General features: G+C 65.4%; 56 protein-coding genes and 1 tRNA gene (2 of these 57 running past the window's edge). 21 read left to right on the top strand and 36 right to left on the bottom strand.

Annotation, left to right across the window (positions count from 1 at the left end; genetic code table 11):
• Both BHK69_RS20000 and BHK69_RS19995 read right to left on the bottom strand, forming a co-directional pair.
• Window positions 1-1004, bottom strand: the 5' portion of a protein-coding gene (locus tag BHK69_RS20000) for a UbiH/UbiF family hydroxylase (protein WP_069691627.1). It extends 172 nt beyond the left edge of the window; 1004 of the gene's 1176 nt are visible here — the first part of the coding sequence; its start codon is at window positions 1002-1004; its stop codon lies off the left edge, out of view.
• A gap of 54 nt (window positions 1005-1058) precedes the next feature.
• Window positions 1059-2705 (bottom strand): SulP family inorganic anion transporter, encoded by a 1647-nt coding sequence (locus BHK69_RS19995; RefSeq protein WP_069691626.1) that lies wholly within the window; start codon window positions 2703-2705, stop codon window positions 1059-1061.
• Window positions 2706-2842: 137 nt separating this feature from the next.
• On the opposite strand from BHK69_RS19995, the gene BHK69_RS19990 reads away from it, so the two are divergent.
• Together BHK69_RS19990 and BHK69_RS19985 are read left to right on the top strand one after the other, a co-directional pair.
• A complete protein-coding gene (locus BHK69_RS19990) occupies window positions 2843-3817 on the top strand; it encodes a quinone oxidoreductase family protein (RefSeq protein ID WP_069691625.1) in 975 nt (324 codons plus the stop codon).
• A gap of 236 nt (window positions 3818-4053) precedes the next feature.
• Entirely contained in the window at window positions 4054-4428 is a 375-nt protein-coding gene (locus BHK69_RS19985) for a hypothetical protein (protein ID WP_148663513.1), read from the top strand.
• A gap of 5 nt (window positions 4429-4433) precedes the next feature.
• On the opposite strand, the gene rimO is transcribed toward BHK69_RS19985, so the two are convergent.
• The 18 genes from rimO to kdpA all read right to left on the bottom strand — a co-directional run bounded on the left by rimO (window position 4434) and on the right by kdpA (window position 23985).
• Complete coding sequence (rimO, locus tag BHK69_RS19980) at window positions 4434-5753, bottom strand: 30S ribosomal protein S12 methylthiotransferase RimO (protein ID WP_069693822.1); 1320 nt, start codon at window positions 5751-5753, stop codon at window positions 4434-4436.
• Between the two features lie 99 nt (window positions 5754-5852).
• A complete protein-coding gene (locus BHK69_RS19975) occupies window positions 5853-6722 on the bottom strand; it encodes a sulfurtransferase (protein WP_069691623.1) in 870 nt (289 codons plus the stop codon).
• A complete protein-coding gene (locus BHK69_RS19970; protein WP_069691622.1) occupies window positions 6719-7156 on the bottom strand; it encodes an OsmC family protein in 438 nt (145 codons plus the stop codon). Before BHK69_RS19970 ends, BHK69_RS19975 begins: the two co-directional genes overlap by 4 nt.
• Window positions 7157-7346: 190 nt before the next feature.
• Entirely contained in the window at window positions 7347-8393 is a 1047-nt protein-coding gene (locus BHK69_RS19965; RefSeq protein ID WP_069693821.1) for a sulfate/molybdate ABC transporter ATP-binding protein, read from the bottom strand.
• 14 nt (window positions 8394-8407) lie between these two features.
• Window positions 8408-9247 (bottom strand): sulfate ABC transporter permease subunit CysW, encoded by an 840-nt coding sequence (cysW, locus tag BHK69_RS19960; RefSeq protein WP_244548257.1) that lies wholly within the window; start codon window positions 9245-9247, stop codon window positions 8408-8410.
• Between the two features lie 46 nt (window positions 9248-9293).
• On the bottom strand, window positions 9294-10139 hold the full coding sequence (gene cysT, locus BHK69_RS19955; protein ID WP_069691620.1) for a sulfate ABC transporter permease subunit CysT: 846 nt from the start codon (window positions 10137-10139) through the stop codon (window positions 9294-9296).
• Window positions 10140-10142: 3 nt separating this feature from the next.
• Window positions 10143-11180 (bottom strand): sulfate ABC transporter substrate-binding protein, encoded by a 1038-nt coding sequence (locus BHK69_RS19950; protein WP_069691619.1) that lies wholly within the window; start codon window positions 11178-11180, stop codon window positions 10143-10145.
• Window positions 11181-11443: 263 nt separating this feature from the next.
• Window positions 11444-12901: a siroheme synthase CysG gene (gene cysG / locus BHK69_RS19945; protein ID WP_069691618.1), complete on the bottom strand. Its 1458-nt coding sequence runs from the start codon at window positions 12899-12901 to the stop codon at window positions 11444-11446.
• Window positions 12898-13065: a hypothetical protein gene (locus tag BHK69_RS32700; protein ID WP_158516247.1), complete on the bottom strand. Its 168-nt coding sequence runs from the start codon at window positions 13063-13065 to the stop codon at window positions 12898-12900. Before BHK69_RS32700 ends, cysG begins: the two co-directional genes overlap by 4 nt.
• 76 nt (window positions 13066-13141) lie before the next feature.
• The gene (locus BHK69_RS19940) at window positions 13142-13663 is read right to left on the bottom strand and encodes a DUF934 domain-containing protein (protein WP_069691617.1); all 522 of its coding nucleotides are present in this window, start codon (window positions 13661-13663) and stop codon (window positions 13142-13144) included.
• Window positions 13650-15320, bottom strand: a complete 1671-nt coding sequence (locus BHK69_RS19935; RefSeq protein ID WP_069691616.1) for a nitrite/sulfite reductase — start codon at window positions 15318-15320, stop codon at window positions 13650-13652. The genes BHK69_RS19940 and BHK69_RS19935 overlap by 14 nt, the downstream gene beginning before the upstream one ends.
• Before the next feature lie 3 nt (window positions 15321-15323).
• Window positions 15324-15680, bottom strand: coding sequence for a DUF2849 domain-containing protein (locus tag BHK69_RS19930; protein WP_069691615.1), 357 nt, complete (start codon window positions 15678-15680; stop codon window positions 15324-15326).
• On the bottom strand, window positions 15680-15994 hold the full coding sequence (locus BHK69_RS19925) for a 2Fe-2S iron-sulfur cluster-binding protein (protein WP_069691614.1): 315 nt from the start codon (window positions 15992-15994) through the stop codon (window positions 15680-15682). Before BHK69_RS19925 ends, BHK69_RS19930 begins: the two co-directional genes overlap by 1 nt.
• A 191-nt stretch (window positions 15995-16185) precedes the next feature.
• Window positions 16186-16881, bottom strand: a complete 696-nt coding sequence (locus BHK69_RS19920; RefSeq protein WP_069691613.1) for a response regulator — start codon at window positions 16879-16881, stop codon at window positions 16186-16188.
• Window positions 16878-19490: a DUF4118 domain-containing protein gene (locus tag BHK69_RS19915; protein ID WP_244548256.1), complete on the bottom strand. Its 2613-nt coding sequence runs from the start codon at window positions 19488-19490 to the stop codon at window positions 16878-16880. The genes BHK69_RS19920 and BHK69_RS19915 overlap by 4 nt, the downstream gene beginning before the upstream one ends.
• 107 nt (window positions 19491-19597) lie before the next feature.
• Window positions 19598-20188: a potassium-transporting ATPase subunit KdpC gene (kdpC, locus tag BHK69_RS19910; RefSeq protein ID WP_069691611.1), complete on the bottom strand. Its 591-nt coding sequence runs from the start codon at window positions 20186-20188 to the stop codon at window positions 19598-19600.
• 23 nt (window positions 20189-20211) lie between these two features.
• Window positions 20212-22248 carry a potassium-transporting ATPase subunit KdpB gene (gene kdpB / locus BHK69_RS19905; protein ID WP_069691610.1) on the bottom strand — a complete coding sequence of 679 codons (2037 nt, stop codon included), beginning with the start codon at window positions 22246-22248 and terminating at the stop codon, window positions 20212-20214.
• A 21-nt stretch (window positions 22249-22269) separates the two neighbouring features.
• Window positions 22270-23985, bottom strand: coding sequence for a potassium-transporting ATPase subunit KdpA (gene kdpA, locus BHK69_RS19900; protein ID WP_069691609.1), 1716 nt, complete (start codon window positions 23983-23985; stop codon window positions 22270-22272).
• Window positions 23986-24568: 583 nt separating this feature from the next.
• Here kdpA and BHK69_RS19890 point away from each other — a divergent pair.
• Window positions 24569-24952: a c-type cytochrome gene (locus BHK69_RS19890; RefSeq protein ID WP_069693820.1), complete on the top strand. Its 384-nt coding sequence runs from the start codon at window positions 24569-24571 to the stop codon at window positions 24950-24952.
• Window positions 24953-24965: 13 nt separating this feature from the next.
• Here the strand turns inward: BHK69_RS19890 and BHK69_RS32695 are convergent, their stop codons facing one another.
• Together BHK69_RS32695 and BHK69_RS19885 are read right to left on the bottom strand one after the other, a co-directional pair.
• A complete protein-coding gene (locus tag BHK69_RS32695; protein ID WP_158516246.1) occupies window positions 24966-25217 on the bottom strand; it encodes a hypothetical protein in 252 nt (83 codons plus the stop codon).
• Window positions 25202-25702: a TspO/MBR family protein gene (locus tag BHK69_RS19885; protein ID WP_069691607.1), complete on the bottom strand. Its 501-nt coding sequence runs from the start codon at window positions 25700-25702 to the stop codon at window positions 25202-25204. The genes BHK69_RS32695 and BHK69_RS19885 overlap by 16 nt, the downstream gene beginning before the upstream one ends.
• A 221-nt stretch (window positions 25703-25923) precedes the next feature.
• On the opposite strand from BHK69_RS19885, the gene BHK69_RS19880 reads away from it, so the two are divergent.
• On the top strand, window positions 25924-26466 hold the full coding sequence (locus tag BHK69_RS19880) for a DUF3060 domain-containing protein (RefSeq protein ID WP_083269571.1): 543 nt from the start codon (window positions 25924-25926) through the stop codon (window positions 26464-26466).
• A gap of 61 nt (window positions 26467-26527) precedes the next feature.
• On the opposite strand, the gene BHK69_RS19875 is transcribed toward BHK69_RS19880, so the two are convergent.
• Window positions 26528-27844 carry an MFS transporter gene (locus BHK69_RS19875; protein ID WP_083269570.1) on the bottom strand — a complete coding sequence of 439 codons (1317 nt, stop codon included), beginning with the start codon at window positions 27842-27844 and terminating at the stop codon, window positions 26528-26530.
• A gap of 114 nt (window positions 27845-27958) precedes the next feature.
• On the opposite strand from BHK69_RS19875, the gene BHK69_RS19870 reads away from it, so the two are divergent.
• Complete coding sequence (locus BHK69_RS19870; protein ID WP_069691606.1) at window positions 27959-28411, top strand: winged helix-turn-helix transcriptional regulator; 453 nt, start codon at window positions 27959-27961, stop codon at window positions 28409-28411.
• Between the two features lie 32 nt (window positions 28412-28443).
• On the top strand, window positions 28444-28650 hold the full coding sequence (locus BHK69_RS19865) for a hypothetical protein (protein WP_148663512.1): 207 nt from the start codon (window positions 28444-28446) through the stop codon (window positions 28648-28650).
• Window positions 28651-28740: 90 nt separating this feature from the next.
• Here BHK69_RS19865 and BHK69_RS31595 read toward each other — a convergent pair whose 3' ends face one another.
• The 6 genes from BHK69_RS31595 to BHK69_RS19840 all read right to left on the bottom strand — a co-directional run bounded on the left by BHK69_RS31595 (window position 28741) and on the right by BHK69_RS19840 (window position 32767).
• Entirely contained in the window at window positions 28741-29640 is a 900-nt protein-coding gene (locus tag BHK69_RS31595; protein WP_083269878.1) for a 3'-5' exonuclease, read from the bottom strand.
• 105 nt (window positions 29641-29745) lie between these two features.
• Complete coding sequence (locus BHK69_RS19860) at window positions 29746-31038, bottom strand: AlbA family DNA-binding domain-containing protein (RefSeq protein WP_069691604.1); 1293 nt, start codon at window positions 31036-31038, stop codon at window positions 29746-29748.
• A 127-nt stretch (window positions 31039-31165) separates the two neighbouring features.
• Complete coding sequence (locus BHK69_RS19855) at window positions 31166-31945, bottom strand: hypothetical protein (RefSeq protein ID WP_069691603.1); 780 nt, start codon at window positions 31943-31945, stop codon at window positions 31166-31168.
• Window positions 31942-32193 carry a hypothetical protein gene (locus BHK69_RS19850; RefSeq protein ID WP_069691602.1) on the bottom strand — a complete coding sequence of 84 codons (252 nt, stop codon included), beginning with the start codon at window positions 32191-32193 and terminating at the stop codon, window positions 31942-31944. The genes BHK69_RS19855 and BHK69_RS19850 overlap by 4 nt, the downstream gene beginning before the upstream one ends.
• A 148-nt stretch (window positions 32194-32341) precedes the next feature.
• On the bottom strand, window positions 32342-32584 hold the full coding sequence (locus tag BHK69_RS32690) for a GIY-YIG nuclease family protein (protein WP_069691601.1): 243 nt from the start codon (window positions 32582-32584) through the stop codon (window positions 32342-32344).
• 93 nt (window positions 32585-32677) lie between these two features.
• Window positions 32678-32767, bottom strand: a tRNA-Ser gene (locus tag BHK69_RS19840).
• Between the two features lie 547 nt (window positions 32768-33314).
• On the opposite strand from BHK69_RS19840, the gene BHK69_RS31590 reads away from it, so the two are divergent.
• The 3 genes from BHK69_RS31590 (at window position 33315) to tmk (ending at window position 36480) form a co-directional block, all read left to right on the top strand.
• Complete coding sequence (locus BHK69_RS31590; protein WP_083269567.1) at window positions 33315-34406, top strand: septal ring lytic transglycosylase RlpA family protein; 1092 nt, start codon at window positions 33315-33317, stop codon at window positions 34404-34406.
• Between the two features lie 49 nt (window positions 34407-34455).
• Window positions 34456-35676: a D-alanyl-D-alanine carboxypeptidase family protein gene (locus BHK69_RS19830; RefSeq protein ID WP_069691600.1), complete on the top strand. Its 1221-nt coding sequence runs from the start codon at window positions 34456-34458 to the stop codon at window positions 35674-35676.
• 168 nt (window positions 35677-35844) lie between these two features.
• Window positions 35845-36480, top strand: coding sequence for a dTMP kinase (gene tmk / locus BHK69_RS19825; protein ID WP_199578958.1), 636 nt, complete (start codon window positions 35845-35847; stop codon window positions 36478-36480).
• 38 nt (window positions 36481-36518) lie between these two features.
• Here tmk and BHK69_RS19820 read toward each other — a convergent pair whose 3' ends face one another.
• The 6 genes from BHK69_RS19820 to BHK69_RS19795 form a co-directional block, all read right to left on the bottom strand.
• On the bottom strand, window positions 36519-37799 hold the full coding sequence (locus BHK69_RS19820) for an MGH1-like glycoside hydrolase domain-containing protein (RefSeq protein ID WP_069691598.1): 1281 nt from the start codon (window positions 37797-37799) through the stop codon (window positions 36519-36521).
• A gap of 22 nt (window positions 37800-37821) precedes the next feature.
• On the bottom strand, window positions 37822-38868 hold the full coding sequence (locus BHK69_RS19815) for an ABC transporter ATP-binding protein (RefSeq protein WP_069691597.1): 1047 nt from the start codon (window positions 38866-38868) through the stop codon (window positions 37822-37824).
• 9 nt (window positions 38869-38877) lie between these two features.
• The gene (locus tag BHK69_RS19810; RefSeq protein WP_069691596.1) at window positions 38878-39684 is read right to left on the bottom strand and encodes a carbohydrate ABC transporter permease; all 807 of its coding nucleotides are present in this window, start codon (window positions 39682-39684) and stop codon (window positions 38878-38880) included.
• Entirely contained in the window at window positions 39681-40529 is an 849-nt protein-coding gene (locus tag BHK69_RS19805; protein ID WP_069691595.1) for a carbohydrate ABC transporter permease, read from the bottom strand. The genes BHK69_RS19810 and BHK69_RS19805 overlap by 4 nt, the downstream gene beginning before the upstream one ends.
• Before the next feature lie 88 nt (window positions 40530-40617).
• Complete coding sequence (locus tag BHK69_RS19800; protein ID WP_069691594.1) at window positions 40618-41901, bottom strand: ABC transporter substrate-binding protein; 1284 nt, start codon at window positions 41899-41901, stop codon at window positions 40618-40620.
• A 77-nt stretch (window positions 41902-41978) separates the two neighbouring features.
• A complete protein-coding gene (locus BHK69_RS19795) occupies window positions 41979-42959 on the bottom strand; it encodes a LacI family DNA-binding transcriptional regulator (RefSeq protein ID WP_244548539.1) in 981 nt (326 codons plus the stop codon).
• Here BHK69_RS19795 and BHK69_RS32945 point away from each other — a divergent pair.
• Window positions 42940-43218, top strand: coding sequence for a hypothetical protein (locus BHK69_RS32945; RefSeq protein WP_199579322.1), 279 nt, complete (start codon window positions 42940-42942; stop codon window positions 43216-43218). The two genes, BHK69_RS19795 and BHK69_RS32945, sit on opposite strands and share 20 nt — an antisense overlap.
• Window positions 43219-43238: 20 nt before the next feature.
• Here BHK69_RS32945 and BHK69_RS19790 read toward each other — a convergent pair whose 3' ends face one another.
• Entirely contained in the window at window positions 43239-44057 is an 819-nt protein-coding gene (locus BHK69_RS19790) for a MurR/RpiR family transcriptional regulator (protein ID WP_158516245.1), read from the bottom strand.
• A gap of 203 nt (window positions 44058-44260) precedes the next feature.
• Here BHK69_RS19790 and BHK69_RS19785 point away from each other — a divergent pair, with 203 nt between their 5' ends.
• From BHK69_RS19785 to BHK69_RS19735, 11 genes are all read left to right on the top strand, one after another.
• On the top strand, window positions 44261-45550 hold the full coding sequence (locus BHK69_RS19785; RefSeq protein WP_083269566.1) for an ABC transporter substrate-binding protein: 1290 nt from the start codon (window positions 44261-44263) through the stop codon (window positions 45548-45550).
• Window positions 45551-45616: 66 nt separating this feature from the next.
• A complete protein-coding gene (locus BHK69_RS19780; protein ID WP_069691591.1) occupies window positions 45617-46537 on the top strand; it encodes a branched-chain amino acid ABC transporter permease in 921 nt (306 codons plus the stop codon).
• 4 nt (window positions 46538-46541) lie between these two features.
• Complete coding sequence (locus BHK69_RS19775) at window positions 46542-47570, top strand: branched-chain amino acid ABC transporter permease (protein ID WP_069691590.1); 1029 nt, start codon at window positions 46542-46544, stop codon at window positions 47568-47570.
• A complete protein-coding gene (locus tag BHK69_RS19770) occupies window positions 47570-48319 on the top strand; it encodes an ABC transporter ATP-binding protein (protein ID WP_069691589.1) in 750 nt (249 codons plus the stop codon). The genes BHK69_RS19775 and BHK69_RS19770 overlap by 1 nt, the downstream gene beginning before the upstream one ends.
• Window positions 48312-49007, top strand: a complete 696-nt coding sequence (locus BHK69_RS19765; protein WP_069691588.1) for an ABC transporter ATP-binding protein — start codon at window positions 48312-48314, stop codon at window positions 49005-49007. Before BHK69_RS19770 ends, BHK69_RS19765 begins: the two co-directional genes overlap by 8 nt.
• Window position 49008: 1 nt before the next feature.
• Window positions 49009-49647, top strand: a complete 639-nt coding sequence (locus BHK69_RS19760; protein WP_069691587.1) for an ATP-binding cassette domain-containing protein — start codon at window positions 49009-49011, stop codon at window positions 49645-49647.
• Window positions 49644-50465 carry an SDR family NAD(P)-dependent oxidoreductase gene (locus tag BHK69_RS19755; RefSeq protein WP_199578956.1) on the top strand — a complete coding sequence of 274 codons (822 nt, stop codon included), beginning with the start codon at window positions 49644-49646 and terminating at the stop codon, window positions 50463-50465. Before BHK69_RS19760 ends, BHK69_RS19755 begins: the two co-directional genes overlap by 4 nt.
• A 69-nt stretch (window positions 50466-50534) precedes the next feature.
• Window positions 50535-51974 carry an NAD-dependent succinate-semialdehyde dehydrogenase gene (locus BHK69_RS19750; RefSeq protein WP_069691586.1) on the top strand — a complete coding sequence of 480 codons (1440 nt, stop codon included), beginning with the start codon at window positions 50535-50537 and terminating at the stop codon, window positions 51972-51974.
• A gap of 112 nt (window positions 51975-52086) precedes the next feature.
• Window positions 52087-53157 (top strand): DNA polymerase III subunit delta', encoded by a 1071-nt coding sequence (locus tag BHK69_RS19745; protein WP_069691585.1) that lies wholly within the window; start codon window positions 52087-52089, stop codon window positions 53155-53157.
• A gap of 22 nt (window positions 53158-53179) precedes the next feature.
• Window positions 53180-54739, top strand: coding sequence for a methionine--tRNA ligase (metG, locus tag BHK69_RS19740; RefSeq protein WP_069691584.1), 1560 nt, complete (start codon window positions 53180-53182; stop codon window positions 54737-54739).
• Window positions 54739-54935: the beginning of a TatD family hydrolase gene (locus tag BHK69_RS19735; protein ID WP_069691583.1), read on the top strand. Its footprint extends 604 nt past the window's final position; the window shows 197 of its 801 coding nt (coding positions 1-197); the start codon lies at window positions 54739-54741; its stop codon lies off the right edge, out of view. Before metG ends, BHK69_RS19735 begins: the two co-directional genes overlap by 1 nt.

Below are 54935 nucleotides of genomic sequence, written 5' to 3'. Positions count from 1 at the left end.
TGGCGCGCCCGGTCATAGGCCGCCATCACGACATCCTCGCCTGGATCATCCGAGCCGAGCAACGCCTCGCGCAAGGCCATCACATCGCGCAGGCCGAGATTGAGACCCTGCGCGCCGATCGGCGGAAACACATGCGCGGCCTCGCCGATCAGCGCCATGCGGTTGGTTGCGAACCGTGCGACCGACAACCCTCCCATCGGAACGCGCCCGCGCGGGCCGGCAAGGCTCATCGCGCCAAGCAGCGAATGCGTCTGCGTCTCGACCCGGCGGGCGAAGCCGGCATCGTCCAGCGCGGAGACCGCCTCGGCCTCCGCGGGATCCAGCATCCAGACCAGCGATGAGCGTCGGCCGGGCAATGGCACCAGCGTGCAGGGGCCCTTGCGGGTGTGGAACTCGGTCGAGGTCTCGTTATGGTCGCGGCGATGATCGAGGATCGCGGTCAGCGCGACCTGCGGATAGCGCCAGTCGCGCGCGGCAATGCCGGCGGCGCCGCGCACTCGGGACTGGCGACCATCGGCCCCGACGACGAGGCGGGCGCGCAAGGGCGAAAAGCCCTCGCCGGTGAGCGTCACGCCATCCTGATCGGGTACGATCGCCGAGACCAGGCTTTCGACCAGCCGGATGCCGTTATGCTGGCGCGCCGCGCTCACTAACGCCGCCACAAGCTCGGCGTTCTCGACATTCCAGCCGAAAGCCTCGAGCCCGGCCTCCGAGGCCCTGAATTCGACCGGCGGCTGGCGGAACAGGCTGCCGGTGTCGTCGACAAGCCGCATCACTTCGAGCGGAGCGGCCTTGCCGATGAGCGCATCGGTCAGCCCGAGCTCGGCCAGGAGCCGCCAGGAGCCGTCGAGCAAGGCCACGGTCCGCCCGTCATGTGGTGCGGTGAGGGGGCCGAGCACGGCGACGCGCCGCCCGTCCTTGGCCAGCGCAAGCGCCGCAGTGAGGCCGACGGCCCCGGCGCCTACTATCGCGATATCGACCAAATTGTCCTGCGAAGAGCTCATGCTCTGTCGCTAGCCGAAGCGGGCGGGCTTGGCCACCGGCCGCTGCGTCGCAGCTCAGGCATTGCGGAAGGCGACGAGCGGCTCGCGGATGCCCTCATGCAGCAATACGCGCCGCACGGCCAGGGTCGCGCCGCTGATCTCGACGATCGCGCCATGATGCTTCGCCTTGTCGATCACCGCCTTCAAGGCCACCGCCGCGCTCGAATCGGCGAAAGGTACGCCCGAGAGATCGAGCACGATCCGCTCCGGATAGCTCCCGATCCGGTCGAGCACGGTGATGACCTGCGTGCTCGCGCCGAAGAACAATGGCCCGCTGATCTTGTAGTGGAAGACGTCGCCATTGTGCTGGCCCGCGACACCCGTATCGGCCTCATCCTCCTCGGAGGCGGCCTCCATGCCGGCCTCGACCGTCACGACCTGCGCCATGCGGTGCATGAAGATCAATGAGCCGAGCACGACGCCGACGCCGATACCCACCATCAGATCCTCGAACATCACCAGCAGGAAGGTCGCGAGCAGAACGACGGCGTCGGCGCGCGAATGCTTCAGGATCGCGGCGAAGGCCGCCTTCTCCGCCATGTTCCAGGAGACGACGGCAAGCACGCCCGCCAGCGCAGCGAGCGGGATATAGGTCGCCAATGGCGCGGCGATCAGCATGAACAGCAGTATGAACAGCGCGTGTAGCATGCCGGCGACCGGCGTGACGCCGCCGGCCCGCACATTGGTCGCCGTGCGCGCGATGGTGCCGGTGACGCAGATGCCGCCAAACAGCGAGGACGCCATGTTGGCGACCCCTTGAGCGACCAATTCCATGTTCGAGCGATGCCGGCGCCCGGTCATCCCGTCCGCGACCACGGCCGAGAGCAGCGATTCGATGCCTCCCAGCGCCGCGATCGAGAGCGCGGCGGGCAGAATTGCGATCAGCTTGTCGCGGGTAAAGCCAGGCCAGTGCGGGGCGGGCAGGGCGCTCGGGATGCCGCCGAAGCGCGTGCCGATCGTCTCAACCGACAGCTTCAGCAGGAAGACCAGCGCAGCTGTCGCTGCGACTGCGATCAAGAGCCCGGGCCATCTCGGCCGAATGCGCTTGAGACCCAGGATGATGCCGATGGTGAGCAGCGAGAGCGCCAGGGCCGCGGGATTGAGCGTGCCGAGCGCGCCGATGAGCGCCTCCAGCTTGGGCAGCAGCGCCGCCGGCTCCTTGCCCGGCAGCGTCAGCCCGAGCAGGTCGCGGATCTGGCTGGCGAAGATGATGATGGCGATCCCGGTGGTGAAGCCCACCAGCACCGGATGCGGGATGTAGCGGATATAGGTGCCGAGCCTCAGCAACCCGATGGCGATCAGGAGCGCGCCCGCGATCAGCGTCGCCAGTAGCAGCCCATCGAAGCCATGCTGATCGATCGTCGCCGCGATCAGGACGATGAAGGCTCCCGCCGGCCCGCCAATCTGATAACGGCTGCCACCCAGCGCCGAAACGAAGAAGCCGCCGACGATGGCCGTGAACAGGCCCGCCGCCGGTGTTGCTCCGCTGGCGATGGCGATCGCCATGGAAAGCGGCAGAGCAACGATCGCGACAGTGAGCCCGGCCAGCGCATCGGCCTTCAACCGGTCGAAGCCGTAGCCTTCATGCAGCGCCGAAACGAGCTTGGGGGTGAATTGCGTGAGAATATCGGCGTTGCCGCCACGGGCCGTTTGCTCGGTCATGTCACGCGCCCGCCCCGCATGCGCAAGTTTCGCGAGTCCGACTCGGCGCTGCACGCCGGTCCCCCGCGCAGTCCAGCCGTTGCACGGTACGGATGCAAGTCCCTATGGTCCCGTCTTCAAATCAGGGAGTTGGATTCATGGTCAAGGCCATCCGCGTTCACAAGGTCGGCGGCCCCGAAGTGCTGCAATGGGAAGATATCACGCTGCCCCAGCCGGGGCCGGGCGAGGTGTTGGTCACGAACCGGGCCATCGGCCTGAACTTCATCGACACCTATTTCCGCACCGGCCTCTACGCCGTCCCGCAACTGCCCTTCGTACCCGGCAATGAAGGCGCGGGCGAGGTTCTGGCGGTCGGCCCCAATGTCACCGAGTTCAAGGTCGGCGACCGCGTCGCCTATGTCGCGACGCTCGGTTCCTATGCCGAGGAGCGCATCGTCGCGGTCAATTCCGTCGTGGCGCTGCCGGATGCGGTCACCTATGAGGCCGCCGCCAGCATGATGCTGAAGGGCATGACCGCGGAATACCTGCTCCACCGCACCTATAAGGTGAAGCCGGGCGACATCATCCTCGTCCATGCTGCGGCCGGCGGCACCGGGCTGATCCTGTGTCAATGGGGCAAGGCGCTGGGCGCGACCGTGATCGGCACCGTCGGCTCCAAGGAAAAGGCCACGCTCGCCAAGGCGCATGGCGCCGACCACACCATCCTTTATCGCGAGGAGAACTTCCCGGCCCGCGTCAAGGAGATCACCGGCGGCAAGCTCTGCGCGGTGGTCTATGACGGCGTCGGCAAGGACACCTTCCTGCCCTCGCTCGATTGCCTGAGCCCCTTCGGCGTGCTGGCGAGCTTCGGCAATGCGTCGGGCGCCGTCGAGCCCTTCAATCTCGGCCTGCTCGGGCCGAAGGGCTCGCTCTACGTGACCCGGCCGACGCTCTTCACCCATATCGCCAAGCGCGAGACCATGATCGAGATGGCGGCCAATCTGTTCGGCGCGGTCGCGTCGGGCGCCGTCACCGTGCCGGTCAACGCGACTTTCGCGTTGCAGGACGCAGCCAATGCGCATCGCGCGCTTGAAAGCCGCGGCACCACCGGCTCGACCGTCCTGATCCCCTAGATCCGGATGATTTCAGCTGGGATCACAAAGTGATCCCAGCTGAAATCTGAATCCGTCTCTCATCTAAGAATGAGAGCAGGATCAATGCGAAAAACCGGTTCCCACTTTTTCGCATCCTGCTCTTAGGCGAGTCTCAAAGCCGGTGTGAGAAAAATCGAACCGGCTTTGAACCTGTTCGGCCCGGCCTGCGACCAATGAGGGTCAGCACATGCTGATCCTCATTCGGGAGACAGGTCATGAACCGGACCATTCGTTTCGCGGGGCTCGTCTTAGCTTCGCTCACCATTTCGACAGTTGCCATGGCCCAGCAGGGTGGCGGCGGAGGCCGTGGCGGTGACGGCGGCAATGGCGGCAACGGAGGAGGGGGTGGCGATCCCTCTATCCTGCAGGTGCTGCGCGAGGATCACGCCAGGGCCCGCCTGACCCGTGCGGTCGAGATGCGTCGCGCCGGTACGGGCTGCCTCACCCATGTCTGCAACGAACCGCCGCCGCAGCGTCAGCGGCCCGTGCGCCAGGTCGCGGACACCGGCAATGCCTGCGCCGGTGGTGAGGTCTTCGCGGTGCGCGGCCGGGGCGGCCAGATCATCCGCTATTTCTGCGAATATCCGTGAAGGTCCTAAACCGCGACGCCGTGCAGGTCATAAGCGTCGGCCCGCTCGATCTTCACCGTGACGATGTCGCCGGCCCTAAGCGGCCGGCGGCTCGCGACATAGACATTGCCGTCGATCTCGGGCGCGTCCCATTTCGAGCGGCCCTTGGCGACGGTCGGGCCGGCCTCGTCGATGATGACGGAAATGCGCTTGCCGACGCGGTTCTTGACGATGCGCGTGCTGATCTCGGCCTGCGCCTTCATGAAGCGGTGCCAGCGCGCCTCTTTTTCCTCTTCCGGAACCAGAGCGAGGCCCAGATCATTGGCCGGCGCGCCCTTTACAGGCTCGTATTTGAAGCAGCCGACGCGCTCGAGCTTGGCTTCCTTCAGCCAATCGATCAGGAACTGCACATCCTCCTCCGTCTCGCCGGGGAAGCCGACGATGAAGGTCGAGCGGATGGCGAGATCAGGACAGATCTCGCGCCATTTGCGCAGGCGGTCGAGCGTGCGATCCTGATGAGCCGGCCGCTTCATCGCCTTGAGAACATTGGGAGAAGCGTGCTGGAAGGGGATGTCGAGATAAGGTAGGATCAACCCCTCCTGCATCAGGGGGATGACCTCGTCGACATGCGGATACGGGTAGACGTAGTGCATCCGCACCCAGATGCCCATCTGGCCCAATTCACGCGCAAGCTCGAAGAAGCGGGTCCGAACTTCGCGGTCCTGCCACATCGAGGGCGCGTATTTGATGTCGAGGCCATAAGCGCTGGTGTCCTGCGAGATCACCAGCAGTTCCTTGACGCCGGCCTTCACCAGCTTCTCGGCCTCGCGCAGCACCTCGCCGATCGGCCGCGAGACCAGATCTCCGCGCAGCTTCGGGATGATGCAGAAGCTGCAGCGGTTGTTGCAGCCCTCTGAAATTTTCAGATAGGCGTAGTGGCGCGGCGTCAGCTTGATGCCATGGTCAGGGACAAGGTCGACGAAGGGGTCGTGCCGTGGCGGTACCGCCTGGTGCACGGCCGAGACGACGCTCTCATAGGCCTGAGGGCCCGTGATCGCGAGCACGTTCGGGAAGGCATCGCGGATCTGCTCGGGCTCGGCGCCCATGCAGCCGGTGACGATGACCTTGCCGTTTTCCGACATGGCCGCCCCGATCGCCTCCAGCGATTCCGCCTTGGCGCTGTCGAGAAAGCCGCAAGTGTTGACGATCACGAGATCGGCGCCCGCATGTGACTTGCTGAGCTCATAGCCCTCCGAGCGCAGCGAGGTGATGATGCGTTCGGAATCGACCAGGGCCTTGGGGCAGCCCAGCGAAACGAAAGAGATTTTCGGCGCGACGGCGTTCATCGGCAGGCGACTCGACAATTCTGAAAGGAAGCGGCGCGGCATGGCTCGCGCACGGCGCTTCCTTTGAACCGTTTCAGCCTGTTTGGCAAATCTGGAAGGTTATGCCGCGGCTTCCGTCGAAACCGGACGCGCCTCGTCCTGCGTCCAGTCGGTCATCGAACCATCATAGAGCGCGACCTCCTCGCGGCCGAGCACCTCGGACATCACGAACCAGTTCAGCGCCGCCGTGTGGCCGGTGTTGCAATAGGAGATCGCCGGCCCGTTCGGCACGCCGGCAAACAGCGTGGACAGATCGCGGATTGGCTTCAGAGCGCCTGTCCCGGGGTCGAAGGCTGCGGCATAATCGCGCGAGACCGCTCCCGGGATATGCCCGGCACGCGCTGCCTCGGCGGCCTTCTCGCGGCCCTCGAAATAGCTCGCTGAACGCGCATCGACCAGGGTCGCGAGCTTGCTGCGCGAAGCCACGAGGGTCGCATCGGTGTTGCTGCGCAATTGCTGTTGCATCACGACCGGATAGGGATCGGTCGATTTCGGAGCGGATGGCCCGGTTTCGACCGGGCGCTGCGGATCGGCGCTCCAGGCCTTGAAGCCGCCGTCGAGAATGGCCTGCTGGCCGTGACCGATCAGCTTCAGCGTCCAGTAGACCCGCGCGGCGGCGGCAAAGTCGGTCGCGCTGACGCCGGCCGGCACGATGACGACGTCGTCATGCGGCTTGATGCCGAGCCGTCCCGCGAGCGCGGCCAGATGCTCAAGCGACGGCAGCATCCCCGGCGCATTGCCGACCTTGGCGCGCCAGCCATCGGCGGCATAGTCGCTGTGCACGGCGCCGGGAACATGTCCCGCTTCATACGCCGCCTTGCCGCCGCCATCGACCGAGGAACGGATGTCGACGACGACCAGGTTGCTGTCGCCCAGTCGCTGCCCGAGAGCCTCGGGCGTGATCAGTCCGGAGAATTGGGTTTTGCTCATTCGGCCGCCACCTTCTGCAATTCGTCGACCACATCGAGCGTGTAGCTCATCTCAGCTGTCGCCCCGAGCATGATCGAAGCCGAACAGTATTTTTCCTTCGACAATGTGACGGCCCGTTCCGCCTTCGCTTGCGATAGCCCACGCCCGGTGATCTTGTAGGCGAGGTGGATCTTGGTGAACACCTTGGGGTCTTCGGTGGCGCGTTCCGCCTCGACCTCGACCTCGCAACCGGTGACGCTCTCGCGGCCCTTCCGCAGGATCTGCACGACATCGAAGCCGGTGCAGCCGGCCAGCCCGATCAGCAGCATCTCCATCGGCCGGATGCCGATGTTGCGGCCGCCATATTCAGGAGCGCCGTCCATCATCACGGCATGGCCGCTACCGGCCTCGCCCATGAAGGCCATGCCCTCGACCCATTTCGCCCGCGCTTTCATCGTTCGCTCCTATGCAAATCACCAGAGCAGGATGCGAAAAAGTGGGAACCGGTTTTTCGCATTGATCCTGCTCTCACTTTTAGATGAGAGACGGATTCAGATTTCAGATGGAATCACTCTGTGATTCCATCTGAAATCATCCGGCTCTCGCACCTAGGCTAGCGGCTGGTGAAGGCCGAAGCGAGACCGCTCAGGCTGCCGCGAACAGACTGCCATGGGTGATGCGCAAGCGGATGCGCTCGCCGATCGCCGGCGCGACCTGGCTCGCCAGGTCCACGTCGAGGCGCTTCGCCAGCCCCTGGACCGCGACCTCGGCGCGTCGCAGCGGGCCGTTCCGGCGCAGATGCTCGACGACGCCAGGCAGCGCCAGCGGCAGATCGTCGACGATGCGCAGATGCTGCGGCCGGACATAGAGCGCAGCCTGTCCGCCCTGGTTCTGCGACAACCCGCCCAGCACCGGTCGATCGCCGAAAAAGGCCTGGCTGCCGACGACCTTGACCGGGAGCTTGTTCACCTCGCCGAGGAACTCGCAGACAAAGGGCGTCGCCGGATGGTCATAGACATCATCCGCCGAACCGACCTGCTCGATACGGCCGTCATTCAGGATCGCGACCCGGTCGGCGAGTTCCAGCGCCTCCTCCTGGTCATGCGTGACGAAGACGGTGGTATGTCCGGTGCGGCGGTGCAGATCGCGCAGCCAGGCGCGCAGGTCCTTGCGGACCTTGGCGTCGAGCGCCCCGAAAGGCTCGTCGAGCAGCAGCACCCGCGGCTCGATCGCCAGCGCGCGAGCCAGCGCCACGCGCTGGCGTTGGCCGCCCGAAAGCTGGCTCGGATAGCGCTTGTCGAGGCCGGGCAGTTGCACGAGCTCGAGCAGGTCACCGACCCGCTTTCTGATCTCCGCCGGGTCCGGCCGTTCCGCGCGCGGGCGCGACTTCAGGCCGAAGGCGACGTTCTCTCCGACCGTCATGGTCCGGAACAGGGCGTAATGCTGGAAGACGAAGCCGATCCGCCGGTCGCGCAGCGAGAGATCGCGCATATCGGTCTCGCCGAACAGCACGCGGCCCCGATCAGCCTGTTCGAGGCCGGCGATCAAGCGCAGCAGCGTCGTCTTGCCTGAGCCCGAGGGGCCGAGCAAGGCGACGAGTTCGGCAGGCTGGATGTCGAGCGAGACGCCGCGCAAGGCAGCGAACGCGTCGAAGCGCTTCTCGATCGATTCGATGGTGACTGCGACCGACATGCTTGCGTCCTTCATCAATGGCGGCGGCTGGCGGCGATGGAATCCGAGTAGCGCCATTCCAGCAGCGTCTTGAGCGCGAGCGTGACGAGCGCCAGCCCTGCCAGAAGCGAGGCGACGGCAAAGGCCGCTGCGCTCATGTACTCGTTGTAGAGAATCTCGACATGCAGCGGCATGGTGTTGGTCAGCCCCCGGATCTTGCCGGAGACGACCGCAACCGCACCGAACTCGCCCATGGCGCGCGCGTTGCAGAGCAGCACGCCATAGAACAGGCTCCACTTCACATTGGGAAGCGTGATCGTCAGGAAGGTCCGCCAGCCCGAAGCGCCGAGCGTCAGCGCCGCCTCCTCGTCGGCCGAACCAAGCGATTGCATATGCGGAATCAGCTCGCGTGCGACGAAGGGGAAGGTCACGAACACCGTCGCCAGGACGAGACCGGGCAGGGCGAAGACGATCTGCACGTCATTGGCCTTGAGCCAGGCACCGAAATAGCCTTGCGCGCCGAAGAGCAGCACGAAGACGAGGCCCGAGATCACCGGAGACACCGAGAAGGGCAGGTCGATCAGGCTGATCAGCAGGTTCTTGCCGCGAAACTCGAACTTGGCGATCGCCCAGGCGGCTGCGATGCCGACGACGACATTGAAGGGCACGGCGATACCGGCGACCAGCAGGGTGAGATGGATCGCCGCGACCGCATCGGGCTCGGTCACGGCCGCCTTGTAAGCCGTCCAGCCACGCGCACCCGCCTCGACGAAGACCGAGGCCAGCGGCAGCAGCAGGAACAGCGCGAGAAAGGCGAGCGAGACCGCAATCAGCACAGTCTTGACGATAACGCCTTCGCCGCGGATGCGGCGCATATCACGCTTCCGGGCCGTGTCGGTTCGGAATTGGGGCAGAGTTGCATCAGACATCGCCGAACCTCCGGCGGGCCCGCGCCTGGATCAGGTTGACGAAGACGATGAGGGCAAAGGAGATCAACAGCATCAGCATCGCAACGACGGCGGCGCCGGCATAGTCGAATTGCTCCAGGCGGATCACGATCAGCAGGGGCGCGATCTCCGAGACCATCGGCACATTGCCGGCGATGAAGATCACCGAGCCGTATTCGCCGACCGCGCGCGCAAAGGCGAGGACGAAGCCGGTCAGCAACGCCGGATAGATCGGAGGCAGGATCACCGTGAAGATGGTGCGCCAGCGGCCGGCCCCGAGCAGCGCCGCGGCCTCCTCGACATCGGCCTGCATCTCCTCCAGCACCGGCTGCACGGTGCGCACGACGAAGGGCAGGCCGACGAAGATCAGCGCCACCATCACGCCGAGCGGCGTATAGGCGACCTTGATGCCATAGGGCGCCAGCAAGCTGCCGACCCAGCCATTGGGCGCATAGATCGCCGTGAGCGCGATGCCGGCGACCGCCGTCGGCAAGGCGAAGGGCAGGTCAACCGCTGCATCGATGAAACGACGACCCGGAAACTCGTAACGCACCAGCACCCAGGCGAGGATCATGCCGAAGACGGCGTTGACGCAGGCAGCGAACAGAGCTCCCAGAAATGACAAGCGCAGCGCTGCCAGCGTACGCGGCGAGGTTGTCACTGCCCAGATATCGGCCGGGCCGGCGCTCGCCGCCTTCAGCGCCAGCGCCACCAGCGGCACGAGCACGATCAGGGACAAGGCGCTCAGCGTGATGCCGAGCGCGATGCCGAATCCTGGCAGGATGCTCGGTTGCCGCCAAACTGAGGTCGCCGCCGCCATCAGCTAGCGCGCCGGCTTGTAGAGCTGGTCGAAGGTGCCGCCGTCGCCGAAATGGGCCGGCTGCGCCTTGGCCCAGCCGCCGAAGTCCTTGTCGATCGTGACCAGCTCGAGCTTTGGGAAGTTCGCGATGTCCTTGGGGGCGGCCGCCTCGACATTGCGCGGCCGATAATAGTTCTTCGCGATGATCGCCTGGGCCTTCGGCGTGTAGAGGAAGTCGAGATAGGCCTGTGCCTCAGCCCGGGTGCCCTTGGCGTCGACATTGGCGTCGACCAGCGCGACCGGCGGCTCCGCCAGGATCGAGAGGCTCGGCACGACGATATCGAACTTGTCGGCGCCGAATTCATGCAAGGCGAGGAAGGCCTCGTTCTCCCAGGCCAGGAGCACGTCGCCGATGCCGCGCTGGGTGAAGGTCGTGGTCGCGCCGCGCGCGCCGGTGTCGAGCACGGGCACGTTTGCCAAAAGCTTGCCGATATAGTCGCGGACCTTCGCCTCGTCCTTGTTGAAGGCCTTGTCGGCATAGGCCCAGGCGGCGAGATAGTTCCAGCGCGCCCCGCCCGAGGTCTTCGGGTTCGGCGTGATGATCTGCACGCCCGGCTTGACCAGGTCGCCCCAGTCCTTGAGCGCCTTGGGATTGCCCTTGCGGACGAGGAAGACGATCGTCGAGGTGTAGGGCGAGGAGTTGTTGGGCAGGCGCGTCTGCCAGTTTTCCGGCAGCTTCTTCGAGCGCTGGGCGATGGCGTCGATGTCGCCTGCGAGGGCGAGCGTCACCACATCCGCATTGAGACCATCGATGACGGTACGGGCCTGTGCGCCCGAGCCGCCATGGGACTGGCGGATGGTCGTGATCTTCTTGGCGTTCTTCGCGTTCCATTCGGCGATGAAAGCCGCGTTGAGGTCGCGGTAGAGCTCCCGCGTCGGGTCGTAGGAGACGTTCAGCAACTCGGTCTGGGCGCGTGCGCCGGCCACGACGCCGAAGCACAAGGAGAAGGCCCCGAGCACGAGCCCGGCTCTAAGCACACGGCGAAAGATAGGTTGCGTCATGTCAGGGCTCCGTTGCGGTCAATGCCGGAGGCTCGCTAGGAACCGCCGGCATTCGTTCTTAATAACAAACGAAACGTACTGAATTTTCGCACCAGCCTCAACGGCATGCTGCAGCAGGCCCGTTCCAAACTTGAACCCTATGGGAGAAAACGCGTCTCCCTTGAAGGCGTTCCACCGTATTTTTGGTCAGGCATTTTCCGCGCAACGAGATTTGCGGGCAGATCAGGCATAAATCCAAATAAGCCGTTGTGGCAGCGCCGAATTCAGGCCCGGCGCAAATCCTGCGATACGCTGGTGGCGGCTACCGCCCCCAGCGCATGCCCCACCAGGACGAGCACAGGCCCCTTGGCCGGCAACTGGGTGAGCATATCAGGCAATGTCGCGATCGTCGCGGCCACCCGGACTTCGTCCGGCCGCGTCGCCGCCAGCACGGCAACGGCCGGTGTCTGCGGATCGAGCCCGGCCGCCACGGCGCGGTCGCGGAAGCCTGCGAGCGTGGCGCGGGCCATGTAGATCACCGTCGTCGCATAGGGATCGGCCATGGCCTGCCAGTCGAGATCGTCAGGCAGGTCGCCGCTGCGGGCATGGCCGGTGACGAATTGCAGGCGGCGCGCATGGTCGCGATGGGTCAGCGACAGGCCAAGCGAGGCCGCAGCCCCTTGCGCCGCCGAGATGCCGGGCACGATCGCGACCGGGATATTGGCGGCGGCACAGGCCTCGATCTCCTCGCCGGCGCGGCCGAAGATGCCGGGGTCGCCGCCCTTGAGGCGCACGACATGCTTGCCCTGACCAGCCAGTGCGACGATCAGGGCGTTGATGTCACTCTGTTTGACGGACGGCCCATAGCCGGTCTTGCCGACCAGCATGCGCTTGGCTTCGCGGCGGGCGAATTCCAGCACGCCAGACGAGACGAGGTCGTCATACAAGATGATGTCGGCGCTCTGCAGTGCGCGGATGGCCTTCAGCGTCAGGAGCTCCGGGTCGCCCGGGCCGGCACCGACCAGGGTCACCCGGCCTGTGCCGTCATGGGCGTTTTCAAGTCGGTCGAGCGCGCTGAAGAGGTCGCTCCTGTCGATCTCGCCGGGGTCTCGTTCGGGAGCTGCGATGGCGCGCGCCGTGAAGCGCTCCCAGAAGGCGCGGCGAAGCGCGAAAGGAAGCTCACGCACCTGCACGGCGGGCCGCCAGTCCTTGGCCGCCTGGGCCCAGCTCTTCAACCCGGCCGGCAGCAACCCTTCGATCTTGGCGCGAATCGCCTGCCCGAAGACGGGCGCGGCGCCGTCGGTCGAGATCGCGACGATCAAGGGCGAACGGTTGACCAGCGAACCGAAGGCGAAATCGCAGAATTCGGGCTTGTCGACGACATTGACCGGTACGCCCAGCTGCCGCGCAGCTGCCGCGAAGGCGCGCGCCTCGGCGAGATCCTCGATATCGCCGATGGCAAGCGCCGCGTCGGCCAGATCGTCCGGCTGCCAATGCCGGGCGACCACGGTCACATGGCCGGCGGGTGGCTCGTTGGCGAAGTCCGTGAAGCGGTCAGCCGCATCGCCGGCGAAAACACGGAGGTCGGCTCCAGCCGCCGCGATCAATTCGGCCTTCCAGAGCGCGCTCTCGCTGCCGCCGGCGAGCACGACCTTGCGTCCCTCCAGCTTGTGGAAGAGCGGCAGCGTCGCCAGCCGGTCGATGCGGCGCGCGGTGGTCGGCTCTGGTTGTCTTTCGCTCATCGCGTCGCTGTGGTGGCTCTGACATCGGTGGGGCGTGTCTCGCCCCCCGCTGGCGGCATCAGCAACCAGAAGACAGCCAAGAGCACAATGATAAGGCGAAAGCAAAGATCGAACCAGCGCTCATGGGGCTGCTTCGGAAGCAGATTGGCGATCTCGCTGTCCATGCTGTCCTCCTTCAATCCGCGTAATGTCGCCGGTCCGGCGGCGCTGTCTCTATCGGCCGCGCGGGGCGCCATCGCGTTAAGATGCGGCGAGGCGGCCGGCGGCGCGGGCCGTCCGACGCTGGTCGAGGATGTTGTGGCTGTCGCCATAGCCGCGCTGATAGCCATGGCTGATCTGGCCCGCGGCCTTGAGCCATTGCTCGACCGGTTGACGTGCCGCGCTGGCCTCGGGCAGTTCGATTTCGTCGAAGCCGCAGGCCAGCGCATAGGCGAACTGGTCGGCGATCAGGGGGCCGCTGGCGCGCAAGGTTCCGGTGAAGCCGTGATTGCGGATCAGCTTGGCGAGGCTGAAGCCGCGCCCGTCCGAATAGGCCGGGAAGCTGACAGCGATCAGCGAGAGCTGGCGCAGCACCAGCTTGAGCTCGGCGATGCGGATATTATTGGGGATCACGACGCCGATGCGCTGGTCGCGCGTCTTCTGCTGAAGCGCCTCGGTCAGCGCTTCCCACGGCACCAGGGCCTGCGAGAGGTTGTCGACCCCTGAGCCTTCGCTGCGCGTCCAGGCGTCGATTTTGGTGCCGTTCCGATCAAGCAACGGCATGGGCGACCTCCTGGAAGGCGGCCTTGAACGGGGCAAGGCCGATGCGACGGACGTTCTCGATGAAGCTCTCGCCCTCGGCCCGCTCGGAGAGATAGACGTTCACGATCCGCTCGATTGCGTCGGGAACATCCTCCGCCGCGAGGCCTGGCCCCAGGATCTCGCCGATCGCGGCGTTCTCGGTCGCGTCGCCGCCAAGCGTGATCTGATAGGATTCGATCCCGCGCTTCTCCAGGCCAAGAATGCCGATATGGCCGACATGGTGGTGGCCGCAGGCGTTGATGCAGCCCGAAATCTTGATGTTGAGCTCGCCGATCGCCTTCTGGCGATTGTCGTCGGCGAAACGATGCTGGATCGCCTGTGCGATCGGGATCGAACGCGCCGTCGCCAGCGCGCAGTAATCGAGCCCGGGGCAGGAAATGATGTCGGTGATCAGGCCGATATTGGCGCTTGCGAGCCCCGCTTCGCCGAGCCTCTGCCAGATCGCGAAGAGGTCGCGCTGGCGGACATAGGGCAGCACGAGGTTCTGCGCATGGGTCACGCGGATTTCGGCTTGCGAATACTGCTCGGCAAGATCGGCGACGAGCCGCATCTGGTCGGAGGTCGCATCGCCCGGCGCCTCGCCGACGGGTTTCAGCGAGATCGTCAGCGCCGCATAGCCCGGCGCCTTGTGCGGGATCGTATTGACCTCGATCCAGCGCGCGAAAGCCGGGTTGGCGGCCTTCGTCGCCTCCAGCACCCGGCTCGTCGCCGGCAGGACCTCATAATCGGGCGTCTTGAAATAGTCGGCGATGCGCGCGACCTCGGCCGGATCGGCGTTCACTGACGGGCCATCGAGCCGGGCGAACTCCTCCTCGACGCGACGGCGGAATTCTTCGACACCGATCTCATGGACGAGGATCTTGACCCGCGCCTTGTATTTGTTGTCGCGCCGGCCTTCGAGATTATAGACCCGCATGATCGCCTCGAGGAAGGCGAGCAGGTCATTCTTGGGCAGGTAGTCGCGCACGACCTTGCCGATCATCGGGGTGCGACCGAGGCCGCCGCCGACGCTGACCTCGTAGCTGACTTCATGGGTGTCGGGATGGCGGCGCAGGCGCAGGCCGATATCGTGCGCCTTGATCACGGCGCGGTCATGCTCGGCGCCGGTCACCGCGATCTTGAACTTGCGCGGCAGGTAGTCGAATTCCGGATGCAGCGACGACCATTGCCGGATCAATTCGGCGGTCGGGCGCGGATCCTCGATCTCGTCCTGCGCCACGCCGGCGAAATGGTCGGCCGTGACGTTACGGATGCAGTTGCCGGAGGTCTGGATGCAATGCATCTCGACATCGGCGAGCAGATCCAGGATTTCGGGCACGTCGCGCAGCTTCGGCCAGTTGAACTGCAGGTTCTGGCGCGTGGTGAAATGGCCGTAGCCGCGGTCGTAGCGTTCGCCGATCAGCGCAAGCTGGCGCAGCTGCTTCGACGACAGCGTGCCATAGGGGATGGCGATGCGCAGCATATAGGCGTGGAGCTGCAGATAGACGCCGTTCTTGAGCCGCAGCGGCTTGAACTCGTCCTCGGTGATCGAGCCGTCGAGGCGGCGCGCCACCTGGTCGCGGAACTGGGCGACCCGCTCGCGGACAAAACGCTCGTCGAATTCATCATAGCGGTACATCGGTCAGACCCTCTGCCCGGCAGAGATCCCGTCCCCGGCCTGCTTGCCGAGATCGGGACGGTTGCTGGGCCCCAGCGTTTTGAACCTCTCGCGGAAATGCCGCGGAACCGGCTGGCCGGTCTCCATGGCGACATCGACGAGATAGGCATCGACCACGCGATTGCCCGCGAGCTCGGCCGCGGCGAAAGCCTCGAGGCTCTCTGCGGCGGGGTCGTCCGAGGCGACCAGCGCCAGCGCCGGATCGCGCGTCCAGGCGAGTTGTCCGTTGGCATCGGTGACAGCGAAGACGACATCGCCGTCGAGCAGATCGTTGGCGAGCAGGATCGCCGGCAAGGGAACGCGCTTGGGGGCGGCAGCCATCACGCAGCCTCCGCCAAAGTGAGCGTCAGACCGTCGAGATCGTCGGACCAGATGATCTGGCAGGAGAGGCGCGAGGTCGCCTCGATCAATGGCAGGGTATCGAGCGCGTCGATCTCATCCTCGCGCGGCTCCGGCAGGCGCTTGGCCCAGTCGGGCGCGACGACGACATGGCAGGTGGCGCAATCGCAGGAACCGCCGCAGACGCCCTCGATCCCGACCTTGTAGTCGCGCAGGATCTCCATCACCCGCCAGCCTTCAACGGCTTCGAGTTCATGGGCGCGACCGTCGCGGTCGATCACATTCAGAATGGCCACTGCGCCGCTTGCCCCGTTCGTTCTTCCGAACGTTTCAAATAAGCCAGAGCGGCGATCGGTTCAATTCACGCAAGGTAGCGTGTTTTTTCTTATTCCCGATCAAAAGGAGGAGATTTCTCTTTCCAACTCATCGGGCATGGCGCGCATCGAGTGGATTTTCCTCCACAGGAGGAGAGGCGACAACGGCTGCGTCAGACCAATCCGCCCAGCCGATAGCCCACGCCGGGTTCGGTCTCGATCAGCTTCGGCGCCGCAGGGTCATCCTCGAGCTTCTGGCGCAACTGCCCGACGAAGACGCGCAGATACTGCACGTCATGCTCATGCGCCGGCCCCCAGACCGCGGTCAGGATCTGGCGATGCGTCAGCACGCGGCCGTTTCCGCCGGCCAGGCTGGCGAGCAGGTCGTATTCCTTCGGTGAGAGTTTGACATGCACCCCGGCGCGGCTGATGCGGCGGTTGACGAGGTCGATCTCGACATCGCCTGAGCGGATCGTCGCCTCCGCGCCTTGCCGCTCGATGCGGTGGCGCAGCGCAACGCGCAGGCGCGCCAGCAATTCCCCGACGCCGAAGGGCTTTTCGACATAGTCATCGGCGCCGGCATCGAGCGCGTCGATCTTCTCGGTCTCGCGGTCCCGGGCCGAGAGGATGATCACCGGCCCGTCATAGAAGGCGCGTGCCTTGGCCAGGGCCTCCTTGCCGTCCATGTCGGGCAGGCCGAGATCGAGCACCACGGCGTCGGGCGGTTTGCGCGCGATCTCGCGCAGGCCGGCCGTGGCGTCGTCGGCGCGGACATGCTCGTAACCCGCCGCATCGAGCGCGGGGCCGAGGAAGCGGTGGATCTGCGGCTCGTCGTCGATGACAAGGATGCGGGGGCGGAAAGCAGTCATGACAGAACCTCCGGCGCCGCGCCGTCCTTGCGCAGGCTGATCAATATGCGGGTGCCGCCCTTGGAACCGTCGGGCCGGTCCTGGATCGGGCTCGCGGCTGCGATGCGCCCGCCCATCGCCTCGACAAAGCCCTTGGAGATGGCAAGGCCGAGGCCTGCCCCCTTGCCGCGCTCGCCGCCGCGATCAGTCGCTTCTTCCATGCGCCGGAACTTCTCGAAGACGCGTTCGAGCTCGGCAGTCGGGATGCCGCGACCTTCGTCCTCGATCGAGATCACGACATTGCCCCGGTCCTCATAGGCAGCGGTTTCGATCAGCGAACCGTTCTCGCTATAGGCGATCGCGTTCTCCAGGATGTTGACCAGGGCCTGTTCGAGCAAGGACGGGTCGGCTGGCACGGCCGAAAGTTCGGCTGGAAAATCGCGCTGGATGCGGCGGTTCTCCAGCCGCCGCGAGACCCGCGCGATCGCGGCCGAGATCACGTCGCGGACATCGGTCCAGTCGCGGCGTGTCACCAGCGCGCCGCCCTCCAGCCGCGTCATGTCGAGCAGGTCGCCGACATAGCGGTTGAGGCGCTCGGCCTCCTCGCGAATCGACAAAAGCAGATCGTCGGCCACGGCCGGCTCGACGCTCTTGCCGAAATCGATCAGCGTCGTCACCGAGCCGAGCACGGTGGCGAGCGGTGTGCGCAGATCATGGCTGACCGAGTTCAATAGCGCCGAGCGCAATCGGTCCGTCCGGCGCAGCGCCTCGGCATCGACGGCGGCTGCGGCGAGCTCCACCCGCTCCAGCGCAATCGCGCCCTGGTCGAGCAGCGCCATGGCAAAACGCTCATTCTCCGCACCCAGCAGGGCCTTGGGCTCGAACCCGACCACGCCCGTGCGCGCCCGCACGCCCTGCAAGGGCCGGAAGGTCCAGGCGACATTGGGCAGCGTGCCGGTGCCGGCTCCGGCGGGCTCGCCCCGGTTCCAGCTCCAGCGCGCGGCCGTCATGTCGGCGGTAGTCAACGGCTCCAGCGAGGGCGCACCGGCGCTGGGCGCGATCTCGTCTCCTTGCGGCAGCAGGACGATGACCTTCCCGGCCGTTGCCGCCGAAAGCTGCTCGGCCAGCACGGTCGCGGCGTCCTCCCGGCGCGCTGCGCCCGAAAGCCTGCGGCTTGCCGCCAGCAGCGCCGTGATCGCCGAGGCGCGCCGCGCCGTCGCCTTGGCCTGGTCGCGGATGCGCCCGGTCAGGCCGCCGGTGGCGACGGCCGCGACGAAGAACACGGCGAAGGTCAGCACATCCGCGGGATTGCCGATCCACATCGACAGGCGCGGCTCGAGGAAGAAGAAGTTGTAGGCGAGGGCAGCGAGCCCTGCCGCGGTCAGCGACGGCCAAAGGCCGAAGGCGACGCCCGCTCCCAGCACGCTGACGAGAAACAGCATGGCGAGGTTGGCGTTCTCCGCCTGGCGATCGACCAATGTCGCGACGACGACTGCCGCGGCGACCATGACCGCCGCGCCGATATGGCCGCGCCAGGAGAGATCGCGCGTCGGCGCAGTCGGGGGCGGGCCGGCCGGTACGGAGGCGATATCGGTGATGATGTGAAGCGCCGCACCGTTTTGCGCCTCCAGCAGGGCAGGGGCGAGCGAGCGATGGAACCAGGCGCGCCAACCCCTGCGATGCGATTTTCCGACGACGATCTGGGTGACGTTGTTGCGGCGCGCATATTCCAGCACGCTGGCGACGAGATCGTCGCTCGTCAGCACGACATTGGCGGCGCCAAGCTGTTCGGCGAGCTTGAGCGCTTCCGCCAGCCTCTGACCGCGTGCCGGATCGGCGTCCGAACGGTTGGGCCGCTCGACATGGGCGACCGTCCAGGGCGCGTCCATCATCATGTCGGAAAGGCGCCGGCCGGCGCGCACGAGCGAGGACGCCATCGCGTCTGGCCCGATCAGCACCAGGATGCGTTCGCCGGCAGCCCAGGGGCCTTCGACGCCGGCGCGTTTCATCGCCTGGTTCAGATGGTCGTCGACCGTCTGTGCGGCGCGGCGCAAGGCAAGCTCGCGCAGCGCGGTCAGGTTCTCCGGCTTGAAGAAATGGTCGGCGGCGAGCCGCGCCGTCTCGGGGAGGTAGACCTTGCCCTCGGCCATGCGCTGGCGCAGCTCGCTCGGCGTGATGTCGATCAGTTCGATCTCGTCGGCGCTGCTCAGGACACTGTCGGGCACGGTTTCGCGCTGGCGCACGCCGGTGATCTTCCAGATCACGTCGACCAGGCTCTCGAGATGCTGGACGTTCAGCGTCGTCCAGATGTCGATCCCGGCGTCGAGGAGCTCCTGCACATCCTGCCAGCGCTTGGGGTGGCGGCTGCCCGGCGCATTGGAATGCGCGTATTCATCGACCAGCAGCAGGCGCGGCTTGCAGGCCAGCGCCGCATCGAGGTCGAACTCCATCAGCATCCGGCCATTATGCTCGATCGGCCGACGCGCCATCACCTCCAGCCCGTCGAGCAGCGCTTCGGTCTCGCGGCGGCCATGCGTCTCGACGAGGCCGACCAGCACCTCGCCATGCTCCGCTTGCGCGCGCTTGCCCTGGGTGAGCATCTCGTAGGTCTTGCCGACGCCCGGCGCCATGCCGAGAAATATCTTCAGCCGGCCGCGTTTACCGCGGCCGGCCTGGGCCAGAAGGGCGTCGGGATCAGGGCGTCCCTGTTCCCGGAATCGGGTCTCGTCCGTGGTCATTACGGCTTAGCTTGAGCCTTCGGATAGCGTGCGTCGAGGGCGAGGTTGGCGGTCAGCACGTTGACGCGCGGCCGGCCGATGAAACCGAGCAGATAACCTTGCGTGTTCTGGGCGATGATCTCGGCGACCTCAGCCGGCTGGGCGCCGCGCGTCCTAGCGATGCGCTCGATCTGGCGGGCCGCGTTCTCCGGCGAGATATGCGGGTCGAGACCCGAACCCGATGCTTGAACGGCGTCAGCCGGCAGCGGGCCGGCGCCGTCAGCGGCGCGGATCGCCTCGGCATCGGTCTTGATGCGCGTGGCGAGGTCCTCGTTCAGCGGCCCGAAATTGGAGCCGGAGGAATTGGCAGCGTCATAGCCGTCCTTGCCGGCAGCCGAGGGGCGGGGCCGCAGATAGGCATCGTCCTTGAAGATCTGGCCGATCCATTCCGAGCCGATGATCTCGCCGGCCTGGTTGCGGATCAGCGAGCCACCGGCCTGCGCCGGAAACATGGCCTGGGAGAGCCCGGTGACGCCGAGCGGATAGGCGATGCCGAGCAGGAGGGTGAAGAAGACCATCGAGACGATGGCGGGGCGAAGATGGGACCACATGGTCGTTGTCCTTTGATGAGCGGTCAGGCGAGCTTCAGCGCCGCGACGATCATGTCGATCAGCTTGATGCCGACGAAGGGCGCGATCAGCCCGCCGATGCCGTAGATGGTGAGGTTGCGCGAGAGCAGCTTGGCGGCCCCGATCGCCCGGTAGCGCACGCCGCGCAGCGCCAGCGGGATTAGCGCGACGATGACGAGCGCGTTGAAGATCACCGCCGAGAGGATGGCGCTCTGCGGGCTCGACAGGCCCATGATGTTCATCGCGCCAAGCGAGGGCAGGGCGACGACGAACATCGCCGGGATGATGGCGAAATATTTCGCCACGTCGTTGGCGATCGAGAAGGTCGTCAACGCCCCGCGCGTGATCAAGAGCTGTTTGCCGACCTCGACGATCTCCAGAACCTTGGTCGGATCGCTATCGAGATCGACCATGTTGCCGGCCTCGCGGGCGGCCTGCGCGCCGGTCTGCATGGCGACGCCGACATCGGCCTGCGCCAGGGCAGGGGCATCGTTGGCGCCGTCGCCGCACATCGCGACCAGGCGGCCCTTGGCCTGCTCGGTGCGGATGATGCGCAGCTTGTCCTCGGGCGTCGCCTCGGCGAGGAAATCATCGACGCCGGCTTCCGAGGCGATGGCAGCCGCCGTTACCGGGTTGTCGCCGGTGATCATGACGGTGCGCACGCCCATGCGGCGCAGATCGGCGAAGCGGTCCTTCACGCCGGGCTTCACCACATCCTTGAGATGGATGACGCCGACCAGCGCGCCGTGCTCGCTGACGGCGAGCGGCGTGCCGCCGGACCGCGCGACGCGGTCGACCGCCTGGCGCAATTCGGCGGGAACCTGGCTCTCGGAGAGGTCGAGCGAGCGGATGACCGCATCCACAGCGCCCTTGCGCCAGGACTTGCCGTCGGCATCGAGGCCGGACTGGCGTGTCGTGGCGCTGAACGGGATCGAGGTCGCCCCCGCCGGGATTTGCGCTGTCACGCCCTGATTGCGGGCGAGCTCGACGATCGAGCGGCCCTCGGGCGTCTCGTCGGCAAGCGAGGCGATCAGCGCGGCGCGCAGCGCCGCATCGGGCCGCACGCCGGGAGCCGGCACGACCTCGACCGCCATGCGGTTGCCGAAGGTGATCGTGCCGGTCTTGTCGAGCAGCAGCGTATCGACGTCGCCTGCCGCCTCGACCGCGCGGCCGGAGGTTGCCAGCACATTGACCTTCAGCAGCCGGTCCATGCCGGCAATGCCGACCGCGCTGAGCAGCCCGCCGATCGTGGTCGGGATCAGCGTCACGAAGAGCGCGCCGAGCACCATGGGATCGAGCGTCACGCCCAAGAACGCCCCAAGCCCGGTCAGCGTCACGACGGCGATCAGGAAGACCAGCGTCAGCCCCGCGAGCAGCACGGCGAGCGCAAGCTCGTTGGGCGTCTTGCGCCGGTCGGCGCCTTCCACCATCGCGATCATGCGATCGAGGAAGGACGAGCCCTGCTGCGAGGTGACCTTCACCTTGAGCCAGTCGGAGACGACCGTGGTGCCGCCGGTGACGGCCGAGCGGTCGCCGCCGCTCTCGCGGATGACGGGGGCGGATTCGCCGGTGATGGCAGCCTCGTTGACCGAGGCGACACCCTCGATGATCTCGCCATCGGCCGGAATCACGTCGCCGGCCTCGACCAGCACGATATCGCCCGGCACGAGTTCATGAGCCGGCGTCGGGACCATCGCATTGCGGGCGTCGTCGATGATCAGCTTGGCCCTGGTGGTGACGCGGGTGGCGCGCAGGCTGTCGGCCGCCGCCTTGCCGCGCCCTTCGGCGATGGCCTCGGCGAAATTGGCGAAGAGCACGGTCAGCCAGAGCCAGGCCGCGATCTGGATCGGAAAGCTGGCCGGCAGGCCGCCGGCGATGGCGACGCCGGCCGAGACGGTCGCGAGCGCCGCGACCACCTCGGTTGCGAGGATCACCGGGTTGCCGGTCAGTGCGCGCGGGTCGAGCTTGACGAAGGCGCTCTTCAGCGCGGTCGTCACGACGCTCTGGTCGATCGCGCCGGATTTGACAAAAGACATGGACATGATTGGATTTCCTTTGTCGGCTCAGCGTGAAGCCGCAGCCGCAAGCAGCTGGAAATGCTCGACGATCGGGCCCAGAGCGAGCGCGGGGAAGAATTGCAGGCCGCCCAGGATCAAGACGATGCCGATGAGCAGGCCGACAAAGAGCGGGCTGTCGCTCGGCAAGGTGCCGGCGGTCGGCTGAAGCTTCGGCTTGGCCGCTAGCGCGCCAGCGATGGCGAGAACCGGCACGATATAGGCGAAGCGGCCGAGCAGCATGCCGATGGCCAGCGTCGTGTTCCACCAGGGGGTGTTGGCGGTGAGCCCGGCAAAGGCCGAGCCGTTGTTCCCCGCCGCCGACGAATAGGCGTAGAGGATCTCGGACAATCCACGCGGCCCCTTGTTCAGCAAACCTTCGAGTGCGACCGGCAGCACGGCGGCGATGGCGGAGAAGCCGAGAATGGCGAGCGGCAGGATCAGCACCGCCAGCATGGCGAACTTGATCTCGCGCGCCTCGACCTTCTTGCCGAGATATTCAGGCGTACGCCCGACCATCAACCCCGCGACGAAGACCGCAAGCAGGGCCATCACCACCATGCCGTAAAGGCCGGAGCCGACGCCGCCCGGCAGGACCTCGCCGAGCTGGATCATGAACATCGCAACGCCGCCGCCAAGCGGCATGAAGCTGCCATGCATCGCGTTGACCGAGCCGTTGGAGGCGCCGGTCGTCTGCGCCGCCCAGACCGATGAAGCGGCCGGCCCGAAGCGGACCTCCTTGCCCTCCATATTGGACGGGGCGTCGGTGATGCCGGCTGCGATCATCGCCGGCTGCGGCGTGAGCGTCTCCGAAGCATAGATCGCGGCGGCGGCGACGCCGACGAGGATGACCATCACCGCGATCAGCGCCTTGGCCTCCTTGCGCGCCCCGGCAATGCGCCCGAAAGCGATCACGGTGCCGAAGGCAAGCGCGTTGATCGAGGTGGCCTCGATCAGGTTGGTGAACGGCGTCGGGTTTTCGAACGGGTGCGCCGAGTTGACGTTGAAGATGCCGCCGCCATTGGTGCCCCACTGCTTGATCGCCTCCTGCGAGGCGGTCGGGAACAGTGAGATCACCTGTTTGGCACCCTCGATGGTCGAGGCTTCGACATTGGCGAGCAGGGTCTGCGGCACGCCGGCCGCGACCAGCACGAGCGCGGTCACGATCGAGAGCGGCAGCAGCACATAGAGCGTGGTGCGCGTCAGATCGACCCAGAAATTGCCGAGGTTCTCGCCGCGATCGGCGGCGAAGGCACGCGCGACCGCAGCCGCGATCGCCAGGCCGGTGCCGGCCGAGACGAAGTTATGCACGGTGAGCCCCGCCATCTGGCTGAGATTGCTCATCGTCGCCTCGCCGGCATAGGACTGCCAGTTCGTGTTGGTGACGAAGCTGACCGCCGTGTTGAAGGCGAGATGCGGCGACAGGCCGTCGAAGCCTTGCGGGTTGAGCGGCAGCAGGTTCTGGAAGCGCAGCTGCAGATAGAGCAGCACGAAGCCGGCGGCGCTGAAGGCGAGCACCGCCCCGGCATAGCTCAGCCAGTTCTGCCCCTTGTTGCGGTCGATGCCGAAGGCGGCATAGGCGAGCGCCTCGACCGGCCGCAGCACCGGATCGAGCCAGGTGCGTTCGCCCGCCCAGACGCGCGCCATGAAGATACCGAGCGGCCAACCCATGGCCACCGTCAACGCGATCGTAAAAACGATCTCGGCCCAGCCCCGCCAATCCATTGCGAGGTCTCCTTATGATTTTGAGGTCAGAAGCGGTCGGGGCGCAAAAGCGCGGCGACCATGTAGACCGCAAGCCCGAGGGCAGCAGTCGCGTAAAGCCAGGTGAGCGCCATGATCGTCAGACCTTGCGCAGCAGCGTTGCGTAGCAACCGAAGAGCAGGAAGGCCCCGGTTCCCAGCACGAGATAGAGGATGTCGGCCATGAGCCTTACTCCGGTCAGGTTAGACCGGAGAGATGCTGCCCGGAGGGCTCAAGGGTCGAGCCGGAAGGGCAGGGCAGCGCATAAGGGCGGCATAAAGATTGAACCGGGCCGCACCATGAAGCGGCACGCATTTGGGTGTAACCCAACGGAAATCATGGAAAGGGCGGGCGGAGCGAGGCAGCTCAGGAGGCGTTCAGATCTGTGGGAATGAAGACCTGTCGAAGCGCCTCATCCCGAGAATGTGAGCGGCGGGAGGGACAATGCGATCGGCGGGTTCTCCGGATTTCCATATTCGCAGGTTAGAACGCTTCGCAGACAGGCATGATTCACCGCGCCCATATCTCACCGGTGCGGCTCCAGCCCAGCCTCGAAGGAAGCCTGATGAAAGCGATCGCCTGCGCCATCCTAATCTCCGCCACTGCCGTCCTGCCGGCCCTTGCCCAGGACATCAGCGCCGGCGAGCGCTCCTGGAACAAATGCCGCGCCTGCCATCAGACTGGCGAAGGCGCCAAGAACCTGGTCGGCCCCCAGCTCAACGGCCTGTTCGGGCGGCACTCAGGCTCGGTCGAGGGCTATAGCTACTCCGCGGCCAACAAGAACTCCGGCATCTCCTGGGACGAGGCGACCTTCGCCGAATACATCAAGGACCCCAAGGCCAAGATTCCCGGCACCAAGATGATCTTCGCCGGCATCAAGAACGAGCAGGAGATCAAGGACCTCACCGCCTTCCTCAAGCAGTTCGGCCAGGACGGGAAGAAGCTTTAGGGTGCGCTGAGGTTTAGCCAGACCGCTCGGACCAAATCACTCCGCGGCCAGCGAGCGCCCTGAGGCCATTGAAGGCGTGGCCCGCAAGGTCACGGCCGCGCAATGCCTTTGCCTGCTCGGACAGCCACGTCTCAATCTCTTCCGGCTCGCTCAGGATCATCGGAAGCGCCACCAGACGGGAAGGCGGCGTGCCGTGGTTGACCGGCGGGCGCTGGGCGTGAGGGTGCTCGATCGCCTGACGTTGCCGCGTCAGCGGTTCAGCCACCAGATCGAGAGGTTCAGCAAGGTCGCGAAAGAGACCCATGCGGCATAGGGCCAAAGCAGCAGCGACGACACCCGGTCGATCCGGCCGAAAGCTGCGACCGTGGCGAAGATCATCGCGAGCAGCGGCAGGATCACCACCATGCCGCCGAGCGGGCTGTTGAGCCCGAAGAAGACGCAGGACCAGAGCAGATTCAGTGCGAGTTGCACGTGATAGGCGACCAGCGCCCACTGCGCCTGCAGCGGCTGCCGTCGGATGCGGAAGACGGCATAGGCCATCATCGCGAACAGCGTCGTCCAGACAGGCGCGAAGATCCAGTTCGGCGGGTTGAAGGGCGGCTTGACGAGGCCGGCATACCAGCCGGGAATCTGCGGCACGGTCGCGGCGCTGCCGATCACTGATGCCAGGACCACAGGCGCCACCGCGATCAGGAGATCGAGCCAGAGCGGCCGGAGGGCGGAAGGCAGGTCGGGAACGGCGTTGTTCATGAGTGGATGATGGGGAGACGCTGCACCCAGAGCAAGCGCGCTACTCGTTTTCCGGAACGCGCCAGCGCCGCCATCATCTCGGTCGCGCCGAATTTTTCCGCGAGCCGGGCGAGGCTTGAATCGCTTTGCACCCACGGCGGTCTTCAAATCTCTGCCGCACTCGCGCTCCAAACTGGGGGCACGCCGTTCCATGCACGCCCTTCCATGGGAGAGTGGTTGCCTTGATCGGACGCTTCCAGACAGAGGATAAGACGTTGAAAATCAGCTGCTCGCTTCTCGCCGCCGCAATCGTCCTCCTGCCGGCCTCCGCATTCGCTGAGGAGATTCGGGTGGAGGGCGTCAGGATGTCTCGCGACTTCGCCTGCGACGGCCAGGATGTCGTCATCTCCGGCCAGGGAAACATGGTCGAGCTGAAGGGGCGGTGCGGCATGGTCAAGGTGATCGGCGTGGATCACAAGGTCAGCTTTGACGATGCGCAAGGCCTCATCGTCAGCGGCATGTCCAATGTGGCGACGGGCGGTGTGGTGGCAAGTCTCTCGGTGGAGGTGACCCAGAACGTCGTGAAGGCAACGCTAAAACCGGTTGAGGGTTCGGCCGAGGTTGCCGTCTCCGGCGCGGACCAGAAGGTCGATCTGGTGGTTGCGGGGCCGACCAAGGTCACGGTGGAGGGCTCGGCGAACGTTCTGAGCTGGACCAGCGAGGCGGGAGTGAAGGCGCCGACGATCTCGACATCGGGCATCGACAACCGCGTCACTCGGCGCTGACATGGCGACCCGACTGATGCCCGCAGCCCATTGAAGTGAACTGCCCGCGATATTGCGCGAATCACTCCGCGGCAATCGAACGTCCCGTGGCCATTGCAGGCGTGGCCCGCAAGGTCGCGGCCCAGAAGGCGATCGTCAGCGCGCTGATGCCGGCGCCGAGCAGGCAGACGCCGTTCCAGCCTGCATGGGCATAGACGATCGTGGAGAAGGATGAGCCGAGCGCGCTGCCGATGGAGTAGAACACCATATAGGCGGCCGTCAGCCGGCTCTGCGCTTCGGGCCTGACACGATAGATCATGCCCTGGTTGGTCACATGGGTCGCCTGCAGGCCGAAATCGATGATGACGACGCCCAGGATCAGCCACAGGATCGAATGTCCCAGCCATGAGATCGGCAGCCAGGCCAAGAGCATGAGACCGAGCGCCATGCCGGTGATGCGCTGGCCCAATCCCTGATCCGCCCAGCGTCCGGCCCTTGCAGCGCCGAGCGCACCTGCTGCGCCGGCGAGACCGAAAAGGCCGACTTCGGTGTGAGACAGCGAGAAGGGCGGCGCGCTCAGCGGCAAGATCAGCGGTGTGAGCAGCGTCGTGATGTTGGCGAAGATCAGCATCGCGATCACGGCGCGGATGCGCAGCACCGGCTCCTCGACGAAGAGCGTGATGAGCGAGCCGATCAGGCGCGGATAGGAGATCGTCTTGGGCAAGCGCTCCTGCCGCGGCAGGGCTTTGTAGAGAAGGCCGGCGATCACGAGCGTCAAGGCCGCGGAGACCAGATAGACCGTGCGCCATCCCGACAGATCGGTCAGGAGCCCGGCGGCGGTTCGCGCCAGCAGGATGCCGAGGACGATGCCGCTCGTGACGACTCCGACAACCTGTCCGCGCTCGGCCGGCCGCGCCAGGCTCGCGGCATAGGCGACAAGGGTTTGCGTGACGACGGCCAGCAAACCAAGTGCCGCCATCGAACCCAGGAGCATCGCAGCTGTCGAGGAGAAGCCGACCGAAATCAGCGCGAGAGCAGACAGCAGCGACTGACCGACGATAAGGCTGCGCCGATCGATGAGATCGCCCAGCGGCACGAGCAGGATCAGGCCCAGCCCATAACCGAGCTGGGTCGCACCGACGATCAGGCCGGCGATCGTCCGGGAAAGCCCGAGCTCCTGCGCCATCACGTCGAGCAATGGCTGGGCGAAATAGGCGTTGGCGACGGCGAGCCCGCTCGCGACCGCAAACAGCAAGGTGACAGGGCGAGTCAGCCGGGACGGCTGTGATGAAGCGTCGGGAACGACGTGCCCATCGGGAGCCTGCCCATCGGCACTTTCTTGAAGGCGCGTGCCATCGCTGACGGCACGGACGGGTGCCGTCTTTTGCTGTCCATGCATCGCAAGCTCCAGCCAGAATCGGTTTTATTATAAAACCAATCGACGCATAGCCATTTCAGTTTTATGATGCAACCTGAACATGAGGCCTGTTCACATCGGCCTGGAGCGACATCGATGGTTGGGCGGAGAAGCCTGAAAGCGGATTTCTGCCCCAGCGCCCGGTCGCTCGATGTGATCGGGGATTGGTGGTCGCTCTTGATCGTGCGCGACGCTTTCGACGGCCTGACGCGCTTCGGCGAGTTTCAGAAGAGCCTCGGCATCGCCAAGAACATCCTGTCGGACCGCCTGCGGACGCTGGTCTCGCGCGGCATCCTGGAACTTGCTCCGGCTGGCGATGGCGCCGTGCGCCAGGAATATCGTCTGACCGAGATGGGCCGGGACCTGTTCCCGGTGATGGTCGCGCTCCGGCAATGGGGCGAGCGCCATCTCTTCGAGGCGGACGAGCAGCGCTCGTCCCTGGTCGAGCGTGACACGGGCCTGCCTGTCCGGCTCGACATTCGCACGCAGGATGGCCGTGCGATCGGCCCCGACGAGACGGTGATCTTGAAGGTGCCCGAGCCGGAGTAGGAGAGGGTGGGCGGGCACGCTTTGAGGCCGTGGTGCGGCAAGACCAGGTCACAGCCGAGGTCGAGGGGAGCGCCACGATTTCCGGCCTCACTACGGTGAGCCCGTCGCCCGAATTCCTCGCCAAGATCGATCAGCGCATCACCGCGACCGGCGCGCTCACGACCGGCTCCGGGCCGGGCTTGACTGGGCGCTCGATGCCCGAGGTGAGCGCTCCTGCTGTCGGCTCCGCCGCCCCCTAACCCGTCCCTATCGCGATCCCATCGAGAGCCCCTGCCAAACCCGGGGGCTCTTCTGGTTCAGTCATCCGCGACCGCCTTAGTCGCATCGGCCTAGCGCCGGAGCGCATCGACATCGGCTTCGCGGGCATCCTGAAGCGACGCCGATCGCCTTAAGACGTTTTTTCGTCGAGGCAGCCGGCCATCGGGAGGCAAGGGCCATTGCCGTATATTTGACGGAGCCGAGTAGAGTTCCTCCGAGGGAGGGAACCTCAGCGGACATCCGTGCAGCCAGAGATAGATGAGCATGCAAAGCCAAGCGTCTTCGAGCGCGCCGTGGTGTTCGTTTCGTCTGGCTAGGCCTATCGTTCGACCGGCTGCCGCTAGCGATGCGCCACCTCTCAGGCCGAGATTTTGGTAGGCGCGCATCGTGCAGAAGGTCTCGCGCGCTATCTCCGGGCCGCCCGCCAGCCTGAAAGCTCGATCTAGAAATCCAGCATCAAAGTCAGCATTGTGCGCCACAATCAGGGGAGCGCGGTGGATGAATTTCCAGATACCTGCCGAGTGCTCGTTGAAGGGGTCTTGATGTCGCAAGATCCAATCGGAGTACCCATGTGCTTGCTGAGCCTGAGGGTGGCTATTGATGCCCGGATCGAAGATCAAATGCATAAAGCTTAAATCAAGCTGTTTTCGATAAAGAGCCGCAGTGCTGAGGCGGATCGCGGCAAAGCTCACAATTCGATCAACATATTTGAGCCCTGTCGTCTCAACATCTAAAAATATAACGTATGGAGGAAGTTTCTCAATCCATGCTACCTCCGGGGCAGGAGGAGCGGGCGTTTCATCCAATTCGGGGAGTTTATTCCGGGACACCCATTCGGAAACAGCAGAATGGTTCTGAGCCACGGCAGCCCGAGCACTATCAGACAAAATCAACGGCGGCTTTGGCCGCTCGCTATTTGCGGGAGCCTCTTTTGGTGGAAGGCCGTACTTCGCTCTAAGCCAATCGGACATTATCTGACCCGTACCCACAATCGTAGATAACTCGTGCTTTCATTGATTGTTACGGTGCATCATCTGACTATTGTGAACAAGGGAGACTCAATGTTCTCGTCGATCCTAGTTTCTCTCTGAGAACCATCTTTCGAAATCGACATCCGCCGTTCGCGAAGCCCTGAGACCGAACGCGCTCCAGCATTGTGTTTCTAGTTCGCGAAATATGGCTTCGGCCTCCGCTCTCGCGCGAAAGATCACTGGGCCGATTTCGGCATGGCGGTTTGCAAAGCCCGAGAACAGCTTGGTAACAGTCTGCCATTCAATGCCTGATGCGCTGCCGTCGTGTCGCATTTCTATGTCGATCTCGATTGGGATGTCCGGCCGCCCTACTTTCCTTCTCAGACAATCGCTCATTACGAGCACTTGAGCGGCAACAAGGGCAAAGGCGCCTGGAAAATGTCCATTGACCACATGCCTGCTCCTGTATCCGGCACTGAAGCCAATAACGCTGATGGTCCCATCGTCTAAGATGGTCCATCTGCTGGGTCCGCGCTCAAATGCTTGCATGCCATGCGCGCGAAGCCTCCAGAAATTCACGGGCTGCCCATCGCCAAAAAGGGGTCTCCAATCACTCCCATGGTCATCACGAATTGGCCGAAGCTGATTTATAAATTGAGCTAGTCCTGTTTGGTTCAAACCGAGGGAGCTATGAGCTATCGCAGTCACGCGAAGAAATACGCCCGGCTCCGCTGGGGCCTGAAGATCGATAGTGGCAATGCTGTGCTGATGCTGGGCCATCCTCTCATGGAATAACTTGGCCAGATCAGCGCTCTCTTTTTTCCGCAACGCCTCGACACGCTCCCGCTTCGTGCGAGCGTCCCAGAATACCGATTGAATATCGCGCATAGTCATTTCTTCGCAGGAAGTTCCGCGTCGAATGTAGGCGGCAGGCGGGCGGCCAATACCATGCGGGGCTAGGTCGGATGCGGAGACAGCGATGATAACAGCGCCGGCACTATCGACAGCCGCCGGGTCAACAATCGGCGTGATCTGGAAGCTGCCAATCGGAGGATCTACGATCGAGTGGAAGGCCTGCTCCAACTGCTCGGCGAATATTTCGCAACGAGGAAGTGGTTCGACGCCAGCCGTCTTGCGCGGCCGGTCCTGTGTCTCCTTGATGCCGATGATCAGCCGACCGCCATATGCGTTCGCGAGCCCCACGATCTCTGCCGCCAGTTTGTCTCGGGTATAGTCCGTGATCTGGTCGCGGCCATCGTACCAACCGTGGCGTTTGCCGTTCTTCTCAGGCAGCAACCCCTTGAATTCGAGCATCGCATCTTCGGTCGCGCCGATGGTGGCCAAATCGACGATATCCGGCCATGTGATGTCGGAGAGGGCTTTCGTACGGATCGACATGATTTTACCTGCCCATCGCGATCCTGCCGCCCAGTCCCCTGCTGGAATAGGTTGCGGTGTAGGTTGTGTACATTCAGAGCGGCGCGTGTCGCCGTCCGGCAGGAGACGAGATTTGAGGTGAGCAGGCCTACCTGGGGGCGACGGGCGGCAGAACTCGAAACAGCAAACATAGGGCATCGTCGAGTTCGCCTTGTCGGTGCCACTGTCGATCGGACTTCACCTCGAACCTTACTTCTATCTGTTCCGAAACGTGTTGAATCTCGATCGGCACGACCGCTTTGGTTCCGGAAATGCGTGCAGAATGCCCGTAGAGAAACCAGCTAACAGCATAGCCGGATGCTTCGTAACTCGGGTCCACCTCGACCTCAGCAATGAGTGTATCACCCGGATATAGATCTCCTCTGCCTGATCTTCGCCAGTCGATGATCCGATTGCTTATATTGGTCGAGACCCCGCTCAAATGGCTCTGATTTCCGAGGCTATCGACGTATCGAACAATCATCGGAACATTGTAATCTTGCGCCATCCCCACTCCTCGAAAGAATTCCTTGATCGCGTCAGCTAGGTCGTTCGCATAGCAGGTGCCTTTTTCAAGCTGGCGAGTAGAGATGCTGCGACCGTGAGATAGGTCGTTTCGAATGGCCTTGATCTGTTCAAGGAAGAAGCGGGCCTCGGCGTGCCCAAGGGGGTACGCGTTCGCCATTGCCAGCGCAAAATGGCTCGGCCAACGCTCTGGATGGCAGACGATATCGATAGCCTGGTCAAACGTGGTCGCGTCCACCTCTCTGGCTACCCGCTCGGATAGCTGGTTCATCTTTTCAACAATCGGCTGCTTCAGCCGTTGCGGCAGCGGGCCTGCCGATATGTACGCGCTTCCAAAGGCGGCGGAGAGCTGGTGATGGATCAATCGACGCAGCCACCATTCGGCCTCTCGACATATCGTCGGCCTAGCTCGTCGCGCTGCGCCCTATCCAGATCATCGAGTGTCAAATTGATCTCCCGCGCCCTTATCCCGCCGCCAAGACTGAGCGCCTTTCCTCCTCGCGCATAGGTTGCAGCACGGGTTGTGCACATCCATAGGCGCACAATTGACAGCCGCTCCAGGTCTGCGATGTTCTTTTTCTGTTCACGGTAGGAGGCGGCCATGGCGAGCATCACGTGCTTCGTTGCCCTGCCCATTTTGGCGGGTGAGGAGGGCGACCCCTCTACCGGCGAATTCGAGCCTGCTGTCGTCCTTGGCAGGGGATTACGGTGACGCTGTATTTAATTCCTGCTTTCGTAGCGCGTGGTTGGACAAGGCCAACTACCAAAAGCGCTTGTTCGCGAACGCATGTCCCGAACCCGATTTGAGATAGCGCTCGAAAGCCGTGGCCTTGCTCTGATCCGAGAAAGCGACGTAGGTCACGATCCGCCACGGCAAGAACTTCGATGTATGCGCCGATCTTCCGGCGTTGTGGTCCGTGAGGCGCCGTTTCAGGTCGGAGGTCACGCCGACATAGCGTTGGCCATCCGTGGCCTCGCTCTCCAGAAGATAAACATACCACACGAACGGCCCTCCTTCGCTGAGGCTTCGGAGGGCATCCTGCTTCGACTGAGAGGGCGGATGCCAGTCCTGCGAAGCCCATCGGGCGAAGCAGGATGGCGGAAGGGGTGGGATTCGAACCCACGGTGGGCTTGCACCCACGGCGGTTTTCAAGACCGCTGCCTTAAACCACTCGGCCACCCTTCCGACGCGCTTGTCATTGCCGGGCGCATGGCGTTTTGGCAAGCCCGCTTATCGCGCTGGCGAAACTCAGGCCATATCCGCCTGTCCCGGTGTAGCGCAAAACTCCGGCCAAAACCGGAAAATCTCTGCAATAACAGGATGATCCGTCTCGCGTGGGTGGACCCTGATCGCTGGCCGCGATGGGGGCGGAGGCCGGCGTGCCCCGCCTTGGCGGCTACGTTGCAGGGCTGCCACGCGCGCCTGAAATCGCGCCTTATCCCCGTCCCAGGTTGACACGTGCCGCATTTCCGACACCTTTGTGCCCGCCCAAGAGCACACAGGTTGTCGTTAACGGTGTCGCGATCCGCGATCCTCCGCTTAACGATCTCTTAATTGGATTGTCCGAAAACTTCGGTTTCGCCGCTGATGCGGCTGGCCGGTCTGTTGAGTTTTTCGGCGCAGAAAGCGGAACGACGGAATGACTCGAGGCGCATGCTCATCGGTCCCGGAATCGTCCTCCGACGCGTCCGAGCCAGGCGGCCTCAGCAGTTACACTCTGACAACGCGCGTCATGCGCCTTGGTTGCGTCGCGCTTGCCGGGCTTTTCGTTGCCAATTGCGCCGGCAATCAGGTCGCCCAGCGTGGCCGCTCCAAGGAAATCGGAGCGTTCCCCCAGTCCAAATACGGCCCGGCCAGCCCGCGCGTCGTCGCGGAGGGCGAGGACGTGCCCAAGGGTGGCGGGCGCCAATTGATCGGCAAGACCTATTCGGTCGCCGGCAAGCGCTACACGCCCTATGAGAAACCGGTTGGCTACACGGCGGTCGGCACCGCCTCCTGGTATGGCGAGGCCTTCCATGGCCGCCGCACCGCCAATGGCGAGGTCTATGACCGCAACGGCATCAGCGCCGCGCATCCGACCATGCCGCTGCCGGCCTATGCCCGCGTCACCAACGTTCTGAACAACCGCTCGATCATCGTGCGCGTCAATGATCGCGGTCCCTATCACGGCAACCGCCTGATGGACGTTTCGCAGAAGACCGCGGAGGCGCTGGCCTTCCGCCATCTCGGCACGGCCCGCATCAAGCTCGAATATCTCGGCCAGGCTTCGCTCGCCGGCTCCGACGACAAGCTGCTTCTGGCGACGTTGCGCACGGACGGACAGCCGGCTTCGATCCCGGGCACCAGCGCCCCGACCATGGTCGCAAGCACCGCCCCGACGGCGGCCGGCCGCTACGCCAGCGCCAATCTCGACGAGGCACCGGCCGAGCCGGTCCGACCCACCATTTCGCAGCCGGTCGCGCAGGCCTATGCCGAACCGGTCCGCACCATCGCGCCGAGCACCCCGGTCGCTGCCAGCATGGTCTCGACTGCTTCCACGAGCTCGGCCAGCGCAAGTTCCGCCAGTGCAAGTTCCGCCAGCGTGGGCGTTCCGGTCCGTGGCGCGCCGCTGCCGCCTAACCGCCCCTTCGACCTCGACACCATCGCCAATGCCGGCAAGCCTGTCGTCATGCAGCCGCGGGCGACGCCACTGCCGCCGGTGCGCACCAATGTCGCAAGCCTGTTCGCTGCGCCCGAGCGCAGCCCGACCCAGCGCTTCTCGAACGCGCATCCGCTGGTGCGCGATCTCTCGCCCCAGAGTTTGCAGCCGCTATCGCGCAATTGAAGCCGTTCGGGCTTGACCGCCCGAGCCCGCCTCTGCTTCAGATCGGAGCATGAGCGCGCCTGTCACCAGCAGCGACGGATCTGATCGACGCTCTGCCGCCTTGCGGCTGGGCGTCGTTGCATTTTTGAGCCTGGTCCTATCGCTCGCTGGAACCGGCCTGCAGGCGCAGAATTTCCAATCGCAGGCGACTTACGCCGTCCTGCTCGACGCAGCCAGCGGCACGGTGCTCTACGAGAAGGCCGCCGACGAGCTGATGGTTCCCGCCAGCCTCGCCAAGATCGCGACGGCGCTCGTTGCCTTCCAGGAGATCGCGCAGGGCCGTCTCACCCTCGACAGCGAGATCGGCATTTCCGAGAACGCCTGGCGCAAGGGCGGGGGCGTCTCGGGCGGCTCGACGATGTTTGCGATCCTGAACAGCCGGGTGAAGCTGTCGGATATTCTGCAGGGCCTCATCGTTCAGTCCGGCAATGACGCAGCGATCGCCCTGGCCGAGGCCATCGCCGGTGATGAGGCCACCTTCGCCCGGGTGATGACGGAGCGCGTGCGTGCGCTCGGCCTGACGAAATCGGTCTTCCGCAATGCGACCGGCATGGGCGACCCGGAGCAGAAGGTCACGGCCCGGGAACTGGCCAGGCTCTCCGACCACATCATCAAGACCTATCCCGAGCTCTACAGGATCTTCGGCCAGCGCGAATTCACCTGGAACAAGATCAAGCAGCAGAACCGCAACCCCTTGCTGGCGATGGAGATCGGCGCGGATGGCCTGAAGACCGGCAATATCGACGAGGCGGGCTTCGGCCTTGTCGGCTCGGCGGTCCAGAACGGTCAGCGCCTGATCGTCGTGGTCAATGGCCTGAAGACCGCACGCGACCGGGCGCAGGAGGCGCGCAAGCTGCTGGAATGGGGCTTTCGCGCTTTCGAGGCGCGCAAGATCTTCGGGGAGGGCGAGATCGTCGGCGAAGCCAGCGTCTTCGGCGGCGAAAAGGGGCGTGTCGCGCTGAAGGCGAAAGGGCCGGTCAGCCTGCTCCTGCCGCGTGGCGCGGGCGAGCGCCTCAATGCGCGCATCGTCTATCGCGGCCCGCTGGTCGCGCCGGTTCGGGAGGGAGCGGAGGTCGGGCGCCTGCTCGTCACGCGCGGCGAGGTCAAGACGCTCGAAATCCCGCTCTACGCCGCCGAGACCGTCGAACCCGGCACCTTGCAGCGCCGCGCGCTCGATGCGGTGATGGAGCTCGCCACCGGCTGGGTGCGCAAGGTCTTGAAGAGAAGCTGAACGGCGCGCAACCGTGGCGGCAGGATATGTCATCATGCCCGGAAGGCTGCTTTATCCGCCGCCCCCGAATCTCGTATGCAATCCTCGGCATCCGTGCAGCGGCACCGTGGCGAACTGGTTTTGAGAGCAATGCACAAGCAGTCTCGGCACAAGCAGTCTCGCGGCTTCATGATCGCCCTTGAAGGCGTCGACGGCAGCGGCAAATCGGGGCTGGCGCGTTCCTTGTCCGCCGCGTTGCGGGACGCCGGGCACGAGGTGCTGGCGACCCATGAGCCGGGCGGCACCGAGGCCGGCGCCGCCTTGCGCAAGATCCTGCTGGCCAGCAACGCCTATGATTGGACGCCCACGGCCGAATTGCTGCTGATGAACGCCAGCCGGCGGCAGCATATCGACCAGGTCATCCTGCCCGCGCTCCAGGCTGGCAAGATCGTGCTCTGCGACCGCTTCGTCGGCTCGACGATCGCCTATCAAGGCGCGGGGCGGGGGCTCTCGGAGGCGCTGATCCTCGATCTTCACCGCCTGACCATCGAGGATCTCTGGCCCGACCTGACGCTTGTGCTCGATCTCGACCCCAAGGTCGCGCTGGAGCGCAGCCGGTCGCGATTGCAGCAGTCGCAAATCGACGAAGGCAGGTTCGAGGCGCTCGACCTGGCGTTCCATCGCCGCGTTCGCCAATCATTCCTGGACCAGGCCGCGAAACTGCCTGCCCCGTACAAGGTCGTCGATGCCGATCGGCCGCCCGAGCTCGTGGAACGGGAGGCTTTGAGCCAGGTCAGCGAAATTCTGGCCGAGAGAATTCCCTGACTATAAAGCCGTTTGGCCGGCTTCCTTCATAATCCGAATCAAAGCGCGGTCAGTGTCTGCTCGGCGCTTGGCGAGCCGCTCCAGGACAGCCACATCGCTGCGGTCCAGGAAAAATCCGGACCACCGCATCCCGCGCCGTTGCGCGGGTCGAAATACTCCCAGAAGCCATTGCGCCGGACGAGCTCCCCGCTGTCCTGCCGGAGCGTGTTGGCCTCCTCGGTCAGGCCGTAACCGGACAGGCCGTCGGCGATCATCCGGTTCATCATCAGCCAGACCGGCCCGCGCCAGTAGCGTGTGGCATCAAAACGCCTGTCGCGTGGGTCGGTGCTGGCGACGGAGAAGCCGGCCACGGCCCGCGTCGCTGCCAGGTACTCTTTGAGGGCCAGCGCATCCTCCGGGCTGGCGGTCCGGGCATAGAGCGGCAGGAAGGCCGCGCAGGTGACAGCCTCGCTCAGGCGGCCGCTGCGCAGGTCGAGCGAGCGATAGAGCCCGTCGGCGCCCCTCAGGCGCTGCATTGCTGTCTCGCTGCGCGCAATCCAATCGCGCAGGGCTGTCGCCTCAGTCGAGAAGCCGAGTTCTTCCGCGAGCTTGAGCAGATCGCGATCGGCGCGCAGCAGGATCGACTGGATGCCGAGATCGCAGACCCGGAAGGAGAGGGTGCGAGCGACCGACACCCCGTCCCAGGCCAGCGCCTTGGCCTCCTCGACCAGGGTCATGACGCGGTTGTAGAAATCATGGGTCGGGCGCTGCGTGGCGTCGACATGGCCGAGATCCTTGCGCAGATGCGCGACATCGACGCTTGGGACGACATGGCTCAGCGGCTCGTCCCAATCCGGCGAATTGTCCCGGCCCGATTCCCAGGGGTGAACCATGGTGACGAGCCCCGTGCCGTCGGGGTCGCGGATCTCATGCCACCAGCGATGCGAGGCGAAGAGTTTGGGGAACAGCCCCCGGATGCGCGCTGCATCGCCGGCGGAGAGATCGTGCAGCACGCGCGCGGCGGTCGCCGCCACGGGCGGCTGGGAGATGCCCGACGTCAGCGGCTGGCGCTGGATGCCCCAGGCCTCGGGGCCGGGGTAATAGCCCTCGGCCGGGGCGCGGAAGACGATATGCGGCACCATGCCGTCCTGCCACTGGCCTTCGAACAATGTCTCGAGTTCGCGCCAGGCGCGGTCGAGATCGAAGGTCGCGAAGCCCAGCGCGACGAAGGCGGAATCCCAGTTCCATTGAAAGGGGTAGACCCGGCCATTGGGGACGGTGAAGCCGCCACGGTCATTGCGGCGCAGCACGGCGCGCGCCGCGTCATCGCGATCAGTCAAAGGGGTTGTCGACAACACAGGCTCAGGCTCCAGGATGGGTGCGACCGGTTTGCGGGTCGACCCAGATGATGCGGGTGGGGTCGAGCGCCAGGCCCAGCATCGTGCCGGCGTCGATTTGCGTGCTCGATGGCGCGACGATGCGGGCGAGGTCGTTGCCGACATGGCCGGTGAGCAGCAGATGCGAGCCCATCGGCTCCGCGACCTTGACCTTGAACGGCAATCCGCTGGCGGCGTCGGTCAGTCTGGCGTCCTCGCCGCGGAAGCCGAGGATGATCGGCCCATCGACGGGAGCAGCCAGCGTGATGCCGCCGAGCCTGGCACTGCCGGCGGTGGCGGTGGTGTTGACGAAGTTCATCGGCGGCGAGCCGACGAAGCCGCCGACGAAACGGGTCGCCGGCTTCGAATAGATAGTGGTCGGCGTGTCGATCTGGACGATATGGCCGCCATGCATCACGGCGATGCGGTCGGCGAGCCCCATGGCCTCGGTCTGGTCATGGGTGACATAGATCGTGGTCGTGCCGGCCTCGCGCAGCACGCTGCGCAGTTCCGCCCGCATCTCGAGCCTGAGCAAGGCGTCGAGATTGGAGAGCGGTTCGTCCATCAGCAGCACGGCGGGCTCGACGGCGAGCGCGCGCGCCACGGCGACGCGCTGGCGCTGCCCGCCCGAGAGCTTGGCGGGGTAGCGTTCGAGATACTCCTCGATATGCAGCAGGGCGGCGGCCTTGTGCACCTGCGCCTCGACGCGGGCCTGACCCGCGCCCTTCATGCGCAGGCCGAAGGCGACGTTCTCGAACACCGTCATATGCGGGAAGACGGCATAGTTCTGGAACACCATGGCAAGCCCGCGCTCGGATGGCTTGAGCGCCGAGACGTCGCGCTCGCCGATCACGACCTTGCCGGAGCTCTGCACCTCGAGCCCCGCGATGATGCGCAGAAGCGTGGTCTTGCCGCAGCCGGAAGGGCCGAGCAGGGCGACGAATTCGCCGTCCGCTACGGAAAGCGAGATCTCCTGCAGGGCAACGGCGTTGCCGAACTGCTTGGCGACCTTGTCGATCAGGATGCCGGCCATGGGCGCCTCCTATTTGCTTGAGACGCCCCACATCGCGAACAGGTATTTCCTGACCGCGAAGATGAAGAGCACCGAAGGGACGATGAGGATGAAGCCGCCGGCGAAGCGGTAATGCAGCGGCGATTCGGACAGGACCGCGAGCAGATAGGCCGTCAGCGTGCGCTCGCGCACGGTCAGTACCGAGGCGGCGAAGACCTCGTTCCAGGAGATCACGAAGGCGAAGATCGCGGCTGCTGCGATGCCGGGCAGAGCGAGCGGCAGCACCACCTTGCGGAAGGCCTGCCAGCGCGTGCAGCCGAAAACCCAAGCCGCCTCCTCATATTCGCGCGGGATGCCCATGAAGAGCGAGGAGGTCACGAGCGCCGCGAAGGGCAGCGCCAGCGCGGTATGGATCAGCGAGACGCCCAGCGGCGTGTCGTAGAGCCCCACTTTGATGAAGATGACGGTCAGCGGCAGGGCCAGGATCGCGAGCGGGAAGGCCCGCGTCAGCAGCACCAGAAGGCGGAAGGCGCTCTGGCCGCGGAAGCTGAAGCGCGCCAGCGCATAGCCCGCCGGAGCCCCGAGCAGGATCGAAAACAGCATGGTGAGCGAGGCGGCGATGAGGGAATTCAGCGCCGCGTTCCAGACGCCCTCGATCTTCAGGAAGGCTGCGAGCGCGGCGAAGGAAGCCTCTGTGGGAGCGAGCGATTTCGGCCATTTGAACACGGCCATCCGCCCGCCCATCGCGCCGAGCCCGATCAGGTAGATCGGCACCAGCACCCAGGCGCAAAGCACCAGGACGCCGGTGATGTAGAGCCATTTGCGGGGCGCGCTCATGCTTGCGCCTCCGGATCGACGCGCAGCGCCTTGAGGTAGATCACGGTCGCTGCCAGCGAGATCGCCATCACCAGCACGGCATAGGCTGCGGCAACGCCGTAATTCTGGTTCTCGTTTTGCCAGGTATAGGCTTCGCCGACGATGATCGGGAAATTGCGCCCGCCGAGCGCATAAACGACCGCGAAGACCTCGAAGGCCAGCACGGTCCGCAGGATCAGCGCCGATTGCAGGCTGGGCTTCAGCAAGGGCAGCGTGATCTTGCGGAATTTTGTCCAGGGGCTCGCGCCAAAGATGTCCGCCGCCTCGCCGAATTCCTTGGGAATGAGCTGGATGCCGGCGACGAGGATGATCAGGACGATCGCGGTCGCGCGCCAGACCTCCGCCAGCACGACGGCGAAGAACAAGGCGATGGGGGTCTCGCTGTTGAGATAGGCGGTCGGCCCGCTGATCAGGCCGAACTGGAACAGCAGCGTGTTGAGATAGCCGGAATCCTGCAGGATCGCGAGCCAGACGAGGCCGGCCGCGAGATCGGAGACGCCGAGCGGGATCGTCCAGATCCAGAGCACCAGCTCGCGCCCGCGCGTCATCTTCTGCAGCATCAGGCCCATGACCAGCGCCAGGCCCACCTGCAGCGGGATCACCACGATGACGAGCGCGAAGGTGTTGCGCAGCGCTGTCGGGAAATTGAGATCGCCGGCCATGCGGGCGTAGTTGGCGAGTGAAAACCCTTGCCCGCCATCGAAGGAAAGCAGGATGGTCTGGCCGAGCGGCACCAGGAAGAAGGCCGCGAGAAAGGCGACCGAGGGCGCAATCAGCAGATAGGGCAGCCAGCGCGGCTGGGGCATGGAGGGACTTTCAGCTTGTGACGTAAACCGCGACGTCGTCCCGGGTCTCCCTTGGGGCGCCCGGGACGACAGGTCGTGCCAGAACCCCTTACGTCACCGGGCAAGCGCCCTGGCTCGGCTTGTCCGGAGCCCAGCAGGGCGCCGCGGTCTGGGTCATCAGCGCGCGCAGGGTCTCGGCCTGGGAATCGAGCACCGCGCGGACCGGTTCGCCCCGCAGCACGATGCGCTGGAAGGTGTCGAAATAGACCTTGTTGAACTCGCCGCCCTTGTCGCCGAGGCCGACCGGCAGCAGGGCGACAATCGCGTCCTTCGCACCTTGCGTCTTGGCGATGCCGTCAGCGAGCAGCTTGACGCCGGCAGGCAGATCGGCCGGAAGCGGCGCGTTGATGACCGGGAAGAAGCCGACCTCCATGGCGGTGGCGATCTGCGTCGCCGGCTTGAGCAGATGCTCGATCACGGCCGCGGCCTGGGCCCGGTTCGGCGCATCCTTGGCGATGGCGAGGCCGGCGACGACCGGCATATAGGCGCGGCCCTGGCTGCCGGCCGGCGGCGGCACGACGAGATATTTGTCGGGCTCGGCGGTCAGCGCATCCTTGACGCGGGCGATATGGTCCCAGGCGATCCAGACCTCGCCCGCCATCAACGGCTCCTGCATGAAATTATAGTTGTTGGCGTTGGGATTGACCGTCGCCCAAAGCGCCTTGAAATCGGTCCAGCCCTTCTCGGCAGCGGCCGAGCGGAACTCGGTCACCATCGAACCGGTATAGGAAGGCACGAGATTGCCCTGGAGGAAGCGGGCGAACAGGCCTTTGGGGCCGGCGGGAAAGCCGATGCGGCGTTGCCCGGTCTTGTCCTGGATTGCCTTGCCCCAGGCCGCGAGCTGCTCATAGGTCAAGGCGTTGACGTCGGCGCCCGCTGGGAGGAAGGGCAAAGCCTCCTTCCTGACGACGAGGACATAGGTCGCTTGCATCCAGGGGATGTATTGCTGTGTGGATGTCCCGAGCTTGCCGAGTTCCATCAAACCGGCAGGTATGCCGCTCGCGCTAAGCTTGGCCGCGACATCGTCGATGGCGTCGAGCGAGGCCGTCGGCGCCAAAGGCTGCAATTCGCCATGCAAGGCACCCATCAGGCTGATCGTGCGCTTGCCGGCGGCCTGCTCCGCCTTCATGCGTACGGCGAATTGCGGTGGCTCTTCAACGACATAGGTGGTTTTCGGCGCGCCCTTGAGCAGCACCTCGCGCACCTTCTGCGCCTCGTCGATCGGGCGCAGCTGCGTCGAGAGAAAAACGAGATCCTGCGCGTTCGCGACCGGCGCGGCGAGAATGGCTCCCGCCGTCATGGCGGCGATTGCCAGCTGGTTGAGTGTCTTCATGGCTTCCTCCCTGGCTCGCTTGCTTTGGTTGGCGTCGGAAGCGGCGGCTGCGAGAGGCCCGCGCCTTCCGTGATGGGTCAGCCGCGCGCCTCCCCGAGGGATGCGCGTGGGATGAACTCGACCGGGTTGATCTCGGTCATGTCGCGCGGATCGGCGCCGCCGATGCGCGCCAGCGCCATTTCGGCGAGGCGGCGGCCCGTCGCAGCGATCGGCAATTCCATGGTCGCGAGCGCCGGATCGGAGAACGCGGCTGCCGGGATGTTGTCGTGGCCGATGATCGCGATGTCGCGCCCGGCCACGAGACCCCGCTCGCGCACGGCGCGCATTGCGCCCAGCGCCATGCTGTCGGTGGCGCAGAGCAGGGCGCTCGGCGGCTCCGCCTGCGTCAGCATGACGCCTGCCGCACGATAGCCGCCGGCCTCGGTCGCACTGTCCTCGATGATCTCACTGGGAAGTCCAGCCTCGCGCATGGCGCGGGCGAAACCGCTGCGGCGGAGATGCGCGAAGGTGAAGGCGGATGGCGCGGCGAGATGGCCGATCCTGCGATGGCCGAGACCGGTCAACCGCAAGGCGGCGTCATGGAAGGCGGCTTCGCCATCACCATCGACATAGGCATAAGGCTCGGCGAAATCGCTGCGCCCCATCGCGACGAAGGGGAAGCCGATATCGGTGAGATAGCGCAGGCGCGCATCCTCGCGCCGGGTCCGGACGACGATGATCGCGTCGGTGCGCCGGCCCTCGATGAGGCGGCGATAGGTCTTGAGTTCGTCGGGGCCGGGCAGGGCGGCGATCAGCGTCAGATCGTAGCCTTGCTGGGCGAGCCGTTCGCCGGTCGATCTCAGCAGCTCGATATAGAGCGGTTCGTTGAAATGGCCGGGCTCGGCCGGGAGCACCATGGTGACGATCTCGGTGAGCCCGCGCCGCAACCGTCGGGCAGCCGAGTTTGGCCGATAGCCCGTCGTCTCTGCCGCGGCGAGCACACGCTCGCGTGTGGCGACTGCGACATCGCCATAGCCGTCGAGCGCCCGCGACACGGTCGTGATCGACAACCCCAGCATCCGCGCCAATTCGCGCAACGAACTCATCAGCCGCCTCTGCCTTTCGGTTGAGAGCGACGGATCCCGATCTCAGCCTGCGAAGCAGGATAATGCCATCCGAAACGTTTTGGAAGAGCTGTCGAAGGCCGCGAAAGCCGAGGAGCCGTTCAGCGAGCAGCCAAGCAGGTTTGGACGTGAGTTCGAGATCGAGGCAGCTTCCCTGATCAGGGGGCGAGGGAAGCGTTGCGCAGGCGGCTTAGCCGCGACCGAGGCAGGCTGAAACAGCCTCTAGGTCAGGCGTCAGGTCTTCCCAAGTCCAGTGATCAATGTCTGCGCCAGGGCGATGGCTCCGGAAATCGGCCTGAACTGGCTCGTGACGGAGTTGTCGACGAAGAAAACCAGCTCCGCATGGCGTGCGAGAGGACTTTCCGGCACGTCCGTCAGAGCGAGAATGCGCTTTCCGCTCAGATACGTGTCGAGCGTGATGTCGACCACGGCCTGCGTATACGGCGTGAAGGCGATAGCGACCAGGAGATCAGTTGGCCGCATGGCGGCGATCTGTTCGGCCGCCATGCCACTGCCGAAATCCAGTAGGCTGCACGGGCGTTCGGACCGCGTCAGCCCATAGGCAAGATAGCTCGCGATCGGGCGCGAGCGACGCAAGCCCGCGATGTAGATATGGTCAGCCTGCCGCAGCATCGTCGTCGCCCGGGCCAGCGCCTCGGGCGAAATGGTTCGGCGGAGGTCTTCGAGCGAGGCGATCAGGGCGTCGATGCTGTCGTCGAGCAGTGCCCCGAAATCAGCGGCCAGCCCCGGCGCCACCTGCTTGGCGTAGACCTCCTCGCGCGCCCCCGGAGCGCCCTCGATCAAGCGATGGCGGAAAATGCGCTGCATCTCGGAGAAGCCGCTGTAGCCGAATTCCTTGGCGAAACGGATCAGCGTCGATGGCTGGATGTTCAGTTCGCCGGCGATGGTGACGACGGTCTGCAAGGCGAAGTTGTTGGGCTGTTCGAGCGCAGCCCGCGCGATGCGCTGAAGATGTGGGCTGAGCTGCTCGAAACGGTTGCGGATGCGCTGGCGAAGCGCCTCGAAGGTCTCCTGGCCGGCGCCTTTGGGCATGTCCGCGATAGCTTGGTCGGCGTTCTTGAATGAATTTTCGTTCATTCTGCTCTATAGCGTGCCAGGTAGGGGAGGAAAAGCATTCTCTTTCAAAGAGGGTTGACAGATATAAAACGAATATTCATGCTCTTTGAAAATTCATTCGGTTATCCAACCGAAGCGTGAAGACGGGCCAGAACCCGTCCCTCTTGGGGAGAGCGTCGATGTCGAAGATCAGGATTACGCGGCGCGCCATTCTCGGCGCGGCCGCCGCCGGGAGCGCCGTTTCGCTGTTTGCCGGCCCGTGGAAGCACAATCGCGTCTGGGCGCAGGGCGCGTCCAAGCCGATCCGGATCGGCATCACAGCCGATGCTAGCGGCCAGTACGCCAACTCCGGGGCCAGCGACAAGCGCGGCATGATGATGGCGATCTCCGAGGCCAATGAGCGCGGCGGCGTGCTCGGCCGCAAGATCGAGTTCGTGCACATCGATACAGAAACCACCGCCGCGACCGGCAGTCGTGTGGCCGAGCGCATGATCAGCCGCGAGCAATGCGGTTTCCTCGTCGGCGCGGTCCATTCCGGCGTGGCCAACGCGATCAGCCAGGTCGCCCAGAAATACGGCGTGATCTACATCAACACGAACTCGTCCTCGCCGACCGAGGCCGGCCAGAACTGCCACCGCGTCAAGTTCGTCTTCGATGGCAACGGCACCAACTTCGCCAAGGCTGCGGTCAAGAGCGCGATCGAGCGCTTCGGGCCCGACTGGATGCTCCTGACCAACGATTATGTCTGGGGCCACGACACCGCCGCGGCGACCAAGTCCCTGCTGAAGGAGTATGGCGGCAAGGTCATCGAGGAGGTGCTGATCCCGCAGGGCACACGCGACTTCACCTCGGCCTTGCTGAAGGTGCAGCAGCGCAAGCCCGGCGTCATCTCCGCAGCGATCGGCGGCGATGACCAGAAGGCGATGCGCCAGCAGGTTGCGCAGCTCGGCATGGGCGACAAGCCGGCCTGGATCAACAGTCAGCAGGATTGGGACGACGTCTACGGCCTGCCGGTCGACAACCTCTTCGGCGTCTTCGGCACCACCTGGTATTATCGCCTCGATCTTCCGGGCGTGGCCGATTTCGTCAAGCGCTACCAGACGATGTATCCCGAGACCGCCATGCGCTCGCCCGGCAACGTCTTCTACAATGGCTACATGTCGATCCGGGAGCTTCTTGGCGCCATCGAGCGGGCCGGCACGACCAACAACATCGCTGTGATCAAGGCGCTCGAGGGCCACAAGATGCCGGCCAGGGACCGCATGCAGCATTTCGATGCGACGATCGACGCCGAAACCCATCAGGTCCAGCAGACCATCTACCTCGCAACCGCCAACCGCGCGGCGAAAGAGAAGGACGATCTCTTCGAGATCCTGAGCCATGCCAAGCCGGACGACGTGCGCGACACGGACTCCGCCAAGCTCTGCAAGCTGGAGCCCTACGACAAGACACCGTCCTTCGACGCCTGACCCGTCCTGCCATCCGCGGCCCGCACGCGGCCGCGGAGCGCGCCACCGCACCAGGACGGACGACGCATGATCGATCTTCTGCCTCATCTCATCAATGGCCTGACGCTGGGCCTGCTCTTCGCCCTCATCGCGCTTGGCTTCACGCTGATCGTGGGTGTGATGGAGGTGATCAATCTCGCCCATGGCTCGCTGTTCGCGCTTGGCGCCTATTTCGCGCTAACGGTGATCGCAGGCAGCTGGTTTTCGAGCACGCCCTTCGGCGCGTGGTGGCTGAGCCTGCCGCTCGGCCTGCGCTATGTGCTCGCGCTCGCGATCGGGCCGGCGCTTGCGGGACTGGCCGGCATGCTGCTCGAGCTCTGCCTGCGCCCGACCTATGGCAAGCCGCCGCTCTACGGCCTACTGCTGACCTTCGGCGCCGCTCTCGTGGTCGAGGAGTTGATCCGGCTGGTGTGGGGCACGGGCGAGCAGAATCTCGCTTTGCCCCAGGCGATCAACGGCGCTTTCCTGCTGAACGGCATGATCTTCTCGACCTACCGCTTTTTCGCATCCGGCTTCAGTATCGTCGCCATCGCCGCCGTCTGGCTCTTCCTGGAGCGCACCTCGGCTGGGGCCGTGATCAAGGCCGGTGCGCATGACAGCGAGATGGTCCGCGCGCTCGGCTACGATCTCGCCAGGCTCAGGCTTTTGGTCTTTGGGTTCGGCGCCGCGCTGGCGGGGCTCGCCGGCGTGGTGATGGTGCCGATCTGGGGCCTGCGTCCGCATGTCGGCGTCGACATCGTCATCCCGGCCTTCCTCATCATCGTCATCGGCGGCGTCGGCAGCTTCTGGGGCGCTGTCATCGCGGCCCTGCTGGTCGGCCTCGCCATCGGAATCACCGGTGCCTATGCGGCCGCCTGGTCGACGATGTCGATGTACCTGCTTCTGATCGCGATCCTCGGCTTCCGTAGCCGCGGACTGCTCGGCCGCAAGAGCGCCCTGGAAAATTGACGCCATGATCTCGCTCTCGGACATCCCCGCCCGCCCATCGGCCTGGATCACGCCACCAATAATCGTGCTCGCTCTGCTGCTGCTGGCTGCGCCGAACCTGCTGCCCGCAATCGGGCTCTACCAGTATCTCGGCATCGAGATCGCGATCTGGATCATCTTCGCGCTCGGGTTCAACCTGCTCTTCGGCTATGCCGGGCTGCACTCCTTCGGCCATGGCGCCTATCTCGGCATCGGCGCCTATGCCTTCGGGCTGTTCCAGCACCATGTCGCGGTCAGCCTCTGGGGCGGCCTCCTGGCGGCCGTGCTGGCGGCCGGGGTCGCAGGCGCCCTTGTTGGGGCATTCCTCTCCCACCGCCGCGGCATCTACTACGCGCTGTTGACGATCGGCTTCGGCCAGATCTTCTGGTTTCTCGCCATGAAGCTCCATAGCGTCACCGGCGGCGAGGACGGGCTGCTCGGCATTCCGCGCCCGCCGCTGACGCTCGGGCCTTGGCAGGTCGCGCTCACCGGCAACCCTGCGCTGTTCTACTTCGCGGCAGTGCTGCTGATGATCGTGGTCGTGCTCTGCTGGCGGCTGGCGAACTCGCCCTTCGGCCGCGTGCTGCAGGCTATCCGCCAGAACGAGACCCGCGCGCGCTTCGTCGGCTACGACGTCTGGCGCTTCAAATGGGCCGTCTTCACACTCTCCGCGATGATCGCCGGCCTAGCCGGAAGCCTGCTCGCGATGGCCCAGCAGAGCGCCTATCCCGATGTGATGAGCCTGCATCAGTCGGGCCTCATCGTGATGATGGTCCTCGTCGGCGGCGGCCTCGTCAGCTTCTGGGGCCCGGTGCTGGGCGTGATCTTCTACTTCGTCGCCCGGGATGTCCTGGGCGGCCTGACCGAGACCTGGCTGCTCTGGTACGGCCTGATTTTCATGGCGATGGTCATGCTGCGGCCCGAAGGGCTGGCGGGCATGTTGCACGGCCTGTTGCGGCGCAGCCCGCCGCGCCAGCCTGGCGCCGTCGCCGTCCCCGCGACGGAGGCCGCGTGATGGCGCTGTTTGAGGCCCGCAATATCCACAAGCGCTTCGGCTCGCGCGTCGTGCTGGAGAATATCTCGCTGTCTTTCGAGGCAGGCCAGGTCAGCGGCATCATGGGCCCCAACGGCGCCGGCAAGTCGACCTGCTTCCATGTCCTGACCGGCCAGCACCGGCCGGATCGCGGCGAGGTCGTGTTCGATGGGCAGCGGATCTCGGGCTTGCCGCCTCAGCGCATCGCCCGGATGGGCGTCTCGCGCTCCTTCCAGCTGATGAACCTCTTCGACGATACGGTCGTCATCGAGAACGTCATGCTGGCGCTGCCGGCCTTCCGGAGGCGCCGTCTTCACGCCATGTCGGCGGTGTTCTCGGACAGCGTCCTGATCGACCGGGCGCTGGCCGTGCTCGATCAGGTCGGCCTTGCCGCGCGGGCCTGGGACGCCGCGGCCTCGCTCAGCTATGGCGATCGCCGCGCGCTTGAGATCGCCGTCGCCGTCGCGGCCGAGCCTCGCATCCTCTTCCTGGACGAGCCGACATCGGGCCTCGGTGCCGAGGCGACGCGGCGCCTCGCTCTGCTCGTGAAGCGGCTGCGCGAGCGTTACACGATCGTGATGATCGAGCACGACATGCGCTTCCTGTTCGAGCTCGCCGACAAGATCTCGGTGATCCACTGGGGCCAGGTCATCGCCGAGGGCACGCCAGCACAGCTTGGCGACAACAAATGGGTGCGGCGCTCGACATTGGCGGAGGCGACCCATGCTTGAGGTCCGCGACATCGAAACCTTCTACGGCGAGACGCAGGCCCTGTTTGGCACCTCGCTGCGGGTCGGCGAAGCTGAGGTCGTCTCGCTGCTCGGCGCCAATGGCGCCGGCAAGACGACGACCATCCGCTCGATCCTGGGGCTGACGCCGCCGCGGCGCGGGCAGATCCATTTCGACGGGCAGGACATTACCAAGCACCCGACTCATCGCATCTCGGCCATGGGCATCGGCTGGGTGCCAGATGACCGCCGCGTCTTCCCGACGCTGACCGTCGCGCGCAACCTGCAGATCGGCATGCGCAAGACCCGTTTCCGCTCCTGGCAGGTCAGCGAGATGTTCTCGATCTTCTCGGCGCTGGAGCATCTGATGCCGCGCGAATGCGAGAACCTCTCGGGCGGCGAGATGCAGATGGTCGCGATCTCGCGGGCGCTGCTCGGCTCACCGGGCCTCGTCCTGCTCGACGAGCCGAGCCAGGGTCTCGCGCCCAAGATCGTCCAGGACGTGCTGTCGACGGTGCGCCGCCTCAAGGCCGAGGGCATCTCCGTCCTGATCGTCGAGCAGAACGCACTCGCCGCGCTCGAGGTCTCGGATCGCGCCTACGTCATGGACCGCGGCCGGATCGTCCATGAGGGACCGGCCCGCGCGCTACTCGACGACAGTTGCCGGCGCCAGCGCCTGATCGGAATGTGACATGAGCGCCATGCTTGACGTCAGTAACCTGTCAAAGATCTACACGCGTGGCCGGTTCGACCGAACGCCGACCTTCCGGCTTGACGCGGATTTCCGCATCGAAGAGCCGGCGATCGTCGGCATGATGGGCCCCAACGGCTCCGGCAAGACGACGCTGTTCGAGCTGATCACCGGCTCGAACAGCCCAACGGACGGCAAGGTCGAGGTCTGCGGCCGCAACATCCACCGTGTCCGCACCGACGAGCGCGACCGCCTCGCCATCCACTACCACCAGTCCTACCAAGTTCGGCATTTCCGGTCTTTGCGTCCCAACGCGCTGATGGACCGCGCCGGCAGCGACTACCCGCTGGTCCACCTCTTCGACGAGCCGCAGTTCAACACGCAGGATGGCTATATCGGCTTCATGCTGGATTTCTTCCGGCGGCTGCGAGCCGGGGGCCGGCTCGTCTTCCTCTGCGTCCATCCCAATGAGCGCTTCCACCTCGAGATCCTCGAGGAGATCTGCGAGCGCTTCATCTTCGTCAACAAGGGCGTCGTCACGCCGCTGCCGGACTATGCCGGGCTGCTCGCCTTCGAGCCGGCCCGCGCCTATCTCGGCAACCTGCTGACCGAACGCGCCGCCGTGGAGGACGCCGCGTGAACCAACCGGCCACCAATCTGACCCCGCAGATCGACCTCGACGCGATGGACAGGCTGTTCGACATCAAGGGCCTGCGCATCTTCCTGCCCGGCGGCTACGGCGCACTTGGCGAGGCGATCGCGATGGCGCTGACGCGGCGCGGGGCCCATTGCGCCATCGCCGGCCCCAATGGCGGAAAGGCGGCCGCGCTTGCGCAAAAGCTGGCTTGCGTTGGCGTCGACACCTACGGCTTCGAACTCGATGCGCGCAGGCCAGCCGCGATCGCAGAGGTCGTCGACCGCGCCGCCGAGGCCATGGGCGGCATCGACGTGCTGGTCAACTGCGTCGGCGTCCAGCGGGAGCAGTCGCTGCTCGACGTCACCGAGGAGGCCTTCGACGCGGTCTACGAGACCAATCTGAAATCGGCGATGTTCCTGGCCCAGGCCGTGGCACGCCACCAGATCTCGCAAGGCGGCGGCGGGCGGCAGATCCACCTGCTCTCCGTGCGCTCGCAACTCGCGCTGCGCGGGCGCGGCTACTCGGCCTATTGCGCCACCAAAGGTGGCCTCGTCATGCTGGTCAAGCAGCATGCGATGGAACTCGCGCCGCACAACATCACCGTCAACGGCGTCGCGCCGACCTTCATCCAGTCCGAGCGTATCCGCCCCCATCTTGAGCGCGACGGCTTTCGCGATTTCATCCTCGACCGCAATCCGCTCGGTCGGATCGGCGAGCCGGTCGAAGTCGTCGGCCAGATCATCACCTTCGCGGCGCCGGCCGGCAGCTACATGACCGGCCAGATCGTCTACGTCGATGGCGGCGTCACCGCGAGCCAATGACGGCCGGAAGACGGCGCGCTTCGCTTCAACCGGCCACGCCAAACTTGTCTCGAACATCCTGGAGGCTCCATGCCCGACTTGATTCCCAAGCTGCTGATCGGCGGCGAATTCCGCGCGCAGACCGAGCTCGAACCGTTGCGGGTCATCAACCCCTGCACCGAGGAGTTGCTCTGGACGGCTCCGCGCGCCGGCCCAGCCGAGGTTGAAGAAGCGCTTCATCAGGCGCGTGCCGCGCTGAAAACCTGGTCGAAGGTGCATGGCTGGGAGCGGGCCAAGGTGCTGCGCGGCATCGCCCGAGCGATGGAAGCGCGCAAGGGCGCGCTGGCGAGCGCATTGTCCTATGAGATCGGCCGGCCGATCGCCCAATCCGAGGGTGAAGTCCTGATCGCGATCGAGCAATTCGACTGGTTTGCCGGCGAGGCCGAGCGCCTTTTTGGCGAGACGATCCCCTCCCGCCAGGGCGGGCGCCTGGCCACGGCGCTGGAGCCGGTCGGCATCGTCGCCGCCTTCACCGCCTGGAATTTCCCGATCAATCTGCTCGCCCGCAAGATCGCGCCAGCGTTGGCAGCGGGCTGCCCGATCATCTGCCGGCCCTCCGAGCAGACACCGCTGACCTCGACGCTGATCGCCGAAGCCTGTGCAGAAGGCGGAGCTCCGGCTGGCACCGTCCAGATGCTCTTCGGCCCGGCAGAGACGATCACGCCTCTCCTGATGGCTGCCGAGGAGGTCCGCAAGATTTCACTGACCGGCTCGACGCGCGTCGGTCAGATGCTGCTGGCCGAGGCCGCCAAGACCGTCAAGCGTTGCTCGATGGAACTCGGCGGCCATGCCCCCGTCGTGATCTGCGAGGATGCCGATGTCGACAGCGCCGCGACATTGTGTGCGCTGTTCAAGTTCCGCAACGCCGGCCAGGTCTGCATCGCGCCGAACCGCTTCTATGTGCATGAAAGCCTGGCAGAGCGTTTCGCCAGCGGCATGGTCAGGGCTGCCGAAGCGCTGGTGCTGGGCGACAGTCAGAACCGGGCGACGACGATGGGCCCGCTGACGCTCGCCAGCCAGCGCGACCGCGTCGAGGCGCTATCTGCCGAAACGGAAGCTTCGGGCGCGCGTCGCCTCACCGGCGGGCGCCGCCCGGCCAACCGGAACAAGGGCTTCCATTTCGAACCGACCGTCTTTTCCGACGTACCCGACGACGCCCGTATCATGCGCGACGAGCCCTTTGGCCCGCTGGCGCCGATCGCGACCTTCCGAACGCTGGATGACGCGATCGAGCGGGCGAATTCGACGCCCTACGGCCTGGCTGCCTATGGCTTCACTGCCAGTCAGCGTAGCGCGGAGGCGCTCAGCGCAGAACTCAAGGCTGGCATGGTCGGAGTCAACACCTTCATGATCGCCCATGCCGAGGCCCCCTTTGGCGGCGTCGATCATTCCGGCATGGGCCGAGAAGGCGGCCGGCAGGCCATCCAGGACTATCTCAATGTGAAGCTGACCCATTTCATGGCGGCGTAAAGCGAGCGGGGAGGGCGCCACGCGGCGCTTGACCTTCGGCCGCGCCGGAAACGCTTGCCGTCGTGGTCAGGATTGTGCTCCACCAGCGCCTGCCATTGCCACAGGACGCCTGATGCGCGCGACGAGCGACGAACCTGACCGGCTGCCGAATGCCCCGCACCCGCGCGAGACGCTGGCGCTCGTCGGGCATGGGGCGCAGGAGCAGGATTTTCTCGAAGCGTTGCGCTCGGGCCGGATGCACCATGCCTGGCTGCTTGGTGGGCCGGAAGGCATCGGCAAGGCGAGCTTCGCCTATCGCGCCGCGCGTTTCATGCTGGCGGCCGGCGACCCGGCCCGGCGTGCGGCGGACGCCGGCTCGCTCGCCATGGCGGAAGAGGATCCCGCCAGCCGGCGCATCATGGCGCAATCGCATCCCGATCTGCATGTGCTGCGCCGGACGCAGAAGCCCGATGGCAAGGGTTACACCAGCAATATCCCGGTCGATTCGGTTCGGCGTGTGCTCGACCGCTTCGGTTCGAGCGCGGCCGAAGGCGGCTGGCGCATCGCCATCGTCGATTCCGCCGAGGACATGGATCGCTCGGCCGCCAACGCCTTGCTGAAGCTGTTGGAGGAACCGCCGCCGCGCGCGCTCTTCCTGATCGTGGCGCATGCGCCCGGCCGCATGCTGCCGACGATCCGCTCGCGCTGCCGGCTCCTGACCTTCGCGGCTCTGGATGAGGCGGCTATCGCGCAGGCTGGCCGGATCGCGCTGGAGCGAATGGGCGATCCCTTCGACGAATCGGCCCTGTTGCGCGCGGCCAGCTTCAGCGACGGCTCGGTGCGCCGCGCGCTCACCTATGTCGATCCCGAGACGTTGGCGCTGGTCGAAGCCGTGCGGGCCCGGCTCGATGCGCTTCCGGGCATCGATCTCACGGCTCTACTGGCGCTCGCCGAGGACGTCGCCGGCAAGGCGGGCGAGGGCGACTTCGCGGTGATGATCGACACCATCCAGAGCTGGCTCGGCGACCATCTCCATGCCCATGCCGCAGCCAGCCCGGCGCGCCTTGCACCGCTGGCGGAGGTATGGGAAAAGCTGGGACGCGCGGCCCGCGAGGTGGACACCTATAACCTCGATCGCCGCCCTCTCGTGATGACGATGTTTCATGATCTGTCGGATGCGGTTGCCCGCTCGCGCGCAGCGTGAAGCGAACCCTTCGGACCGGACTATGGCCACGGCGCCCAAATTCTATCTGACGACCGCCATTCACTACACGAATGGTCCCCCCCATATCGGCCACGCCTATGAGATGGTGGCGTCGGATGCGATCGCGCGCTTCAAGCGGCTCGACGGCTACGACGTCTTCGCCATGACCGGGACCGACGAGCATGGCCAGAAGGTGCAGCGTACGGCGGCACAAAATGGCCTGGATCCAAAGGCTTACGTCGATCAGATCGCAGAACGCTTCAAGCAGATGGAGCAGCGGCTCGGCTGCTCCTTCGACCGCTTCATCCGCACCACCGACGCAGACCATCTGCCCTCGACGCAGGAATTGTGGCGGCGGATGGAGGCCAATGGCGACATCTACCTGTCGAAATATGCCGGCTGGTATTCGATCCGCGACGAGGCGTTCTATGGCGAGGAGGAGACGACGCTCCTGGCTGACGGCACACGCCTGGGCGGGCAGGGCACGCCGGTCGAATGGGTCGAGGAGGAGAGCTATTTCTTCCGCCTGAAATCCTATCAGGACCGGCTCTTGAGCCTCTATGAGGCGGTTCCCGACTTCATCTCGCCGCCGACGCGCCGCAACGAGATCGTCTCCTTCGTGAAAAGCGGGCTGGAAGATCTCTCGATCAGCCGGACGACTTTCGACTGGGGCCTGCCCGTGCCGGGCGACCCGAAGCATGTGATGTATGTCTGGGTCGATGCGCTGAACAACTACCTCACCGGGACGGGCTTTCCCGATCCGGCCGATCCGCGCGCGCATTACTGGCCGGCCGACGTCCACATCATCGGCAAGGACATCGTCCGCTTCCACACCGTTTACTGGCCGGCCTTCCTGATGTCGGCCGGGCTGCCTTTGCCCAAGCGCGTCTTCGGCCACGGCTTCCTGCTCTCCAAGGGCGAGAAGATGTCGAAATCGCTGGGCAATGTCGTCGACCCGTTCGAACTGACGGATGCCTATGGCGTCGACCAGCTGCGCTATTTCTTCCTGCGCGAGGTCTCCTTCGGCCAGGACGGCAATTACAGCCATGAAGCGATCGTCGGGCGCATCAATGCCGACCTTGCCAATGATCTCGGCAATCTGGCGCAACGCTCGCTCTCGATGATCGCCAAGAACTGCGAGGGCAGGGTGCCTGCCTGCGGCGCGCTGACCGAAGGCGATGACGCCATGCTCGGGCTCGCCGATGGCGCGCTCGCCAAGGCCCGCGAGGCCATGCAGGATTTCGCCCTGCATAGCCTGCTGGCGGAGCTCTGGGCCGTGGTCGCCGAGGCGAACCGCTATTTCGCCGCGAACGAACCCTGGCGATTGACCAAGAGCGATCCCGCGCGCCGCGACACCGTGCTCTATGTCACGGCCGAGGTGCTGCGCCAGGTCGCGATCCTGGTGCAACCGGTGATGCCTGAAGCCTGCGCCAAACTGCTCGATCTGCTGGGCGTCGCGACAGACGCCCGCAGCTTCGCTGCGCTGGGCGAAGCGGGCCGCCTGACTGCGGGGATCTCGCTTCCGGCGCCGAACGGCATCTTCCCGCGCTATATCGAGCCGGAGGCCGGCGAGGGCGCCTGATGCTGATCGATACGCATTGCCATCTCGATTTTCCCGATTTCACTGAGGACCTCGACGCCTTCGTCGCGCGCGCCGAGGCCGCCGGCGTCGGCCGCATGGTCACGATTTCGACCCGCGTGGCGCGCTTTCCAACCTATGCAGCAATCGCCGAACGCTTCCCCTCGGTCTGGTGCAGCGTCGGCACGCACCCCCATGG

Origin of the sequence: Bosea vaviloviae, from assembly GCF_001741865.1 — a bacterium.
In the GTDB taxonomy this organism is placed as follows: Bacteria; Pseudomonadota; Alphaproteobacteria; order Rhizobiales; family Beijerinckiaceae; genus Allobosea; species Allobosea vaviloviae.
This window is presented reverse-complemented; position numbering and strand designations above follow the sequence as displayed.

What these genes read in the sequence shown, in the direction of transcription:
- BHK69_RS19860 (WP_069691604.1), bottom strand. Translation starts at nt 31,038, where the DNA reads ATGTCGATCCGTACGAAAGCCCTCTCCGACATCACATGGCCGGATATC.
- tmk (WP_199578958.1), top strand. Translation starts at nt 35,845, where the DNA reads ATGATCGCCCTTGAAGGCGTCGACGGCAGCGGCAAATCGGGGCTGGCG.
- BHK69_RS19995 (WP_069691626.1), bottom strand. Translation starts at nt 2,705, where the DNA reads ATGACCGAGCAAACGGCCCGTGGCGGCAACGCCGATATTCTCACGCAA.
- BHK69_RS19800 (WP_069691594.1), bottom strand. Translation starts at nt 41,901, where the DNA reads ATGAAGACACTCAACCAGCTGGCAATCGCCGCCATGACGGCGGGAGCC.
- BHK69_RS19975 (WP_069691623.1), bottom strand. Translation starts at nt 6,722, where the DNA reads ATGAGCAAAACCCAATTCTCCGGACTGATCACGCCCGAGGCTCTCGGG.
- BHK69_RS19770 (WP_069691589.1), top strand. Translation starts at nt 47,570, where the DNA reads ATGGCGCTGTTTGAGGCCCGCAATATCCACAAGCGCTTCGGCTCGCGC.
- BHK69_RS19890 (WP_069693820.1), top strand. Translation starts at nt 24,569, where the DNA reads ATGAAAGCGATCGCCTGCGCCATCCTAATCTCCGCCACTGCCGTCCTG.
- BHK69_RS19815 (WP_069691597.1), bottom strand. Translation starts at nt 38,868, where the DNA reads ATGGCCGGCATCCTGATCGACAAGGTCGCCAAGCAGTTCGGCAACGCC.
- BHK69_RS19795 (WP_244548539.1), bottom strand. Translation starts at nt 42,959, where the DNA reads ATGCTGGGGTTGTCGATCACGACCGTGTCGCGGGCGCTCGACGGCTAT.
- BHK69_RS19940 (WP_069691617.1), bottom strand. Translation starts at nt 13,663, where the DNA reads ATGCCGTTGCTTGATCGGAACGGCACCAAAATCGACGCCTGGACGCGC.
- BHK69_RS19750 (WP_069691586.1), top strand. Translation starts at nt 50,535, where the DNA reads ATGCCCGACTTGATTCCCAAGCTGCTGATCGGCGGCGAATTCCGCGCG.
- BHK69_RS19785 (WP_083269566.1), top strand. Translation starts at nt 44,261, where the DNA reads ATGTCGAAGATCAGGATTACGCGGCGCGCCATTCTCGGCGCGGCCGCC.
- BHK69_RS19875 (WP_083269570.1), bottom strand. Translation starts at nt 27,844, where the DNA reads ATGCATGGACAGCAAAAGACGGCACCCGTCCGTGCCGTCAGCGATGGC.
- BHK69_RS19970 (WP_069691622.1), bottom strand. Translation starts at nt 7,156, where the DNA reads ATGAAAGCGCGGGCGAAATGGGTCGAGGGCATGGCCTTCATGGGCGAG.
- BHK69_RS19830 (WP_069691600.1), top strand. Translation starts at nt 34,456, where the DNA reads ATGAGCGCGCCTGTCACCAGCAGCGACGGATCTGATCGACGCTCTGCC.
- BHK69_RS19775 (WP_069691590.1), top strand. Translation starts at nt 46,542, where the DNA reads ATGATCTCGCTCTCGGACATCCCCGCCCGCCCATCGGCCTGGATCACG.
- BHK69_RS19810 (WP_069691596.1), bottom strand. Translation starts at nt 39,684, where the DNA reads ATGAGCGCGCCCCGCAAATGGCTCTACATCACCGGCGTCCTGGTGCTT.
- BHK69_RS31590 (WP_083269567.1), top strand. Translation starts at nt 33,315, where the DNA reads ATGCGCCTTGGTTGCGTCGCGCTTGCCGGGCTTTTCGTTGCCAATTGC.
- BHK69_RS19965 (WP_069693821.1), bottom strand. Translation starts at nt 8,393, where the DNA reads ATGTCGGTCGCAGTCACCATCGAATCGATCGAGAAGCGCTTCGACGCG.
- BHK69_RS19920 (WP_069691613.1), bottom strand. Translation starts at nt 16,881, where the DNA reads ATGACTGCTTTCCGCCCCCGCATCCTTGTCATCGACGACGAGCCGCAG.
- BHK69_RS19765 (WP_069691588.1), top strand. Translation starts at nt 48,312, where the DNA reads ATGCTTGAGGTCCGCGACATCGAAACCTTCTACGGCGAGACGCAGGCC.
- cysG (WP_069691618.1), bottom strand. Translation starts at nt 12,901, where the DNA reads ATGAGCGAAAGACAACCAGAGCCGACCACCGCGCGCCGCATCGACCGG.
- BHK69_RS19805 (WP_069691595.1), bottom strand. Translation starts at nt 40,529, where the DNA reads ATGCCCCAGCCGCGCTGGCTGCCCTATCTGCTGATTGCGCCCTCGGTC.
- kdpB (WP_069691610.1), bottom strand. Translation starts at nt 22,248, where the DNA reads ATGTCCATGTCTTTTGTCAAATCCGGCGCGATCGACCAGAGCGTCGTG.
- BHK69_RS19790 (WP_158516245.1), bottom strand. Translation starts at nt 44,057, where the DNA reads ATGCCCAAAGGCGCCGGCCAGGAGACCTTCGAGGCGCTTCGCCAGCGC.
- metG (WP_069691584.1), top strand. Translation starts at nt 53,180, where the DNA reads ATGGCCACGGCGCCCAAATTCTATCTGACGACCGCCATTCACTACACG.
- BHK69_RS19745 (WP_069691585.1), top strand. Translation starts at nt 52,087, where the DNA reads ATGCGCGCGACGAGCGACGAACCTGACCGGCTGCCGAATGCCCCGCAC.
- BHK69_RS19935 (WP_069691616.1), bottom strand. Translation starts at nt 15,320, where the DNA reads ATGTACCGCTATGATGAATTCGACGAGCGTTTTGTCCGCGAGCGGGTC.
- BHK69_RS19870 (WP_069691606.1), top strand. Translation starts at nt 27,959, where the DNA reads ATGGTTGGGCGGAGAAGCCTGAAAGCGGATTTCTGCCCCAGCGCCCGG.
- BHK69_RS19930 (WP_069691615.1), bottom strand. Translation starts at nt 15,680, where the DNA reads ATGGCTGCCGCCCCCAAGCGCGTTCCCTTGCCGGCGATCCTGCTCGCC.
- cysT (WP_069691620.1), bottom strand. Translation starts at nt 10,139, where the DNA reads ATGGCGGCGGCGACCTCAGTTTGGCGGCAACCGAGCATCCTGCCAGGA.
- BHK69_RS32700 (WP_158516247.1), bottom strand. Translation starts at nt 13,065, where the DNA reads ATGGACAGCGAGATCGCCAATCTGCTTCCGAAGCAGCCCCATGAGCGC.
- kdpA (WP_069691609.1), bottom strand. Translation starts at nt 23,985, where the DNA reads ATGGATTGGCGGGGCTGGGCCGAGATCGTTTTTACGATCGCGTTGACG.
- BHK69_RS19885 (WP_069691607.1), bottom strand. Translation starts at nt 25,702, where the DNA reads ATGAACAACGCCGTTCCCGACCTGCCTTCCGCCCTCCGGCCGCTCTGG.
- BHK69_RS19850 (WP_069691602.1), bottom strand. Translation starts at nt 32,193, where the DNA reads ATGCTCGCCATGGCCGCCTCCTACCGTGAACAGAAAAAGAACATCGCA.
- BHK69_RS19950 (WP_069691619.1), bottom strand. Translation starts at nt 11,180, where the DNA reads ATGACGCAACCTATCTTTCGCCGTGTGCTTAGAGCCGGGCTCGTGCTC.
- BHK69_RS19985 (WP_148663513.1), top strand. Translation starts at nt 4,054, where the DNA reads ATGAACCGGACCATTCGTTTCGCGGGGCTCGTCTTAGCTTCGCTCACC.
- BHK69_RS19915 (WP_244548256.1), bottom strand. Translation starts at nt 19,490, where the DNA reads ATGGCGCCGGGCGTCGGCAAGACCTACGAGATGCTCACCCAGGGCAAG.
- BHK69_RS19760 (WP_069691587.1), top strand. Translation starts at nt 49,009, where the DNA reads ATGAGCGCCATGCTTGACGTCAGTAACCTGTCAAAGATCTACACGCGT.
- rimO (WP_069693822.1), bottom strand. Translation starts at nt 5,753, where the DNA reads ATGAACGCCGTCGCGCCGAAAATCTCTTTCGTTTCGCTGGGCTGCCCC.
- kdpC (WP_069691611.1), bottom strand. Translation starts at nt 20,188, where the DNA reads ATGTGGTCCCATCTTCGCCCCGCCATCGTCTCGATGGTCTTCTTCACC.
- cysW (WP_244548257.1), bottom strand. Translation starts at nt 9,247, where the DNA reads ATGCGCCGCATCCGCGGCGAAGGCGTTATCGTCAAGACTGTGCTGATT.
- BHK69_RS19780 (WP_069691591.1), top strand. Translation starts at nt 45,617, where the DNA reads ATGATCGATCTTCTGCCTCATCTCATCAATGGCCTGACGCTGGGCCTG.
- BHK69_RS31595 (WP_083269878.1), bottom strand. Translation starts at nt 29,640, where the DNA reads ATGTCCGATTGGCTTAGAGCGAAGTACGGCCTTCCACCAAAAGAGGCT.
- BHK69_RS19990 (WP_069691625.1), top strand. Translation starts at nt 2,843, where the DNA reads ATGGTCAAGGCCATCCGCGTTCACAAGGTCGGCGGCCCCGAAGTGCTG.